At 69.7% G+C, this 43673-nt stretch carries 45 protein-coding genes, 1 tRNA gene and 1 riboswitch; of the genes, 17 read left to right on the plus strand and 29 right to left on the minus strand.

What is annotated here, in order from left to right; translation table 11 throughout:
• Positions 1-275: 275 nt before the first annotated feature.
• Complete coding sequence (locus tag L0P92_RS15230) at positions 276-659, minus strand: VOC family protein (RefSeq protein WP_234763237.1); 384 nt, start codon at positions 657-659, stop codon at positions 276-278.
• A gap of 122 nt (positions 660-781) precedes the next feature.
• On the opposite strand from L0P92_RS15230, the gene L0P92_RS15235 reads away from it, so the two are divergent.
• Positions 782-2290, plus strand: a complete 1509-nt coding sequence (locus L0P92_RS15235) for an alginate lyase family protein (RefSeq protein WP_234763273.1) — start codon at positions 782-784, stop codon at positions 2288-2290.
• 61 nt (positions 2291-2351) lie between these two features.
• On the opposite strand, the gene L0P92_RS15240 is transcribed toward L0P92_RS15235, so the two are convergent.
• Both L0P92_RS15240 and L0P92_RS15245 read right to left on the minus strand, forming a co-directional pair.
• Positions 2352-3863, minus strand: coding sequence for an MFS transporter (locus L0P92_RS15240; protein WP_234763238.1), 1512 nt, complete (start codon positions 3861-3863; stop codon positions 2352-2354).
• A 94-nt stretch (positions 3864-3957) separates the two neighbouring features.
• Complete coding sequence (locus L0P92_RS15245) at positions 3958-5280, minus strand: DUF445 domain-containing protein (RefSeq protein ID WP_234763239.1); 1323 nt, start codon at positions 5278-5280, stop codon at positions 3958-3960.
• A 277-nt stretch (positions 5281-5557) separates the two neighbouring features.
• Here L0P92_RS15245 and L0P92_RS15250 point away from each other — a divergent pair, with 277 nt between their 5' ends.
• Entirely contained in the window at positions 5558-6925 is a 1368-nt protein-coding gene (locus L0P92_RS15250; protein WP_234763240.1) for an SGNH/GDSL hydrolase family protein, read from the plus strand.
• Positions 6926-6928: 3 nt separating this feature from the next.
• On the opposite strand, the gene L0P92_RS15255 is transcribed toward L0P92_RS15250, so the two are convergent.
• From L0P92_RS15255 to L0P92_RS15270, 4 genes are all read right to left on the minus strand, one after another.
• The gene (locus tag L0P92_RS15255) at positions 6929-7723 is read right to left on the minus strand and encodes a DUF1707 SHOCT-like domain-containing protein (RefSeq protein WP_234763241.1); all 795 of its coding nucleotides are present in this window, start codon (positions 7721-7723) and stop codon (positions 6929-6931) included.
• A gap of 33 nt (positions 7724-7756) precedes the next feature.
• Entirely contained in the window at positions 7757-8770 is a 1014-nt protein-coding gene (locus tag L0P92_RS15260; RefSeq protein ID WP_234763242.1) for an ABC transporter ATP-binding protein, read from the minus strand.
• 9 nt (positions 8771-8779) lie between these two features.
• Positions 8780-9544 carry an ABC transporter permease gene (locus tag L0P92_RS15265; RefSeq protein ID WP_234763274.1) on the minus strand — a complete coding sequence of 255 codons (765 nt, stop codon included), beginning with the start codon at positions 9542-9544 and terminating at the stop codon, positions 8780-8782.
• 82 nt (positions 9545-9626) lie between these two features.
• Positions 9627-10427, minus strand: a complete 801-nt coding sequence (locus tag L0P92_RS15270; protein ID WP_234763275.1) for an ABC transporter permease — start codon at positions 10425-10427, stop codon at positions 9627-9629.
• Positions 10428-10663: 236 nt separating this feature from the next.
• Here L0P92_RS15270 and L0P92_RS15275 point away from each other — a divergent pair, with 236 nt between their 5' ends.
• Complete coding sequence (locus L0P92_RS15275) at positions 10664-13069, plus strand: transglycosylase domain-containing protein (RefSeq protein WP_234763243.1); 2406 nt, start codon at positions 10664-10666, stop codon at positions 13067-13069.
• 16 nt (positions 13070-13085) lie between these two features.
• Here the strand turns inward: L0P92_RS15275 and sugE are convergent, their stop codons facing one another.
• From sugE to L0P92_RS15290, 3 genes are all read right to left on the minus strand, one after another.
• Entirely contained in the window at positions 13086-13406 is a 321-nt protein-coding gene (gene sugE / locus L0P92_RS15280; RefSeq protein WP_234763244.1) for a quaternary ammonium compound efflux SMR transporter SugE, read from the minus strand.
• Between the two features lie 35 nt (positions 13407-13441).
• Positions 13442-13503: riboswitch (guanidine-III (ykkC-III) riboswitch) on the minus strand.
• A gap of 56 nt (positions 13504-13559) precedes the next feature.
• The gene (locus L0P92_RS15285) at positions 13560-13916 is read right to left on the minus strand and encodes a GroES family chaperonin (protein ID WP_217214686.1); all 357 of its coding nucleotides are present in this window, start codon (positions 13914-13916) and stop codon (positions 13560-13562) included.
• Positions 13917-13960: 44 nt separating this feature from the next.
• On the minus strand, positions 13961-14290 hold the full coding sequence (locus L0P92_RS15290; protein ID WP_234763245.1) for a DUF3618 domain-containing protein: 330 nt from the start codon (positions 14288-14290) through the stop codon (positions 13961-13963).
• 95 nt (positions 14291-14385) lie between these two features.
• Between L0P92_RS15290 and bcp the strand changes: the two genes are divergently transcribed.
• Positions 14386-14853 carry a thioredoxin-dependent thiol peroxidase gene (gene bcp, locus L0P92_RS15295; RefSeq protein ID WP_234763246.1) on the plus strand — a complete coding sequence of 156 codons (468 nt, stop codon included), beginning with the start codon at positions 14386-14388 and terminating at the stop codon, positions 14851-14853.
• A gap of 39 nt (positions 14854-14892) precedes the next feature.
• Positions 14893-14979: transfer RNA gene (locus L0P92_RS15300), tRNA-Leu, on the plus strand.
• 20 nt (positions 14980-14999) lie between these two features.
• On the opposite strand, the gene rdgB is transcribed toward L0P92_RS15300, so the two are convergent.
• The 4 genes from rdgB to L0P92_RS15320 form a co-directional block, all read right to left on the minus strand.
• Positions 15000-15605, minus strand: a complete 606-nt coding sequence (gene rdgB, locus L0P92_RS15305; RefSeq protein WP_234763247.1) for an RdgB/HAM1 family non-canonical purine NTP pyrophosphatase — start codon at positions 15603-15605, stop codon at positions 15000-15002.
• A 147-nt stretch (positions 15606-15752) separates the two neighbouring features.
• Positions 15753-16157 carry a hypothetical protein gene (locus tag L0P92_RS15310; RefSeq protein ID WP_062720919.1) on the minus strand — a complete coding sequence of 135 codons (405 nt, stop codon included), beginning with the start codon at positions 16155-16157 and terminating at the stop codon, positions 15753-15755.
• A gap of 150 nt (positions 16158-16307) precedes the next feature.
• The gene (rph, locus tag L0P92_RS15315) at positions 16308-17063 is read right to left on the minus strand and encodes a ribonuclease PH (protein ID WP_234763248.1); all 756 of its coding nucleotides are present in this window, start codon (positions 17061-17063) and stop codon (positions 16308-16310) included.
• Between the two features lie 84 nt (positions 17064-17147).
• Positions 17148-17381, minus strand: coding sequence for a PTS sugar transporter subunit IIB (locus L0P92_RS15320; RefSeq protein WP_030943649.1), 234 nt, complete (start codon positions 17379-17381; stop codon positions 17148-17150).
• A gap of 127 nt (positions 17382-17508) precedes the next feature.
• On the opposite strand from L0P92_RS15320, the gene L0P92_RS15325 reads away from it, so the two are divergent.
• Positions 17509-18798, plus strand: coding sequence for a PTS transporter subunit EIIC (locus L0P92_RS15325; protein ID WP_234763249.1), 1290 nt, complete (start codon positions 17509-17511; stop codon positions 18796-18798).
• Positions 18799-18999: 201 nt separating this feature from the next.
• Complete coding sequence (locus tag L0P92_RS15330) at positions 19000-20265, plus strand: PTS transporter subunit EIIC (RefSeq protein WP_234763250.1); 1266 nt, start codon at positions 19000-19002, stop codon at positions 20263-20265.
• Positions 20266-20388: 123 nt separating this feature from the next.
• On the opposite strand, the gene L0P92_RS15335 is transcribed toward L0P92_RS15330, so the two are convergent.
• A complete protein-coding gene (locus L0P92_RS15335) occupies positions 20389-21141 on the minus strand; it encodes an MBL fold metallo-hydrolase (protein WP_234763251.1) in 753 nt (250 codons plus the stop codon).
• A gap of 265 nt (positions 21142-21406) precedes the next feature.
• Between L0P92_RS15335 and L0P92_RS15340 the strand changes: the two genes are divergently transcribed.
• Both L0P92_RS15340 and L0P92_RS15345 read left to right on the plus strand, forming a co-directional pair.
• Positions 21407-21688, plus strand: a complete 282-nt coding sequence (locus L0P92_RS15340) for a hypothetical protein (RefSeq protein WP_234763252.1) — start codon at positions 21407-21409, stop codon at positions 21686-21688.
• A gap of 37 nt (positions 21689-21725) precedes the next feature.
• Entirely contained in the window at positions 21726-22178 is a 453-nt protein-coding gene (locus L0P92_RS15345; protein WP_234763253.1) for a type II toxin-antitoxin system PemK/MazF family toxin, read from the plus strand.
• 33 nt (positions 22179-22211) lie between these two features.
• On the opposite strand, the gene L0P92_RS15350 is transcribed toward L0P92_RS15345, so the two are convergent.
• The 7 genes from L0P92_RS15350 to clpS all read right to left on the minus strand — a co-directional run bounded on the left by L0P92_RS15350 (position 22212) and on the right by clpS (position 27227).
• On the minus strand, positions 22212-23162 hold the full coding sequence (locus L0P92_RS15350) for a PLP-dependent cysteine synthase family protein (protein WP_234763254.1): 951 nt from the start codon (positions 23160-23162) through the stop codon (positions 22212-22214).
• A 5-nt stretch (positions 23163-23167) separates the two neighbouring features.
• Positions 23168-23446 carry a MoaD/ThiS family protein gene (locus tag L0P92_RS15355; RefSeq protein WP_234763255.1) on the minus strand — a complete coding sequence of 93 codons (279 nt, stop codon included), beginning with the start codon at positions 23444-23446 and terminating at the stop codon, positions 23168-23170.
• Positions 23447-23562: 116 nt separating this feature from the next.
• Entirely contained in the window at positions 23563-23658 is a 96-nt protein-coding gene (locus tag L0P92_RS45715) for a putative leader peptide (RefSeq protein WP_316959376.1), read from the minus strand.
• Between the two features lie 133 nt (positions 23659-23791).
• A complete protein-coding gene (locus tag L0P92_RS15360; protein WP_234763256.1) occupies positions 23792-24214 on the minus strand; it encodes a M67 family metallopeptidase in 423 nt (140 codons plus the stop codon).
• A 218-nt stretch (positions 24215-24432) separates the two neighbouring features.
• Positions 24433-25887 (minus strand): amino acid permease, encoded by a 1455-nt coding sequence (locus tag L0P92_RS15365; protein ID WP_234763257.1) that lies wholly within the window; start codon positions 25885-25887, stop codon positions 24433-24435.
• 372 nt (positions 25888-26259) lie between these two features.
• On the minus strand, positions 26260-26868 hold the full coding sequence (locus L0P92_RS15370; RefSeq protein ID WP_234763258.1) for a DUF2017 domain-containing protein: 609 nt from the start codon (positions 26866-26868) through the stop codon (positions 26260-26262).
• 41 nt (positions 26869-26909) lie between these two features.
• Positions 26910-27227, minus strand: coding sequence for an ATP-dependent Clp protease adapter ClpS (clpS, locus tag L0P92_RS15375; RefSeq protein ID WP_030053518.1), 318 nt, complete (start codon positions 27225-27227; stop codon positions 26910-26912).
• A 92-nt stretch (positions 27228-27319) separates the two neighbouring features.
• Between clpS and L0P92_RS15380 the strand changes: the two genes are divergently transcribed.
• Both L0P92_RS15380 and L0P92_RS15385 read left to right on the plus strand, forming a co-directional pair.
• Positions 27320-28678 carry a nicotinate phosphoribosyltransferase gene (locus tag L0P92_RS15380; RefSeq protein ID WP_234763259.1) on the plus strand — a complete coding sequence of 453 codons (1359 nt, stop codon included), beginning with the start codon at positions 27320-27322 and terminating at the stop codon, positions 28676-28678.
• Positions 28679-28816: 138 nt separating this feature from the next.
• Positions 28817-29407 carry an isochorismatase family protein gene (locus tag L0P92_RS15385; RefSeq protein WP_234763260.1) on the plus strand — a complete coding sequence of 197 codons (591 nt, stop codon included), beginning with the start codon at positions 28817-28819 and terminating at the stop codon, positions 29405-29407.
• A gap of 124 nt (positions 29408-29531) precedes the next feature.
• Here L0P92_RS15385 and L0P92_RS15390 read toward each other — a convergent pair whose 3' ends face one another.
• Both L0P92_RS15390 and L0P92_RS15395 read right to left on the minus strand, forming a co-directional pair.
• Positions 29532-29876: a hypothetical protein gene (locus L0P92_RS15390; protein ID WP_234763261.1), complete on the minus strand. Its 345-nt coding sequence runs from the start codon at positions 29874-29876 to the stop codon at positions 29532-29534.
• Between the two features lie 134 nt (positions 29877-30010).
• Positions 30011-32356 (minus strand): immune inhibitor A domain-containing protein, encoded by a 2346-nt coding sequence (locus tag L0P92_RS15395; RefSeq protein WP_234763262.1) that lies wholly within the window; start codon positions 32354-32356, stop codon positions 30011-30013.
• Positions 32357-32755: 399 nt separating this feature from the next.
• Here L0P92_RS15395 and L0P92_RS15400 point away from each other — a divergent pair, with 399 nt between their 5' ends.
• On the plus strand, positions 32756-33007 hold the full coding sequence (locus L0P92_RS15400) for a hypothetical protein (RefSeq protein WP_234763263.1): 252 nt from the start codon (positions 32756-32758) through the stop codon (positions 33005-33007).
• A gap of 3 nt (positions 33008-33010) precedes the next feature.
• On the opposite strand, the gene L0P92_RS15405 is transcribed toward L0P92_RS15400, so the two are convergent.
• A complete protein-coding gene (locus L0P92_RS15405) occupies positions 33011-33670 on the minus strand; it encodes an RDD family protein (RefSeq protein ID WP_234763264.1) in 660 nt (219 codons plus the stop codon).
• An 89-nt stretch (positions 33671-33759) separates the two neighbouring features.
• Complete coding sequence (locus L0P92_RS15410; RefSeq protein ID WP_234763265.1) at positions 33760-35259, minus strand: RDD family protein; 1500 nt, start codon at positions 35257-35259, stop codon at positions 33760-33762.
• Between the two features lie 274 nt (positions 35260-35533).
• Between L0P92_RS15410 and L0P92_RS15415 the strand changes: the two genes are divergently transcribed.
• Entirely contained in the window at positions 35534-35944 is a 411-nt protein-coding gene (locus L0P92_RS15415) for an SsgA family sporulation/cell division regulator (protein ID WP_234763266.1), read from the plus strand.
• Between the two features lie 10 nt (positions 35945-35954).
• On the opposite strand, the gene L0P92_RS15420 is transcribed toward L0P92_RS15415, so the two are convergent.
• On the minus strand, positions 35955-37361 hold the full coding sequence (locus L0P92_RS15420; RefSeq protein WP_234763267.1) for an FAD-binding oxidoreductase: 1407 nt from the start codon (positions 37359-37361) through the stop codon (positions 35955-35957).
• A gap of 103 nt (positions 37362-37464) precedes the next feature.
• On the opposite strand from L0P92_RS15420, the gene L0P92_RS15425 reads away from it, so the two are divergent.
• A complete protein-coding gene (locus tag L0P92_RS15425; protein ID WP_234763268.1) occupies positions 37465-38934 on the plus strand; it encodes a tetratricopeptide repeat protein in 1470 nt (489 codons plus the stop codon).
• A gap of 57 nt (positions 38935-38991) precedes the next feature.
• On the opposite strand, the gene L0P92_RS15430 is transcribed toward L0P92_RS15425, so the two are convergent.
• Together L0P92_RS15430 and hppD are read right to left on the minus strand one after the other, a co-directional pair.
• Positions 38992-39849 carry a phage baseplate protein gene (locus tag L0P92_RS15430; protein ID WP_234763269.1) on the minus strand — a complete coding sequence of 286 codons (858 nt, stop codon included), beginning with the start codon at positions 39847-39849 and terminating at the stop codon, positions 38992-38994.
• A gap of 68 nt (positions 39850-39917) precedes the next feature.
• A complete protein-coding gene (gene hppD, locus L0P92_RS15435) occupies positions 39918-41063 on the minus strand; it encodes a 4-hydroxyphenylpyruvate dioxygenase (protein WP_234763270.1) in 1146 nt (381 codons plus the stop codon).
• A 128-nt stretch (positions 41064-41191) separates the two neighbouring features.
• Between hppD and L0P92_RS15440 the strand changes: the two genes are divergently transcribed.
• The 3 genes from L0P92_RS15440 (at position 41192) to L0P92_RS15450 (ending at position 43644) form a co-directional block, all read left to right on the plus strand.
• Positions 41192-41671, plus strand: a complete 480-nt coding sequence (locus L0P92_RS15440; RefSeq protein ID WP_234763271.1) for an Lrp/AsnC family transcriptional regulator — start codon at positions 41192-41194, stop codon at positions 41669-41671.
• Between the two features lie 25 nt (positions 41672-41696).
• Positions 41697-42344 carry an ABC transporter permease gene (locus L0P92_RS15445; RefSeq protein ID WP_234763272.1) on the plus strand — a complete coding sequence of 216 codons (648 nt, stop codon included), beginning with the start codon at positions 41697-41699 and terminating at the stop codon, positions 42342-42344.
• 91 nt (positions 42345-42435) lie between these two features.
• Complete coding sequence (locus tag L0P92_RS15450) at positions 42436-43644, plus strand: betaine/proline/choline family ABC transporter ATP-binding protein (protein ID WP_234763276.1); 1209 nt, start codon at positions 42436-42438, stop codon at positions 43642-43644.
• The last annotated feature ends 29 nt before the right edge of the window (positions 43645-43673 follow it).

Genomic DNA, 43673 nt, shown 5'->3' on the forward strand with positions numbered 1-43673 from the left:
CCCTTAGGGTGTTGCGGTGCTGGCGTGCACCATACGAGGGCGCTGCCGGGCGCACAGCGGGGTGCCACGAATGGTCGGCCGGCGGCTGCGGCGCCGTCGTGGCTGGTCGCGCAGTTCCCCGCGCCCCTTAGGGTGTTGCGGTGCTGGCGTGCACCATACGAGGGCGCTGCCGGGCGCACAGCGGGGTGCCACGAATGGTCGTCTGGCCGCTGCGGCGCCATCGTGGCTGGTCGCGCAGTTCCCCGCGCCCCTTCAAGGCGTGGCAGCTGGGGGGCTTAGGAAGGATCTGGGCGGGTGGCGTCCGGGTGGTGGCTCAGTACGTTCACCACCTGGCCGGACGGGTCGCGGGCGAAGAAGCGGCGTACTCCCCAGGCCTCGTCGCGGAGGTCGCGTACGATCTCCGCGCCCGATGCCACGACCTGCGCGTACACGGTGTCGACGTCCTCGACCTCCACGCTGAGGTCGGGGACGACCGGGGCGGTGCGTTCCTCGGTGAAGAAGCTGATCTGGGCGGTGGGGTTGGCGGGGGACGCCATGGTCGTGACCCAGCCCATGTTCATGACCTCCTCGAAGCCGAGCAGGCCGTAGAAGTCACGGTTCGCCTCCCGCGCCTCCCCTGACCCGACATGGACGTTGGGGACGATCCTGCGGATGGTCATCGGTACGGCTCTCCTCGTGTCGAGTTTCTGTTATCCCCGCAGTCTTCCCCCGTCTCCTCTCCGTCCCCAGCCGCAGGCACGCGAGGAATGACGACGTGACACGACAGATCAGCCGCCGGAGCATGCTCAAGGCCGCGGGCGCGGCAGCCGGAGCCGGAGCCGTCGGTATCGGTACGGCCTTGACTCCCACCCCTGCCGTTGCGGCCGGCGCCTACGCGCACCCCGGCCTCCTGCACACCGGCGCCGACCTCGACCGTATGGCCGCCAAGGTGAAGGCCGGCGCCACCCCCTACACGGCCGGGTTCGCCCGACTGACCGCCAACGGCCACTCACAGAGCAGTTGGACGCCCCGCCCCGCCGCGACGGTCTACCGCGGCGGCGGCACCCCCCAGAACTACGCGGCGCTCTTCAAGGACGTCCACGCCGCCTACCAGAACGCCCTGCGCTGGCACGTCAGCGGCGACAGCGCCCACGCCGAGACCGCCGTCAAGATCCTCAACGCCTGGTCGGCCACGCTGACCAGCGTGCAGGGCAGCGCGGACCGGTTCCTGGCGGCGGGGCTGTACGGTTACCAGTTCGCCAACGCCGCCGAACTCGTCCGTGACCGGGACGACTTCGAGCTGGAGCGGTTCCGGAAGATGCTGCTCGGCGTCTTCTACCCGCTCAGCGAGGACTTCCTCGCCCACCACAACGGCACCGTCGTCAGCAACTACTGGACCAACTGGGACCTGTGCAACATGGCCTGTGTCCTGGCGACCGGGATCTTCTGCGACGACCAGGCCAAGGTCGAGCGGGCCGTCGAGTACTTCAAGCACGGCGAGGGCCTGGGCGCCGTCAAGAACGCCATCCCCGTCGTGCACGACGACGGGCTCGCCGAGTGGGTCGAGGCCGGCCGCGACCAGGGGCACGCGCTGATGGGCGTCGGTCTGATGGGCACCTTCTGCGAGATGGCCTGGAACCAGGGCATCGACCTGTACGGCTACGACGACAACCGCTTCCTCAAGGGCGCCCAGTACGTCGCCAAGTGGGCCCTGGGCGGAGACGTGCCGTTCACCGCGAACACCCGTAAGAAGGGCGCGATCAACGGCTGGTCGGGGTCGGAGACCGTCACCGAGGCCGCTCCCGTGGACCCGGCGATGACCCGCCCGATCTGGGCGATGATCGCCAACCACTACACCAAGCGCCGCGGCCTGCCGGCGTCGTACCTCACGCGGATCGCCGCGAAGTCCGCGCCGGAGGGCGGCGGCGGGGACTACGGGCCCAACAGCGGGGGCTACGACCAACTGGGCTTCGGCACGCTGGCGTTCACGCGGGACAAGGCCACGGGGACGGGCGGGACGCCCGGTGCGCAGGCGTCGGCGTCCGCCGCGGCCGGTTCGGGGGCGGGATCGGGATCCGGGTCCGAGTCCGGGTCCGGGTCCGGGTCCGGGTCCGGGTCGGATCCTCGGCCGCAGACGGGCGGGGCCACGCCGTCGCCGTCCGCGAACGGTGACCTCGCCGCCACCGGTTCCAGCGACGTCCTCGGCTGGACCGCCGCCGCGGGTGTCAGCGCCCTCGCCGGCGGGGTGCTGCTGATGCGGCGCCGGGACCGGGTGCGGCGGGCGGCCCACCAGTCCCAGTCGTCGTCCTAGGCGCCGTCGCGCATGATCTCCGGTCCCGGTTCCCACCACGAGGGGCGCCGGGACCGGTCCTTCACCCTCCTGTCGCGCCGGTCGGCCCCGTCACCCCCGTCGCCTTCGCCGCCGGTGGCTTCGTCACCGCCGTGAGCGGACGGGCGATGTCCTCCAGGGAGCGGCGTTCCGCGCGGACCGCGAGGAAGGCCGCGACCAGGCCCGCCAGGCACATCAGGGTCGCGCCGATCTGGAAGGCGAGGACCGTGTCGGCGACCTTGCCCGTCTCGGTGAGGTCGGCGAAGAGCAGGGGGCCGCTGATGCCGCCGGCGGCGGTGCCGAGGGCGTAGAAGAAGGCGATGGACATCGCGCGGGTCTCCATCGGGAAGACCTCGGAGACGGTGAGGTAGGCGCTGGACGCGCCGGCCGAGGCGAAGAACAGCACGACGCACCAGCAGGCCGTCATCGTGGTCGCGCTGAGCGAGCCCCGGTCGAACAGCCAGGCCGTGCCGAAGAGGAGCAGGCCCGAGAGCAGGTAGGTCGAGGAGATCATGACCCGGCGGCCGACCGTGTCGAACAGCTTGCCCAGCAGCAGCGGGCCCAGGAAGTTGCCGACCGCGATGACCGCGAAGTAGTAGCCGGTGTCGCCGCTCGGCACGTCGAAGAACGTGGTGAGGATCGCGCCGAAGCCGAAGGTGATGGCGTTGTAGAGGAAGGCCTGGCCGATGAAGAGGGCGAAGCCCAGGGTCGCCCGGCTGCGGTACCTCGCGAACACCGTGCGGCCGATCTCCAGGAAGGACACGCTCCTGCGCTGGCGGATGGTGATCTCGCCCTCGGGGCGCGGCAGCGGCTCGGTCCGCTCGGCCGCCACCCTGTGCTCGATGGCGGACACGATCCGTTCCGCCTCCTCGTCGCGGCCGTGGATCAGCAGCCAGCGCGGGCTCTCCGGGACGTGCCGGCGGACCAGGAGGATCACCAGGGCGAGGACGGCGCCGAGCGCGAACGTCAGCCGCCAGCCGAGGTTCGCGGGCAGGACCGCGGTGTTCAGCGCGACGATCGACAGCAGCGAGCCCCCGACCGCGCCCAGCCAGAAGCTGCCGTTGATCATCAGGTCGACGCGGCCGCGGTACCGGGCCGGGATCAGCTCGTCGATCGCGGAGTTGATCGCCGCGTACTCGCCGCCGATACCGAAGCCGGTCAGGAAGCGGAAGAGGAAGAACCACCAGGTCTGGAAGGAGAGGGCGGTCAGGGCCGTCGCCGCCAGATACACCGCGAGCGTGATCATGAAGAGCTTCTTGCGGCCCCAGCGGTCGGTCAGACGGCCCCAGAACAGGGCGCCCAGACAGGCACCGGCCACGTACAGCGCGGCGGCCAGGCCGGTGACCTGGCCGGAGGTGATGGGCAGTCCGCTGCCGGGTTCGGAGAGGCGGGGCGCGATGTTGCCGACGACCGTGACCTCGAGTCCGTCGAGGATCCAGACGGTGCCGAGGCCGATCACGATCGTCCAGTGCCAGCGCGACCACGGCAGGCGGTCGAGGCGGGCGGGGATGTCGGTGGTGACGGTACGGCCGGTCTCGGCGTCTGCGGTGGTCATGGGCTCCCTCCTCGTCGAGCGGAACCCGTGCCGGGTGCCCTGGGGAGGGCGGTTCCACGCCCGGGAGGAAGGCGCTGTGCCCCCAAGGAAGGCGCTACGCCCCCAGCGCCCGTGACACCGTGTAGATCAGCAGTCCGGCGAGCGAGCCAACCACCGTGCCGTTGATCCGGATGAACTGCAGGTCGCGGCCGATGTGCGCCTCGATCTTCCGTGTCGTGTGCTCGGCGTCCCAGCCGGCCACGGTGTCGGTGATCAGGGAGGTGATCTCCTTGCGGTAGGTGGTGACGACGTACACCGCCGCGCCCTCCACCCAGCTGTCGACCTTGGCCTGGAGCCGTGGCTCGACGGCCATCCGGGCGCCCAGCGACAGCAGCGAGGCCCGCACGCGCAGCCGCAGCTCGCTGCGCTCGTCCTCGGCCGCCGAGACGATCATCGAGCGTACGGCGGTCCACGCGGAGGCGATCAGGTCCTGGACCTCGCCGCGCCCGAGCACCTCGCCCTTGAGCCGCTCCACACGCGCGCGGGTGTCGGTGTCGGACTGCAGGTCGGAGGCGAAGTCGGTGAGGAAGCGGTCGAGGGCGCCGCGCGCGGGGTGGGACGGCATGTCGCGCATCTCGGTGACGAAGCGGAGCAGCTCCTTGTAGACGCGCTCGCCGACCCTGCGGTCCACGAACTTCGGGGTCCAGCCGGGGGCGCCGCCCTGGACCGCGCCCATGATCTCGTCGTCGTGCAGGATCAGCCAGTTCTGCGCGCGGGCGACGACAAGGTCGACGATCCGCTTGTGGCCGCCGTCGGCGACGATCTTCTCCAGCATCTTCCCTATGCCGGGCGCGATCTCCTGGGCGTCGGCGCGCCGGGTGATCGCCTCGCCCACGACGGCCTGGACGTCCGAGTCGCGCATGACGGTCAGGGCGCCCCGCAGGGCCGCCGAGAGCTCGGCCGTCACGCGGTCGGCGTGCTCGGGGTCGGCGAGCCAGGCGCCGAGGCGGCTGCCGATGCCGACGGCGCGCAGGCGTTGGCGTACGACGTCCTCGGAGAGGAAGTTCTCGCCGACGAACTCGCCCAGGGAGACGCCCAGCTGGTCCTTCTTGTTGGGGATGATCGCGGTGTGCGGGATGGGCAGGCCGAGGGGGTGGCGGAACAGGGCCGTGACCGCGAACCAGTCGGCGAGCGCGCCGACCATGCCGGCCTCGGCGGCCGCGGCGACGTAGTTCGCCCACTCGCCGGCGCCTTCGTTCGCCGCCCACTTGGCGAGGACGTACACCAGTGCCACGAAGAGCAGCAGCCCGGTCGCGGTGATCTTCATCCGCCGTACGCCGCGGCGCTTCTCCTCGTCGGCCGCGGTGAACGTGGTCATCGCACGAACGGCCGACGCGGGGACGCGTCGGTTATCGGCGGTGTCCGACCGGGCATGCATGTCTACGCCAGGTGTTCCCGTTTCATCCGGATTAGTACGTTCCATTCCGCTCCACCCGTCCGTGATCCCCCGCACACATTGTCCCTTCCTGACCGACTCCTGGAACGAATCAAGAGTTCCCGGCGTCTGTCGGGTGGGGGGAGGTCGATGGCGAAGTCCGGGTGAACTCCGGCGGCCCAATGGGGGGTCTGTGCAACTCCTCTCTGCCTTATGACGCATCATGAGGTGATCACATCGGAGCCTCGGGCTCCCATCCGCCCGAGGAGACACACACCGCATGACCAGGCGTTACGCGGGGGGTGTGGGGGTCTCCCCCACAAAGTATTACGCCCTGCTCTCGGGGGTCATCGCCCTGATCGTGGCGGTTTCGACCGCCATATACGTCGGAGTTGCCTCCGACCACGGCACCGCCACGCAGCGCAGCGCACCCGTCCGGGAAGGCGCCCCGCGCAATCCCGCCGCCCCCGCCTCCACCGGCATCTGGGTCGGCGCCTGGTCGGCCTCACCGGTCGGCGCCGAGCCCGGCACCGAGGTGGCGGGCCTGGCGGGCCGTTCGGTGCGCAACGTCGTCCACACGAGCGTCGGCGGCACGAGCGTGCGCATCACGCTGTCCAACCTCTACGGCCAGTCCTCGCTGACCCTCACGCACGCCTCGGTCGCGGTCGCCGCGGGCACCGGGACGGCGGCGGCCATCGCGGACACCATGCGGCGGCTGACCTTCGGCGGCAACGCCAGTGTGGTCATCCCGCCCGGGCGGCAGGTGCTGAGCGACGCCGTGCGGCTCGCGATCCCCGCGGACACCGACATCCTCGTCACCACCTTCTCCCCCACCCCGTCCGGCCCGGTGACCTTCCACCCGCACGCGCGCCAGACCAGTTACGTCGCCGACGGCGACCTCACCGAGGACACCACCGGCGTGGCCTACACCGGGAAGGTCGGCTCCTGGCGCTACCTCACCGCGCTGGACGTCCTCAGCAACGAGTCCGACGGCACCGTCGTGGCCTTCGGCGACTCCCTGACCGACGGCATCACGTCCACGGAGAACGCCAACCGCCGCTGGACGGACGTCCTCTCGCGCCGGCTGCGCGCGGCGGTCGCGGCCGGCCAGGACGTGCCGCGCTACAGCATCGTCAACCAGGGCATCAGCGGCAACCAGATCCTCGCCAGCGGCGCCGGGCGCCCTGCCGACAATCAGGCGGGCGTCGGCCGCTTCCACCGCGACGTCCTCTCCCGTACGAACGTCAAGGTCGTCGTCATCGACCTCGGCGTCAACGACATCCTGCGCAACCCGAGGCTCGCCGACCCCAACCGCATCCTGAACGGTCTGCGCACCCTGGTCCGCCAGGCGCACGCCCGCGGTCTGAAGGTCATCGGCGCGACCCTGATGCCCTTCCAGGGCCACCGCGGCTACACCGACGCACGCGAGAACGTACGCCAGCAGATCAACGCCCAGATCCGCGGCGGCAAGGTCTTCGACGCGGTCGTCGACTTCGACAAGGCCCTGCGGGACCCGTACAACCCCCGCAAGTTCCGCCCGGACTACGACTCCGGGGACCATCTCCACCCGAGCGACCGGGGCTACGAACGGATGGCGGAGACCTTCGACCTCAAGGACCTGAAGGGCGCGGCTCCGGCGGAGCTGTAGAGGTCAGTCCTCGCGCCGCTCCCGCGCCCCCCGCTTCCCGTGCCGCCACATGTCCCGATGCTCCTCCAGCAGCTCCCGGTGCACCTCGTACCGCTCGTCCCGGTGCGAGGCCCGCAGCTCCCGCCGCTCCTCGCGCCGGTCCAGCCTCTCCTGCCGGCGTTCCTCGCGCAGCGCCCGCCGCTGTGCCCGCGTCTGCTTGCGCTGGACCTCGACGCCGCCCCAGAAGGCGAGCCCGGTCACGATCACCCGCGGCGCTCCCGGATCCCCCGGCACGCTCTCGTCGCGTTCGTCGAAGCCGCCCATGATCCCGATCCCGCGCACCACGACCTCGACGCCGGGCGGCACGATCACTTCGATGCCGCCCATGATCGCGACGCAGTTGATCACGATCTCCCGGTCGGCGAAGTCGGCCTCCCGCAGGTCGATCTCGCCGCCGCCCATGAAGGCGACGCCGGTGAACCGCCTCGGCACCGTCCACCGCCCCTTGCGCTGAAACCCCGCCATCACGGCGACGCCCCAGGTCGAGGACCCCTCGCCCCCGACGATCCGCTCGGCCCAACTCCGCTCCCCCTCGGGCCGCTTGACCATGTCGACCTTGGGAACGGCCACCGCGCCGACGGGCAGGTCCCGGGTGATCGGCGCCAGTTCCCCGTACGTACGGGCCTTGTACGTGGCGTCCAGGCGTTCCTCGAACTCCTCCATGTCGAGACGTCCCTCCGCGAGGGCGTCCCGCAGGACCTCGGCGACTCGTTCACGATCTGCGTCGGAGGCGCGAAGCTCCGGGGCATCGTCGGTCATACACAGCAGCCTACGAGCAACCCCGTCCCGGGGCTACGAGATCGCCTTCCCGGCATTCCCGGCGCTCCCCGCCTTCTCCGCCTGCTCCGCCTGCTCCGCGTACATCTTCGCGATCACGGTCTCGATGTCCGGCTCCCGCACCGACAGGTCCACCAGCGGATACTCCGCCGCGACCCGCGCCACCAGCACCGCCGCCGACTCGGCCGCCGGGAACGCCAGCCACTGCCGCGGCCCCTCGACCTTCACCACGCGCGCGGGCGGCACCTCGATCGGCGGCAGCTCGCGCTCCAGGTCGACGACCAGGGTGCGCTCGCTCTCCCCCACCTCGTGCAGGCCGGCCAGCGGACCGTCGTACATCATCCGCCCGTGGTCGATGACCATCACGCGGGAGCACAGCTGCTCGATGTCCTGGAGGTCGTGCGTGGTCAGCAGCACCGTGGTGCCGCGCTCGGCGTTCAACTCCCGTAGGAACTCGCGGACTCTGGACTTCGAGATGACGTCCAGACCGATCGTCGGCTCGTCCAGGTACAGCACCTCCGGGTCGTGCAGCAGCGCCGCCGCGATGTCGCCGCGCATCCGCTGCCCGAGGGAGAGCTGGCGCACGGGGACGTCCAACAGGGCGCCGAGGTCGAGGAGTTCGACGAGGCGGTCGAGGTTCTCGCGGTAACGGGCGTCCGGGATGCGGTACATGCGGTGCATCAGCTTGTAGGAGTCGATCAGGGGGAGGTCCCACCACAGGGTGGTGCGCTGGCCGAAGACGACCCCGATGCGGTGTGCGAGCCGGGTGCGTTCGCGGGACGGGTCGATGCCCGCCACGCGCAGCCGGCCGCCGCTCGGGGTCAGGATGCCGGTCAGCATCTTGATCGTCGTGGACTTTCCGGCGCCGTTCGGGCCGATGTAGCCCACCATCTCGCCGCGCGGCACGGTGAAGGAGATCGAGTCGACGGCCCGTACCTGCCGCCGCTCCCGTTTCAGGAAACCGGTCTTCTTGCGTACGTCGAAGACCTTCTCGACGCCGTCGAGTTCGATGAACGCCTCGTCCGACATGGCCTGCCCCTAACTTCCCGTACTCCGATACGACCGCAGCCCGGCCCGCCACGCCAGGCCGGCCAGCGCACAGCACACCGCCGCCACCAGCGGTGACGCGAAGGCCGCCCACTGGGGCAGGCCGAGCGGATATGGCCGCTCCAGCACATACGCGGCCGGCACCCAGTTGACGAAGGCGAGCGGCAGCAGGAACGTCACCCCGCGCACGAAGTCCTTGCCGAACACGGTCGGCGGGTACTGCAGCAGCGTGGTGCCGCCGTAGGTGAACGCGTTCTGCACCTCGGCGGCGTCCTGCGCCAGGAACTGGAAGGCCGCGCCCGCCACGAACAGCGCGCAGAAGATCACTCCGCCGCTGACCAGCATCATCGGCACCAGCAGCACCTTGGCCGCCGTCCAGTCGACGTCGACCGCCAGCAGCCCCCAGCCCAGCACCAGCACCGCCTGGGTGATCCGGCCCAGGCGGCGCAGCGCGAAGTGGTCCGCGGCGACCTGGGCGAGGACCGGGACGGGCCGCACCAGCAGGATGTCGAAGGAGCCGTCGCGCATCCGGCCGCCCAGGACGTCCATCGAGCCGAACGTCAGGTCGGCGAGCCCGAACGCCGTCGCCGACAGCCCGTACAGGAAGGCGATCTCGGGCAGCGACCAGCCGCCCAGCGAGTCGACCTGCGAGAACATCAGCAGGATCGCCACGAAGTCGAGGCCGGTCACCAGCAGGTTGCCGAGGACCGTGACGACGAAGGACGTGCGGTAGGTCATGGAGGACCGGATCCACATCCCGGCGATCAGCCGGTAGGCCCGCAGCGCCTCACCCGCCCGGGATCCCCCGAAGGTCTCCGCCGTCCCGCTTGCGGACGTCTCACCCACCCTGCACCACCACCCGCCGCGTCGCCGCCGACTGCACCAGCCGTCCGGCCGCCAGCAGCACCACCGCCCACGCCGCCTGGAAGGCGTACGCCCGCCAGGGGTCGGTCTCCCCCATCAGCACGTCCGCGGGCATCTGGAGCTGCGCCGCCCACGGCAGGACCCGCACGATCTCGCCGAAGGCGCCCGGGAAGGCGTTCAGGGGCAGCACCATGCCGGAGAAGAAGACCCCGGTGATCATCAGGGCCTGGTTGACGCCCATGCCGTCCATCAGCCAGAACACGCTCAGGGCCGCCAGATAGCGGATCGCGAAGCTGACCAGCGTCGCGAGCAGAAGGGTCACCAGGAAGGCCAGCCACGGGGTGATCTCCGTCGGCAGCGCCATCGGGAAGAAGACGGCGCCGAACACGAACGGGATCACCCCGCGTCCCAGCATCTGGAACAGCGCCCGCCCCACGTCGCCCGCCAGCCACCACAGTTGGAGGTCGGCCGGCCGGTACAGGTCGACGGCGATCTCACCCGTGCGGATCCGCTCCATCAGGTCCTTCTCCGCGCCGCCGCCCTGGATGGCGAGCGTGGCGTAGAGGCACTGTCCGAGCCAGACATAGGTGACGGCCTGCGCCTGGTCGTAGCCGCCGAGGTGCGGCTTCTCGTCCCACAGCGCCAGATAGGTGTAGACGAGGATCACGCCGAAGACGGTGTTGGTGAACACCCCGGCCGCCGTAGCCGCCCGATAGGTCGCGTATCTTCTGAATCCGCCCACAGCGACGGCTAAGTACAACCGCCCCGATCCCACATCCACAGCCCTCCTCGCCCGCGCCCGACACCGAAGCGCAGGAGCCTAGTGCGGGCGAGGCACGGACTGCCAGGCATTTTCCGGGCGGCGTGGCACGAGAGTCTGCTCACTTTCCGCGGACACGCTCCGGTTTCCGGGAACGGAACGGCCGGTGCGAGAGTCTTCAGCAATGGGGGCGCAGTAGGCGTACGAGGCGTACGGGAACGTACGACGCGAAACAGGAGTCCGTGCACGAGATGAGCGACGAGCCGCAGCCGCAGGCGCAGCAGCCGACCGAGAAGCCCAGGCGGCCGAAGAGGACGGGCTGGCGGCGGATCATCCCGACCTGGCGGATGGTGCTGGGCGCCTTCGTCATCGGCACGCTGCTGCTCGCCGGCCTGTTCTTCCTCGGCTACTCCCTGGTCAAGATCCCCCCGGCCAACGCGCTCGCGACCAAGCAGGCCAACGTCTATCTGTACGCGGACGGGTCGGTGATCGCCCGTGACGGCGAGGTCAACCGGGAGAACGTGACCCTCGCGCAGATCTCCAAGGACGCCCAGCACGCGATCCTGGCCGCCGAGGACCGCGACTTCTACAGCGAGTCCGCGATTGACCCGAAGGCGATGCTGCGCGCCGGCTGGAACACGGTCACCGGCAAGGGCAAGCAGTCGGGCTCGACGATCACCCAGCAGTACGTGAAGAACTACTACCTGCGTCAGGAGCAGACCGTCACCCGCAAGGTGAAGGAGTTCTTCATCTCGATCAAGCTGGACCGCGAGAAGAGCAAGGACGAGATCCTCGAGGGCTACCTCAACACCAGCTTCTTCGGCCGTAACGCCTACGGCATCCAGGCCGCCGCCCAGGCCTACTACGGCATCGACGCGGCGGACCTCGACCCGGCCCAGGCCGCCTATCTGGCCGCGCTGGTCAACGCGCCCAGCGAGTACGACGTCGTCGCCCACCCGGAGAACAAGGCGGCGGCGGTGGCCCGTTGGAACTACGTGCTGGACGGCATGGTCACCAAGGGCTGGCTCAGCGAGTCCGAGCGGGCGGGCATGAAGTTCCCGATGCCGAAGGAGGCCTCGACCTCCACCAATCTCTCCGGTCAGCGCGGCTACATCGTGCAGATCGTGAAGGACTACCTGACCCAGAACAAGATCGTCGACAAGGACTCCCTGGAGGCGGGCGGCTACCGCATCACCACCACGCTCCAGAAGGACAAGCAGAACGCCTTCGTCGACGCGGTGAACGACCAGCTGATGTCGAAGCTGGACAAGAAGAACAACAAGGTCGACAACTACGTCCGCGCGGGCGGCGCCTCCGTCGACCCGAAGACCGGCAAGGTCGTCGCGATGTACAACGGCATCGACTACGTGAAGCAGTACACGCCGAACGCGACCCGACGGGACTTCCAGGTCGGCTCCACCTTCAAGCCGTTCGTGTTCACCTCGGCCGTGGAGAACGAGTCGACCACGCAGGACGGCCGCCAGATCACCCCGAACACGATCTACGACGGCACCAACAAGCGCCCGGTGCAGGGCTGGAGCGGCGGGACCTACGACCCGGAGAACGAGGACCAGCACTCCTACGGCGACATCACCGTCCGCTCGGCGACGAACAGCTCCGTCAACGCGGTGTACGCGCAGATGGCCGTCGACGTGGGCCCGGAGAAGGTGAAGGACACCGCGGTCGAGCTCGGCCTGCCCGAAAGCACCCCGGAGCTGTACCCGTCCCCGTCCATCGCGCTGGGCGTGGCCACCGCCAGCGTCCTGGACATGGCGGAGGCCTACGCGACCCTGGCCAACCACGGCAAGCACGGCACGTACACCATGATCGAGCGGGTCACCAAGGACGGCGCCGACGTCATCGAGCTGCCGGAGCGCAAGACCTCCCAGGTCATCAGCCGCGAGGCCGCCGACACCACGACGTCGGTGCTGCAGAGCGTCGTCGACAGCGGCACCGCCACCGCCGCCCTCGCCGCCGGCCGGCCGGCCGCGGGCAAGACCGGTACGGCGGAGGAGGACACCGCCGCCTGGTTCGCCGGCTACACCCCGGACCTGGCCACCGTCGTGTCGGTCATGGGCCAGGACCCGGACACGGCCAAGCACAAGTCGCTGTACGGCGTGATGGGCCTGAACCGCATCAACGGCGGTGGCGCGCCCACCGACATCTGGGCGCAGTACACGAAGACGGCGCTGAAGGGCAAGCCGGTCCGCGACTTCGACCTGGAGCTCCAGGAGGGCGCCGACCAGCCCCAGTACCCGACGACGGACCCGACGCAGGGCGACGAGAGCACCGGCGGTCAGAACGACGGCGGCACCACCGGGGACCCGGCCACCGGGGGCCAGGACACCGAGGGCCAGACCGGGGGCGGTGAGACGCCGGGCCAGACGGACGGCGGCACCACGGGCGACCCGACGACGGGCGGCACCGACAACGGCGGTACGACCACCGACGGCGGCACGACCGGCGACACGACGACCGGGGGCACCGACACCGGAGGCACCGACACGGGCGGCAGCACGGGTGGCGACACCTCCACCGGTGGCTCCGACACCGGAGGCGGCACGGGCGGCGACAGCTCCACGGGCGGCACGGACACCGGCGGCGGAGGGACGACGGGCACGACGGCCGGGACGCTGAGCACGACCCGCAGACAGTGAGCGCGGGGCGGCCGGATCAGTGACCGCTGGTCGCCTTCAGCCCCACGACGGCGACCAGCAGCAGACAGACGAAGAAGATCCGCGCGGCGGTGACCGGCTCCCCCAGCACCACCATGCCGACCACCGCGGCGCCGGCCGCGCCGATGCCCACCCACACGCCGTAGGCGGTGCCGATGGGCAGGGACTTCGCGGCGTACGACAGCAGCACCATGCTGGCGACGATGCCGGCGCCGGTGAACACGCTGGGGACGAGGCGGGTGAAACCGTCGGTGTACTTCATGCCGACCGACCAGCCGACCTCCAGCAGACCGGCGACGACGAGCAGGACCCAGGACATGACAGGCACCTCCGAGACGTGGCGACGTTGAGCGGGGTGCGTCGTCTTTGCCTTGGTCCCGGTACGGCGCGTCTCGTCGGGGTCCTTCAAAGCTAGCAAAGAAACGAGGAAAGGGCTGGTGACGGGAGTCACCAGCCCTTTCCGGCCGTCGATTCAGAGGTAGAGGCCGGTCGAGTCCTCGGAGCCCTCGAACCGGTCCGCGGCGACGGCGTGCAGGTCGCGCTCGCGCATGAGCACGTACGCGACGCCGCGCACCTCGACCTCGGCGCGGTCCTCCGGGTCGTACAGGACCCGGTCGCCGGTCTCCACGGTCCGTACGTTCTGCCCCACCGCGACGACCTCGGCCCAGGCCAGCCGACGGCCGACGGCCGCGGTGGCGGGGATCAGGATGCCGCCACCGGAACGCCGCTCGCCCTCGCTGGTGTCCTGCCGTACGAGTACACGGTCGTGCAGCATCCGGATGGGCAGCTTGTCGTGGTGGCTGCTGTGCTCGTTTCTGTTGGCGCTCACGCCTTTGAACCTACCTGCCTTTGCCGCGTCCGTACGCCGCCGGGTCAGCCCCTGCGGCGCCGGGTGCCCAGGGCCAGCAGGCCCACGAGACCGACGGCGACGAGGGCGACGGGCACGATCCGCTCCAGCCGGGGCGCGCCCTCCTCGTCGGTGAACTTGGCCCGCACATCGCTCACGGCCCGGTTGACCCCGACGTAGGCCCGTCCGAGCGTGTGGTCGATGTTCGAGACGACCTTGGCCTTGGCGTCGCCGACGATCGTCTTCGGGTGCACCCGCACCCCGATCTCGTCGAGCGTCTCGGCCAGGTTTGCGCGGCGGGCCTTGATGTCCGCCTCGATCTGCGCCGGGGTTCTGGTGTCCGACGTGTCCGCCACGGTTCGGCCTCCGAAGTGAAGCTGATGCTGTTTCCGGACAGTCTGTCAGCTCCACGCCGGACCGCACTGTCAGGCTCCCCGGTTACGCTGGTCCGATGAGCGAGCGACTCCAGCCGGGGGACGTGGCCCCCGCCTTCACCCTGCCCGACGCCGACGGCCAAGAGGTGTCCCTGTCGGACCACAAGGGCCGCAAGGTCATCGTGTACTTCTACCCGGCGGCCCTGACGCCCGGCTGCACCAAGCAGGCCTGCGACTTCACGGACAACCTGGAGCTGCTGGCGGGCGCGGGCTACGACGTCATCGGGGTCTCCCCCGACAAGCCGGAGAAGCTCGCCAAGTTCCGCGACAAGGAGTCCCTGAAGGTCACGCTGCTCGCCGACCCGGAGAAGTCCGTCACCGAGGCCTACGGGGCGTACGGCGAGAAGAAGAACTACGGCAAGACGTACATGGGCGTCATCCGGTCCACGATCGTCGTGGACGAGGAGGGCAAGGTCGAGCGGGCGCTGTACAACGTGCGGGCGACCGGCCACGTGGCGAAGATCATCAAGGATCTGGGCATCTGACCACCCGGCCCGGCCAGTAGCATGGCCGGGCAAGGTCACGCGGCCGTGGTGGAATTGGCAGTCACGCTGGGTTTAGGTCCCAGTGGGGTAACACCCGTGAGGGTTCGAGTCCCTCCGGCCGCACCACTTCCTGCTCGCTTCCGCGCTCACTTCGCGAGCAGTTCCCGTACGACCGGCACGAGCGCCCGGAAGGCCTTGCCCCGGTGGCTGATGGCGTTCTTCTCCTCGGCGCTCAGCTCGGCACAGGTCCGGCTCTCTCCCTCCGGCTGGAGGATCGGGTCGTACCCGAACCCGTTGGTGCCGACGGGTGCGTGCCGCAAGGTGCCCCTGAGCTGTCCCTCGACCACCCGTTCCGTGCCGTCGGGCAACGCCAGCGCCGCCGCACACGCGAAGTGCGCCCCCCGGTGCGTGTCGTCGATGTCGCCCAGCTGGGCCAGCAGCAGCTCCAGGTTGGCCCGGTCGTCCCCGTGCCTGCCCGCCCAGCGGGCCGAGAAGATACCGGGCGCGCCGTTCAGCACGTCGACACACAGCCCCGAGTCGTCGGCGACGGCCGGCAGCCCGGTCGCCCGCGCCAGGGCATGCGCCTTGAGCAACGCGTTCTCGGCGAAGGTGACGCCGGTTTCCTTGACGTCCGGGATCTCCGGGTAGGCGTCCGCGCCGACGAGTTCATGGGACAGCCCTGCGTCGGCGAGGATGGCACGGAGCTCGCTGATCTTCCCGGCGTTACGGGTGGCGAGGATGAGACGGGTCATGGGCACCAGTATCGCGTGGCCCTCTCAACGCCCTCGCGGCCGCGCCCCAAAGGGGCGCGGGGAACTGCGCGACCAGCCACATCGAACCCGCACCCATCCACCGTCAGAACCCGGCAGACGAGAATTCCCCGCCCAGCCAGCGCAGCGTTACGGCGTACAAACCTTGGTCAGTTCCCCGGCCGCATCCGTGACAGGGCTGATGTCCGGCGTCTCATCACCGTTCTTCACCGCGTCCCGGACATTGGTGACGGCCGTCTGCAGATCGTCCACCGCCTTGTTGACGTCCGCGTCATCCGTCTTGTCCCCGATCTTGTCGAGGTTCTTGTCGATGGAGGTCAACGACTCCTCGAGCTGCGTCGGATCGTTCGCGGCGCTCTCCACGGCCTGCTGGAGTTCGGTGACGCTGTCGGCGATGGCATCGGCGGTCTGGACGCAGTCCATCGCCTTGCTGACGGCATCGCAGCCCGTGGTCAGCCCGGCCGTCAGCCCGACCGCCGCGATGGCTGCGGCGACTGTGGCGATACGGCTCCGGCGGCGTCGGCTCGTGGCCATGGTTGACGTTCCCTCCCTGCTCCCAGGCCTCGCAGGGCCCCCGTCGGTCACTGGCCGGGCGTACAGCGGTGTGCCGTACGCCCGTACCTCTAGTGACGCCAGGAAGGGCGGCGCGGTTGCCCTTGGCTGCGGCTCTTCTTGGTGTGTCCTTTACTTTTCGAGGACGGTATCAAGCGCCTTGCGCTGGAGTTCCGCCAGCTCCCCGCAACCGGAAACGGCAAGGTCCAGCAGGGCGTTGAGCTCCTCACGGGCGAAGGGCTCGGCCTCGGCGGTGCCCTGGACCTCGACGAAGCGGCCGTCGCCGGTGCAGACGACATTCATGTCGGTGTCGGCCTTCACGTCCTCCTCGTAGCAGAGGTCGAGGAGCGGGACGCCGCCGACGATGCCGACCGAGACGGCGCTGACGGTGCCGGTGAGCGGCTTGCGGCCGGCCTTGATCAGCTTCCTGCCCTGGGCCCAGGCGACGGCGTCCGCCAACGCCACGTACGCGCCGGTGATGGCCGCCGTACGCGTGCCGCCGTCGGCCTGGAGGACGTCGCAGTCGAGGACGATCGTGTTCTCGCCGAGCGCCTTGTAGTCGATGACGGCGCGCAGGGAGCGGCCGATGAGGCGACTGATCTCGTGCGTACGGCCGCCGATCTTGCCGCGCACGGACTCGCGGTCGCCTCGGGTGTTGGTGGCACGCGGCAGCATGGCGTACTCCGCGGTGACCCAGCCCTCGCCGCTGCCCTTGCGCCAGCGCGGGACGCCCTCGGTGAAGGAGGCGGTGCACAGGACCTTGGTGTCGCCGAAGGAGACGAGGACGGAGCCCTCCGCGTGCTTGCTCCAGGCGCGTTCGATGGTGACCGGGCGGAGCTGTCCGGGGGTGCGGCCGTCGATTCGGGAAACTGAGGGGGTAGCTGCCATGGCGCTGAGCCTAGCCCCCCACGGGGAAGGGCCCCTCCCGTGGTCGGAAGGGGCCCTCAGGAAGCCCGGGACGATGCCCGCGCTTCACATCATGTCTTCGATCTCCGCCGCGATGGGGTCGGCGTCGGTGCCGATGACGACCTGGATGGCGGTGCCCATCTTCACCACGCCGTGGGCGCCGGCGGCCTTCAGGGCGGTCTCGTCGACCAGCGAGGCGTCGCTCACCTCGGTGCGGAGCCGGGTGATGCAGCCCTCGATCTCCTCGATGTTGTCGATGCCGCCGAGCCCGGCGACGATCTTCTCAGCCTTGCTGGCCATTTCGGTCTCCTCACGCACTGTTGGCCCAACTTTACGAGCGGTTGCGTGGTGAGTACCGAAGGATGACGTCACAGCAACCCAATCGTCGGTAACTGGTCTACACCACCTGACAGGCGGTCGCCAACCCATGAGTGCCGAGACCGAGACCTCCTCCGCCCGGCGGCGGTGGCAGGCCGCGTTCCAGGGGCTGCAGAAGATGGGCCGCAGCCTCCAGCTCCCGATCGCCGTGCTGCCGGCCGCGGGCATCCTGAACCGTCTCGGCCAGCCGGATGTGTTCGGGGAGGACGGGCTCGGCTGGGACAACGTCTCGAAGGTGATGGACGGCGCGGGCGGCGGACTGCTCGACAGCTCGCTCGGGCTGCCGTTGCTGTTCTGCGTCGGTGTGGCCATCGGCATGGCGAAGAAGGCCGACGGCTCCACGGCACTGGCGGCGGTGACGGGGTTCCTCGTCTACTACAGCGTGCTGCTGGAGTTCCCCGAGGAGTGCCCTAACGGCACGAAGGAGATCACCAACGTCGGCTGCGCCGCGGCGGACGGGACGGTGAGCGCGTACGAGTACCAGAACCCGGGCGTCTTCGGCGGCATCGTCATCGGTCTGCTGGCGGCCTTCTTCTGGCAGCGCTACCACCGTACGAAGCTGGTGGACTGGCTCGGCTTCTTCAACGGGCGGCGGCTCGTGCCGATCATCATGGCGTTCGTGGCGATCGTGTTCGCGGTGCTGTGCCTGTGGGTCTGGCCGCCGATCGGTGACGCGCTGGAGAGCTTCAGCGACTGGATGCGGGACCTGGGCGCCTGGGGCGCGGGTGTGTTCGGCGTCGCGAACCGGGCACTGCTGGTGATCGGGCTGCACCAGTTCCTGAACGTGCCCATCTGGTTCCAGTTCGGCAGCTACACCACGCCCGACGGCGAGGTGGTGCACGGCGACATCAACATGTTCCTCCAGGGCGACCCGAACGCGGGCCTGTTCACCTCGGGCTTCTTCCCGATCATGATGTTCGCGCTGCCGGCCGCGGCCCTCGCCATCACCCACTGCGCCAAGCCGCACCGCCGCAAGGAGATCGCCGGTCTGATGACGTCGGTGGCCCTGACGTCGTTCGTCACCGGCATCACGGAGCCGATCGAGTACTCGTTCATGTTCATCGCCCCGCTGCTGTACGCGGTGCACGCCCTGCTGACGGGCGTCTCCATGGCGGTGACCTGGGGGCTGGGGGTCCACGACGGGTTCAGCTTCTCGGCCGGCCTGATCGACTACATCATCAACTGGCAACTGGCCACGAAACCCTGGGCGATCATCCCGATCGGCCTCTGCTTCGCCGTCCTCTATTACGCGATCTTCCGTTTCGCGATCACGAGGTTCGATCTCAAGACCCCGGGCAGGGAGCCGGAGGAAGAGGGCGAGGACGTCACGAAGAGCTGACCAGAGGTCCGAAGATCCAGGGCACTGCGCGTAGCACTCCGGTTGCGGATTTCACGGGTTCCTTATATCGCCCCCACCGTGCTACAACAGGTCTACACCACTGAGTGGTGTAGACCAGACGCCGCCGTCCCCTTCCTGTCCCCGGGCGGCGCCATGCCTTCTTCCCCAGCCTATGGCCGGGGGGACCCCCTGGAGGAAGTTGTGACCACGGCCAGCGCCGCTCCGGCGGCCGACAAGAAAAAGGGCGCCGCCGCGATGGCTGTGATGCAGCGCATCGGCCGCAGCCTGATGCTGCCGGTGGCGGTCCTGCCCGCCGCCGCTCTTCTGGTCCGCTTCGGCAACGAGGACATGCTCGGCGACCCGGACTACCCCGCGTTCCTCACGAAGATCGCGGGCTTCATGGCGGCCGGCGGCAACGCGATCCTCGACAACATGGCCCTGCTGTTCGCCGTCGGCATCGCGATCGGCTTCGCGAAGAAGTCGGACGGCTCGACCGCGCTCGCCGCCGTCGTCGGCTACCTGGTCTTCAAGAACGTGCTCGCCACGTTCACCGACCCGAACCTCACCAAGGTGGCCACGGTCGTCGACGACAAGATCGTCATGGTGGACAAACCGGTCGACGCCGGTGTCCTCGGCGGCGTGGTCATGGGCATCGTCGTCGCCCTCCTCTACCAGCGCTTCTACCGCACCAAGCTGCCAGACTGGGCGGGCTTCTTCGGTGGCCGGCGTCTGATCCCGATCCTGTCCGCCTTCGCAGGCCTGCTCATCGGCATAGTGTTCGGCTACATCTGGCCTGTCCTCGGCGCCGGTCTGCACAACTTCGGTGAGTGGCTGGTCAGTTCGGGGGCGGTCGGCGCCGGCATCTTTGGTGTCGCCAACCGTGCGCTGATCCCGGTCGGCATGCACCACCTGCTCAACTCCTTCCCGTGGCTCCAGGCCGGCGAGTACAACGGCAAGCAAGGCGACATCGCCCGCTTCCTGGCCGGTGACCCGACCGCGGGCCAGTTCATGACCGGCTTCTTCCCGATCATGATGTTCGCGCTGCCAGCCGCGTGCCTCGCGATCGTGCACTGTGCCCGCCCGGAGCGCCGCAAGGTCGTCGGCGGCATGATGTTCTCCCTCGCGCTGACGTCCTTCGTCACCGGTGTGACCGAGCCCATCGAGTTCACGTTCATGTTCATCGCGCCGGTCCTGTACGCGATCCACGCGGTCCTCACCGGTGTCTCCATGGCGCTGACCTGGGCGCTCGGCATGAAGGACGGCTTCGGCTTCTCGGCCGGCGCGATCGACTTCGGCCTGAACCTGGGTATCGCGACCAACCCGTGGGGCCTGGCCCTGGTGGGCCTGTGCTTCGCCGCGGTCTACTACGTGGTCTTCCGGTTCGCGATCACCAAGTTCAACCTGCCGACGCCGGGCCGCGAGTCCGACGAGGAGCTCGCCGAGCTCCAGAAGGCGGAGGCGAAGTAGGCCGTCCGGCCCACGACCGACGGCGAACGACGAAGGCCCCGGAACCGGGAGAGGTTCCGGGGCCTTCGGGCGCATACGGGCCTGAACCCCGTACGGGCCGACTCTTGTCTTCCGGCTTTCCGGCTAGATCTCGTACGTCTGCCTGGGCGCCGCCAGCGCCACCGGACCGTCGTAGACCTCGCGGGCGTCGGCGAGGTTGACCTGGGGGTCGGTCCACGGCGGGATGTGGGTGAGGACCAGGCGGCGGGCACCCGCGCGGGCCGCGGTCTGACCTGCCTCGCGGCCGTTGAGGTGCAGGTCGGGGATGTTCTCCTTGCCGTGCGTGAACGCGGCCTCGCACAGGAACAGATCGGCGTCGCGGGCGAGTTCGTCCAGGGCGGTGCTGATGCCCGTGTCGCCCGAGTAGGTCAGCGTCTTTCCGTCGTGCTCGATACGGATGCCGTACGCCTCCACCGGGTGGGCCACGCGTTCCGTGTGCACCGTGAACGGGCCGATCTCGAAGGTGGACGGCTTGACCGTGTGGAAGTCGAAGACCTCGCTCATGGACGAGGCGGTGGGGGTGTCGGCGTAGGCGGTGGTCAGGCGCTGTTCGGTGCCCTCGGGTCCGTAGACCGGGATCGGGTCGCAGCGGCCGCCGTCGTGCCGGTAGTAGCGCGCGACGAAATACGCGCACATGTCGATGCAGTGGTCGGCGTGCAGATGGCTGAGGAAGATCGCGTCGAGGTCGTAGAGACCGCAGTGGCGCTGCAGCTCGCCCAGGGCGCCGTTGCCCATGTCGAGGAGCAGCCGGAAGCCGTCGGCCTCTACGAGGTAGCTCGAGCAGGCCGATTCCGCGGACGGGAACGACCCCGAGCATCCGACGACGGTGAGCTTCATGAAACAGAAACCTCCGCTGGCGGGAAATCCAGAAGATCGGGAACAGGGGCGTCGGGGGTCGTGCGGTTTGTCGAGCGTAAGGCGCAAAACCTCCGGTCGCTCCTCCGCCAAGGGCTGTTGTGGGCGAACTCACCTGTGCTGTCACGCGTTCGGCTGCCGACGCTGTCCAGTTGTTCGGGGAGCGGTCATCTCCGCTCGCCGCCACGCAGAAGTGGACTTAACGTCTGAAACAGGTGTTGTCTGTGGCGAATCGAGGGATCCGGACATGGCAGTGTTGGTCGTCAACCAGAGCTCGGAGTGGACGCAGGAGCTCTACCAGGCAGCCTTCGACCGGGCGATCCCGGACCGCACGAAGCCCCCCGCCGGGCTGGTCACTCACTACGCGGCGCCGCGCGAGGGGGGAGGGTGGCAGGTCATCGACGTGTGGGAGTCGGAGGACGCGTTCCGGCGCTTCCTGGAGGAGTCGGTCATCCCGGCCGCGCAGGAGCTCGGAGCGCCCCCGTTCGAGAGCCATGTGACCGAGCTGTACAACTCCCTGATCGCCTGAGGCGCCGTGCGGATCGGGGGCCGGTAACGTCGTTCCCATGGACACGTCCTGGTGGCTCGCGCTCGCGGCGGTGGTACTGCTCGCGCTGGTCGCCGCGCTCATGGACGGGTGGGGGCGGCGACGGCCCGCGGGGCGGCGGACCCGGCCGCCCGGGCGCCCGCAGCGGCGGGGTCCGGCCGGTCGTCCTGAGCCTGCGGAGATCTGGTGGGCGCGGGTGCCGTACGAGGACGGGCCGGGGGCCAAGGACCGGCCGTGTCTGGTGCTGGCGGTGCGGGGGCAGCGGGTCACCGTCGCCAAGATCACCAGCAAGTACCGGGACGAGCGCTGCGGCGTGATCCCGTTGCCGCCGGGGGCCGTCGGGGACACCCGGGGGCGGGCGAGCTTCCTGGAGACGGGCGAGCTGCGGGACGTACCGGTGTCGGACTTCCGGCGCAGGGTGGGGGTGATGGACCCGGTCGTGTGGGACCAGGTCCGTCACCTGGCGAGGTAGGGCGCCGTCACTCGCCCCGTCAGTGCCTCGCGCTCACGCCCAGAGCTGACCCTGGAGGGTCTCGATGGCCGCCTCCGTCGTGGCCGCCGTGTAGACGCCGGTCGAGAGGTACTTCCAGCCGCCGTCGGCCACGACGAACACGATGTCGGCGGACTCGCCCGCCTTCAGCGCCTTCTTCCCGACGCCGATCGCGGCGTGCAGCGCGGCCCCGGTGGAGATGCCGGCGAAGATGCCCTCCTGCTGGAGGAGTTCGCGGGTGCGGGTGACCGCGTCGGCCGATCCGACCGAGAAGCGAGTGGTCAGGACGGAGGCGTCGTACAGCTCGGGGACGAAGCCCTCGTCGAGGTTGCGCAGGCCGTAGACCAGGTCGTCGTAGCGGGGCTCCGCGGCGACGATCCTGACGTCCGGCTTGTGCTCGCGCAGGTAGCGGCCGACGCCCATCAGGGTGCCCGTGGTGCCGAGGCCGGCGACGAAGTGGGTGACCGAGGGGAGGTCGGCGAGGATCTCCGGGCCGGTCGTGGCGTAGTGGGCGCCCGCGTTGTCCGGGTTGCCGTACTGGTAGAGCATCACCCAGTCGGGGTGCTCGGCGGACAGCTCCTTGGCGACCCGTACGGCGGTGTTGGAGCCGCCCGCGGCCGGGCTGGAGATGATCTCCGCGCCCCACATGGCGAGCAGGTCGCGGCGCTCCTGCGAGGTGTTCTCGGGCATCACGCACACGATCCGGTAGCCCTTGAGCTTCGCCGCCATCGCCAGGGAGATGCCGGTGTTGCCGGAGGTGGGCTCCAGGATGGTGCAGCCGGGCGTCAGACGGCCGTCCTTCTCCGCCTGCTCGATCATGTGCAGCGCCGGGCGGTCCTTGACCGAGCCGGTGGGGTTGCGGTCCTCCAGCTTGGCCCAGATGCGGACGTCGGCGGACGGCGACAGCCGCGGCAGGCGCACCAAGGGGGTGTTGCCCACCGCGGCCAGCGGGGAGTCGTAACGCATCCGGATCAGGCCATGCCGCCGGCCACGGCCGGCAGGATCGTGACGTTGTCGCCGTCGGCGAGCTTGGTGTTGATGCCGTCGAGGAAGCGGACGTCCTCGTCGTTCAGGTAGACGTTGACGAAGCGGCGCAGCTGCTCGCCCTCCACGATGCGGGCCTGGATGCCCGCGTGCCGGGTCTCGAGGTCGGTGAACAGCTCGGCGAGGGTGTCCCCGTTGCCCTCCACCGCCTTCTGACCGTCGGTGTAGGTGCGGAGGATGGTGGGGATGCGGACCTCGATGGCCATGGCTCAGGGCTCCTGTCGGGAGTAGTCAGTCGGGGGCGCGCGGCAGCGCAAGTGCAGCAGGGGTGGTGCGTGGAGCAGCGCCGCGGCTCACGGCCGTACGGCGGCAGGGTGTCGCGTCAACAGATGGCGCTGGCGAGCCTGCACAGGTCGACGTGCAGCCGCGCCACGAGCAGCATGCCCGGCGTCTTTTCGCTCACGTCGTGGAAAACCATGGGGTCATCGTATCGATTCCCGGTCCGGCTTTTGGAATGTGATCCCACATCGCGGACGGATGCGGATCGGGGAGTGAGACCGCGCTGTTCACAACCCCGCAGCACACCTCTCAGCACACCTCTCTTACGCCTCTCAGTACGCCTCGACGACCTTGACCTCCTCCTCCGTCACCTCGCCGTCGACAATCCGGTAGGAGCGGAACTGGAACTCGCCGAGGCCGTCGGTGTCGGCGGTGGAGACGAGGACATAGTGGGCGCCGGGTTCATTGGCGTAGGAGATGTCGGTGCGCGAGGGGTAGGCCTCGGTGGCCGTGTGGGAGTGGTAGATGACCACGGGTTCCTCGTCGCGGTCGTCCATCTCGCGGTAGAGCTTGAGCAGGTCGCCGGAGTCGAACTCGTAGAACGTGGGCGACATCGCGGCGTTCAGCATCGGGATGAAGCGCTCGGGCCGGTCCGACCCGGCCGGCCCCGCTACGACGCCGCACGCCTCGTCGGGGTGGTCCTTGCGCGCATGGGCGACGATCTGGTCGACGAGGGCCTGGGTGATGGTCAGCATGACGGTCAGGATAAGCAGACGGGCCGCCCCGTACCGAGGGTTGGTACGAGACGGCCCACATGCCGGACGCCCTGAGCGGCAGCCACCGAGAGCGCCACGAGTGCTCCCGGGGGCGGGGACGTCCTGGAGGGCGGCTCGGCAACGCCCCTAAAGGGGCGCGGGGAACTGCGCGACCAGCCACAGCGGAGCCGCAGACAGCGGACAACCTTCCGCGGCAATCACCTCACGGGCTCTTTCAGCGAAGCGCTCGGCTCCGGCTCGTCCCCACCCCGCGCGGCGATCTGCGGATTACGGCTCTTGAGCACCGCCCAGCCGACGCCAAGGGCGACAGCCCACCCGGCCGCGACATACAGACAGACCCGCGCATCCTTGTCGTACGCGATCATGCAGGTCACGCCGATGAGGAAGAGAAGCGCGACCCAGCTGAACAGCGCACCACCGGGGGCAGGGAAGGACGAGGCCCGCAGCCGCCCCGCATCGACAGCGGCCCGGTAGCGAATGTGACTGACGAGGATCATCATCCACGTCCAGATACCGGCGGCCGTGGCGACAGACGTGACGTAGAGGAACGCCTTCTCCGGCACGACGTAGTTCAGCACCACACCGATACCCATCAGCGCCACTGACACCGTGATACCGACGGCAGGCGTCTTGCGGGCGTTGAGCTTGCCGAAGGCACTCGGCGCCTCGCTGTTGGCGGCGAGGTCGCGCAGCATCCGGCCGGTCGAGTACATGCCCGAGTTGCAGGACGACAGGGCCGCGGTGAGCACCACGAAGTTGACGATGCCGGCGGCGAGCGGGATGCCGATCTTGCCGAAGGCGTGCACGAAGGGGCTCTCGCCGGCGGAGAACTCGGTCCACTTGACGACGGAGAGGATCACCAGCAGCGCGCCGACGTAGAAGACGATGATGCGCCAGGGCAGCGTGTTGATGGCCTTGGGCAGGGTCTTCTCGGGGTTCTCGGACTCGCCCGCGGTGACGCCGACGAGCTCGACGGCGAGGTAGGCGAACATGACGCCCTGGAGCGTCATCAGGCTGGAGCCGATGCCGTTGGGGAAGAAGCCGTCGTGCGACCAGAGGTTGGAGACGGTGGCGGTGTCACCGGCGTCGGAGAAGCCGAGGGTGAGCACGCCGAGGCCGATCACGATCATGCCGATGATGGCCGTCACCTTGATCATCGAGAACCAGAACTCGACCTCGCCGAAGATCTTGACGGAGATCAGGTTGACGCCAAACAGCACCACCAGGAACACCAGGGCGCTGACCCACTGCGGGATCTCGGGGAACCAGAAGTGGATGTAGATCGCGGCGGCCGTGAGCTCGGCCATGCCGGTGACCACCCACATCAGCCAGTACGTCCAGCCGGTGACGAAGCCGAAGAACGGGCCGAGGAATTCGCGGGCGTACTCGGCGAAGGAGCCGGAGACGGGCCGGTAGAGGAGCAGTTCGCCCAGGGCCCGCATGATGAAGAAGATGACGACGCCCGCGAGGGCGTACATGAGGATGATGCTGGGGCCGGCCTTGGCGATGTTCGCTCCGGCACCCATGAAGAGGCCGACGCCGATGGCGCCGCCGATCGCGATCATCTGGACCTGACGGCTGCCGAGGCCGCGCTCGTACCCCTCTTCCGGGGCACCCGTGGCCTTCGCGTCCGTGACCTTCGCAGAGGTCATGTGTTGTGCGCCTTTCTCCATGCCGACCCGGGCCCTTCGTCGGCCTCGGATCGGGTCTCGATCCCCCCGGATTGCTGGAGCTGAGCGGGCTGGGTCCGCTCGTGCCTGGCCGACGATCCGTCGACCATGTGGCGCACCCGGCCGAACATTCGGGTGGTGCTCGGCGGGCGTCGTGAAGATTTATCACGGCCGTCACAGTGATCGGCTGCAGGACATGTGGCGCATCCCACAGGAAGAACCGGACAAAAGACTCGGCCACCTCCCATAGCGGGTGGCGGCCTTGACGCGATCGTTATCCGGATTTGAGCGTCCGCTGAGCGAACACAAAACCGTCACAAACAGGCACAGGACGGTCGCACAAGAGGGTGCGGGCTACGGCATCAGCGTCGCGACCAGCGTCTCCTGGAGTCCGCCCAGCCACAGATACGCCATCACCATCGGCTTGCGCGGGTCCTCGTCCGGCAGCCGGTAGAGCAGATCGGTGTCGTCCTCGTCGGTGATCTCCAGCCGGGAGCCGATGGCGAGCCGCAGGTCGTTGAGGGCGCCGAGCCACCGCTGGGACTCCTCCGGGGAGAGCTTGAGCACCGCGCCGCCCTCACCGGCGGAGGCGGAGCTGAGCTCGTCCAGGGAGCGGACCACCGCGAGCGCGTTGTCGCGCTTGCCGGCCCGCAGGTCGTTCTCGGTGTAGCGACGGAACTCCGCGGAGTACGACCGCTGCTCCTCGGCCTCCTTGGCCTGCGGTGTCCCCTCGGGGTCGCTGTAGGCGTCCGGGAACAGGCGCCGGAGGACCGGGTCGGCGGGCGGCTCGCTCGGGCCCTCGGCGAACAGCTCGGCGAGCGGGTCGTCGGGGGCGTCCTCGGCGGGGCCGGGGCCGATGAGCTCCAGGAGCTGGACGGCCAGCGACCGGATGATGGAGATCTCGACGTCGTCGAGGGCGACGGCCGCACCGCCGCCGGGGAGCGGTTCGAAGGTTCCTGGCATAGGGACGATTCGCTACTTCCGGTCCTGCGCGGGCGTACGGGTCACTTGCGGTCGTGCTGAAGGGTGGCCCACAGGCCGTAGCCGTGCATGGCCTGCACGTCGCGTTCCATCTCCTCGCGGGTGCCGCTGGAGACGACCGCCCGGCCCTTGTGGTGGACGTCGAGCATGAGCTTGGTCGCCTTGTCCTTGGTGTAGCCGAAGTAGGACTGGAAGACGTAGGTCACATAGCTCATGAGGTTGACCGGGTCGTTGTGCACGATCGTGACCCAGGGGACGTCCGGCTCGGGGACGGCGAAGACCTCCTCCGCCGACTCGGTGCGTTCGATCTCCAGGGGTGCGGGTGACGTCACAGAGCCCATGCTGCCACCGGAGGGGGGTGGTCGCACAAATCCCCGGCGATCCACGGGGCCTAAATCGTCAGACTGACGAAATGGGGGTAGCATCTGTCGTCATGAACACAGCGGACCTTGGGCTGCCGGTGGACGTCCCCTCGACGGCGCTCTTCACGGATCAGTACGAGTTCACGATGCTGCAGGCCGCCCTGAAGGCCGGCACCGCCGAGCGGCGCAGTGTCTTCGAGGTCTTCACCCGGCGGCTGCCCGAGGGGCGGCGCTACGGCGTCGTGGCCGGCACCGGCCGGGTGCTGGACGCCGTCGAGAACTTCCGCTTCGACGCCGACGTCCTCGGCTTCCTGCGCGAGCGGAACATCCTCGACGAGCAGACCCTCAAGTGGCTCGCGGACTACCGCTTCTCCGGCGACGTCTGGGGCTACCCCGAGGGCGAGGTCTACTTCCCGGGCTCGCCGATCATGCGGGTCGAGGGCACCTTCGCGGAGTGCGTGCTGCTGGAGACGGTGATCCTCTCCATCCTCAACCACGACTCCGCCATCGCCGCGGCCGCCTCCCGGATGGCGTCGGCCGCCGGAGAGCGCCCGCTGATCGAGATGGGCGCCCGCCGCACCCACGAGCTGGCCGCGGTGGCGGCGTCCAGGGCGGCCTACCTCGGCGGCTTCACCTCCACCTCCGACCTCGCCGCCGGCTTCCGCTACGGCATACCCACCGTCGGCACCAGCGCCCACGCCTTCACCCTGCTGCACGACCGTGAGCGGGACGCCTTCCAGGCCCAGGTGGACTCCATGGGCCGCGGCACCACGCTGCTGGTGGACACCTACGACGTCGCCGAGGCGGTCCGTACGGCCGTGGAGGTCGCCGGGCCCGAGCTGGGCGCCGTGCGCATCGACTCGGGCGACCTGCTGCTGGTCGCGCACCGGGTCCGCCAGCAGCTGGACAAGCTGGGCGCGACCGGCACGAAGATCATCGTGACCTCCGACCTGGACGAGTACGCCATCGCCTCGCTCGCGGCGGCCCCGGTGGACGCGTACGGCGTCGGCACCCAGCTGGTGACCGGGTCGGGGCATCCGACCTGCTCGATGGTCTACAAGCTGGTCGCCCGCGCCGAGTCCGGCGACGCCACGGCGCCGCTGGTGCCGGTGGCGAAGAAGTCGACCGGCGGGAAGACGTCCATCGGCGGCCGCAAGTGGGCCGCGCGGCGTCTCGACGAGTACGGCGTCGCCGAGGCCGAGGTGGTCGGCACCGGGTCGGTTCCGGCGGAGCTCGCCGACCGGCAGTTGCTGGTGCGGCTGATCGAGGGCGGGGACGTGGTGGCCCGTGAGCCGCTGGACGTCGTACGGGACCGGCACACGGCCGCGCGCGGCAACCTGCCGCTGTCCGCCACGCAGCTCTCGCGCGGGGAACCCGTCATCCCGACCGAGTATGTCAACGGGCGCTCGGGTAGCCGGACGGGGGCGTGAAGCGAGCGCGCCCGGCGTGCGCGCGCCATGCCCCCTCCCGCAGCGCACCCGAAGTCTCTAGGCTCGGAAGTTCACGGCCGGGCCAGCATCGTTTTCCACCGTCCCGACCTCAGCGTCCATAACCGAAGGACACCGACCATGCGCCGCGCCTTGATCGTCGTAGATGTGCAGAACGACTTCTGCGAGGGGGGCAGCCTCGCCGTGGCCGGCGGTGCCGATGTGGCTGCCGCCGTCACCGAGCTGATCGGGCAGGCGGGCGGGTCCGGGTACCAGCACGTCGTCGCCACCCGCGATCACCACATCGCGCCCGGTGGTCACTTCTCGACCAACCCCGACTTCGCCCACTCCTGGCCGGCGCACTGCGTCGCCGGTACCGAGGGGGTCGGGTTCCACCCGAACTTCGCGCCCGCGGTCGCGTCCGGTGCGATCGATGCCGTGTTCGACAAGGGGGCGTACGCGGCGGCGTACAGCGGGTTCGAGGGGGCCGACGAGAACGGGGTGCGGCTGGCGGACTGGTTGCGGGCGCGGGACGTGTCGGAGGTGGATGTGGTGGGGATCGCCACGGATCACTGTGTGCGGGCCACTGCCGTGGATGCGGTGCGGGAGGGGTTTCGTGCGCAGGTGTTGCTGGATCTGACTGCCGGGGTGGGTTCCGAGACGACTGAGCGGGCGCTGGAGGAGATGCGGGAGGCCGGGGTGGAGTTGTCCGGCAAGCCGGTGGTTGCGTAGCGCGTGGTGGGGTGCCGCGATCGGTCGTGTGGCGGGTGCGGCGCCGTTGGGGCTGGTCGCGCAGTTCCCCGCGCCCCTTGGGGGCGTTGCAGGCGCCGCACATGACACAGCCGCCCCGCGCCGGTTAAGGCGTTGCCGCCGGGCGTCTCAGTAGGGCCCTGATCGGGTGCCACAGTTCCTGGGGTAGCTCTGGGCCCAGGGCGACACCGTTGTCAGGGGCCGTTCGCCATATCAGGCCGTCGGGGTGGTGGAGGACGGCTGTGACCTCGTCGGGGGTCGGTGGGGCGGCGTTGCCGCGTAGGTAGACCGCGCGCATGCCGAGGTTGCGGAGCCTGGTCAGGGCTCGGGCGCGGTTCTGGGCGTGGACGAGGACACGGACGCTGCCCGTGCCGTTGGCGGTGGGTCTGGGCAGGTTCAGCGCCACCACGACGCTGCCGGTCGGCAGCTTGCAGAAACCTCCTGCGGCCATGCGGTCACACCCCCGTGCGAGTCGGTGTCGATGTCGGTGTCAATAACGGAAGCACAGGGTGCACCTAAACACGATCGGCGGCAACCCGCCAAGAGGGTTGCCGCCGATCACGCTCTGACCTGCGAATATGCCGTTTACTTCACTGCGGCGCCGACCTCGACCGTGATCGTCGAGCCATCGCGCGGCTCCTTGATGATCTTGATCTTGGTGTTGGTGTCAGTGATCTTGACGCCCGCGGTGGGCGTCTCGGCGCTGTAGTACGTGTTGGTGTGGTCGTTGAAGACCGGCACCCCGGCACGCGACGGGATCCGGGTCGCGACGTCCGCGTTGTGCAGCGTCATGCCGTCCGTGCGGTACGTGCTGAACGGCGAGTCGTAGGACTGGATGCGGTTGCGCATCAGCGTGCCGTCGGACCACTTCAGCGGCGTCGGGTGGGAGTCGACCGGGAGGATCAGACCGACACCCTGGTGCTGGCTGGTGTTGTTGTCCGCCTGGGAGGTGTCCCACTTCCAGATCAACAGGCCGTTCTGGTAGGCGTAGTGCTCCACCCAGTCCGGACGGGTCGACGAGAAGCCGAAGTTGTACGGGCCCGTCTTCAGGGTCTTGTCGTACGACACGTACTGACGGTTCTCGGCGATGTAGTACTGCGCGTAGTCCTTGGTGAACGAGGCGCCCATGCGCGAGAAGCCGCTCGCCGTCCAGGCGTTGTCCACGCTCTCCGCGTCGTCCGAGAAGACCGCGGAGCCGTCGGCGGTGACCGTGATGCGGTCGGCCGCGAAGCCCTTCAGCGCCAGGCCGCCGTCGGTCGCGTAGCGGAAGCGCAGGTCGATCTTCTTGCCGGCGTAGGCGTCCAGCGGGTAGACGAGCTTCTGGTACGCGTCCACCGTGCCGTCGAGCGCGGGCTTGTCGCTGCCGTCCCGGCTGATCGGGTTGCCGTTCGCGGTGCCGTCGATCGCCGTCCAGTTGGCGCCGCCGTCGGTCGACACCTCGGTGTAGAGGTAGTCGTAGCCCTTCTCGATGTCCCACCAGCCGTCGAGGGTGAGGCTGGCGGCGGACTTGCCGGTGAGGTCGACGCTGCGGCTCAGCGTGTTCTTCAGGTTGTTGCCGCTGCCGCTCCACCACTGGGTCGCGCCCTGTGCGGGAGTCACGATCTCGGTGGTGACGGCCTTCTTGGGCAGCGTGACCACGAGGGCCTGCTTGTGCCGGGTGTTGTACTCGGCCAGGCCGAGCTTGTGCTCGGAGGTCGTCGCGGCCTTGGCCGTGTCGTAGTTGAGCCAGCCCAGCTGGAGCTTGTCCCAGGCGGTCATGTCGCCGGGCAGGTCACCGATCTCCTTCTTGCCGGTGCCCAGCCAGGAACCGGAGGACATCAGCGTCCAGAAGCCGGTGGAGTTCTCGCCGCCGGCGGTGTCGTAGTGGTCCGGCAGACCGAGGTCGTGGCCGTACTCGTGGGCGAAGACACCCAGACCGCCGTTCTCCGGCTGGACGGTGTAGTCGCCGACCCAGATGCCGGTGGAGCCGATCTGCGCGCCGCCCAGCTTGTTGTCCGCGGGGCCGGTGGCGCCGGCGTCGGTGCCGAAGGCGTACCAGCGGTGGGCCCAGATCGCGTCGGTGCCCTGGGCGCCGCCGCCCGCGGACTCGTCCTCACCGGCGTGCACGATCTGGAAGTGGTCGATGTAGCCGTCGGCCTCGTTGAAGTCGCCGTCGCTGTCGAAGTCGTAGCGGTCCCACTGGTCGAACTGGGTGACGTCGGCCTTGATCTCGGCGTCGGTCTTCCCAGCTGCCTTCTGCTGGGCGACCCACGCGTTCAGACCGTCGCTGACGACGTTCCAGACGCTGGCGCAGTTGGTCTCGCCACAGGCGTTGTTGCCGTAGCGGGCCTCGTTGTAGGGGACCTTGACCCAGTCGGTGACCTCGCCCTCGACCGAGTAGCGGCCCGAGGACTGCTTCTCGTAGTACTTCTTCAGCGACTCGGTCTTCTTGCCGGTGCCGAAGTAGAGGTCCTCGAAGTGCTTCTGGTTGTAGTCCGCCTGCCAGGCCGTCGAGTTGTCCTTCTCGCGGTCGGGCTCGGCTATCTGGTTGTGGGCCGGGCCGGGCGTGCCGCCGAACTCGCTGATCTGGTCGCCGAACTCGACCAGGATCGTGAAGATCTTGTCGGTCTTCTCGCGGCCCAGCTCGACGTACTTGCTGTCGCCCTTCTTGCTCTTGAGCTCCACGACCTGCGAGCCGTCGCGCTTCGTGACCTTGCTCCGGCCGGATATGACCTGGTTCAGGGCCTCCTCGCGCTGGGCCGCCTGCGTCCTGCTCATGGGGCCGTCGAGGTTGTGGTCGGCGTGAGGGTGCTCCGCCGGGTCGTGCCGCTCCACGGACGCCGGCACGCCTTCGTCGGCCTGAGCCACCGCGAAGGTCGAGAACGTCGCCGCTGCCGTCGTGAGCGCGACGGCGGTTGCCGCCGTTCTGAACGTCCAGGGTCTACTGGTCACTTGCTTCCTCCCCCGCGTCCGGGCGCGCGGAAGGAAGGGTTCCTGGTCCTGGAGGTTCCGCGGGCGCCTGATCAACGCGTGTAGTCAAGTGACGACATTTGACTAGAGGTTAAGCAGAAAAAACAGACCTTGACTTGGACAGGTCAATTGCACTATGCGGAGTCGATGTTCATTTAGCGGACAACCACCTTTCGGTGACGGGCGCGTCGCACTGTCCACCTGTTGGACGCGATGACTCCGTGCGCCCCCCGTGCATCGGCACTGTTGGTCAGGTCACGCTTACGGTTTGTTCCTCTCGGGCATGCACGCGGTTAGAGTCGGATGGCGGAACCGCCCGGACGTCGGCGGAAAGCCAGGCCGAGACCCCCGTGCACCCCTGATTCCGAGGACACGATGATCATGCCTCGTCCGACTGCCGCACAGCTCGCTTACGGCTCGTGCACCGTGATCTTCTCCACGCTCGCCATGCTGCTGCTGTCGCAGACGAGTTCGGGTGCGGGGATCGCGGTCATCGCCGTCGCGGCGCTGCTGCTCGGGCTCCTGGTCGCCATGACGGTGCCCATGCCGAGGAAGCCCCGCGTGGTGGCGCTCCGCAAGCCGGCCCCCGCCGAACGGGAACAGGCGGAGGAACCCGTACTCACCCAGTCCTGACGCTCAGTTGCCGGTGCTGACGACAACCGTCTTCGCCGCCTTGTCGTGCAGGCCCTGCTTGTAGGGCTTGTCGAAGAAGCTCCAGCCGCCGCAGATCACGGTCCAGATGCAGGCGCAGCAGAACGCGAACGGGATCCACAGCACCGACGCCCGGATCAGCGAGGCCTGCACCGAGGGGGTGGCGCCGTTGTCCAGGTTGGCCGTGCGCATGTTGAGCAGCTTCTTGCCGAGCGTCTGTCCCGTCCTCGCGGTCATGACGGTGTCGTAGCCGATGAACAGCACGGCGGCGACCAGCGACTGCACGAAGGACTTGCCGTACTCCACCTGGTCGGTGTCCACGTCGTACTCGGTGACGCCGAAGCCCCAGGTGAGCAGCCAGACGACGACGCCCACCAGGATCATGTCGATGATGCGGGCCAGCGTGCGCTTGCCGCTGTCGGCGAGCGGCGGCATCCCGGCCAGGGGGTCGGCGGGGCCGCCTGAGCCGCCGTACGGGTCACCGCCGTAGGGACCGCCTCCGTAGGGCGGGGGTTGGCCGCCGTACGGGGGCTGGTCACCGTACGGCGGACCCGTACCCTCGCCCTCGGACGGCGGGGGCTGCTTCCTGAACGGATCGTCTTCCGGGGGTTGCTGACCGGAGCCGGGAGGCGGTTCGCTGCTCATGGCCCGAGTCGACCGCGAACCGCCCCGCTCCGCATCCGGCGCGGGGCCGTCCGGGGTACGGAATCTTCCGGGCCGTTCGCGGTATGCGCTCAGCCTGCGACGAACGTACGCGCCGCCTTGTCGTGCCAGCACTGGTGCCAGGGCCGGTCGAAGACGCACCACAGCACGCCGACGACGCCGACGACGAGCAGACCGGGGATGCTGTAGACGAGCCAGCGCTTCAGGGCCGCGCCGAACTCCGGGGGTTCGTGGGCCTCGATGTCCCGCACCTCCAGGCCGAGCAGCTTCTTGCCCAGCGTGCGGCCCCACTTGACGGTGGGCAGGACCTCGTAGACCGCGCCGAACAGCAGCAGGACGGCCAGGATGATGCCGAGGTACACCGACGTGGTGCCGTCCAGCAGCCACACGGTGACGGTCTCGCCGGAGAGCTTGGCGGCGTCGATCTTGCCGTTGACGTGGTCGATCGCCTTGGTGCCGAGCGGTACGGCGGCCACTGCGGTGACGGCGGCCAGGACGACGGTGTCCAGCAGCCGTGCGGCCAGCCGCTTGCCGAGGCCTGCGGGGCGGGCGGCGGCCTGACGCATGGCGGCCGCCTGGAACGGGTCCAGGGTCGGGGGCTTCCACGGGGCGACCGGCTGGTCCTCGCCGGGACCCGCGAGCCGGTGGACCTGCTGCGCCCAGGAGGACTGGCCGCCGCCGGGGCCCGCCGTCATGGGCGCGCCGGAACCGGCCGACTGCTGGGGGATGCTCGGGGCGGCCTGCTGCTGGGCCTGCTGCGGGCCGGAGAGGGCCGTGGGAGAGGCGCCGGCCGACTGGGCGGCGGACGCGGCTCCGGCGGCCGTCCGGGCCTGTCCCTGGGCCCCGGCGGCCCGTTCGGCGGCGGCCTTCCCGGCGCCGAAGCCCGGGCCCTGCGGGGCGCCGGCCGCGGCGTCCGTACGTGCGGCGCCCGATCCGGCGGACGCGCCCGTGCCTCCGCCCTGCGCCCCCGTGCGCGGGGACACCGCGCGGATGGCCATGGTGCCGTCGGCGGGGGCGGGGCCGCCGGGGCTGGGGATGCCGGCCACGGGCCGGCGGATCATGAACGTGTCACCGGAGGCGACGTTCCCGGAGTCCGCTTCCGGCTCGGCGGGCGGAATGGTGGCCGTGCCGTCGGTACTGGCGGCCTGTCCGTCCGGCTGGGCCGCCGCGCGCGGTTCCCTCGGGTCGGGCTCCTGCTGGGCACCCCAGGAGACGCGGTGGTCCTGGTCGCCGCCGAAGCCGGCCTGGTGGGCGGGGTCGGCGCCCCACGCGGACGCCGGCTCCGGGCGGCTGCCGTGCTGGGCCCTGCCCGACGCGGGTTCCCGCTCCGGGTCCTCGTCGAAGAAGTGCGGGCCGGTCTCCTCGACCGGGGCGGCCGGGGCGGCGGCGGGCCCGTCCGGGTTCGCGCCCGGCGGCGGGGCGAGCGGTTCGCCGTCCGTCGGCGCCGGACGGCTGGTGCCCGGCACCCAGGAGGCGCCGTTCCAGTACCGGACATATCCAGGAATGGACGGGTCCGGGTAATACCCTTCGCGGGGCCTGTCGTCACCGGGGGCCGGGGTTGGGGCGCTCATGTCCGTCGTCCGGTATCTGCTCGTGGGTCAAATAGGGGCCTCCACATCTATCAGACGGACGCAACAAGCACCGCCCGTCCCGTAGGACCCACTCCTTTCCGGGCAACCTCGTACACGTACTTCACACGAGCGGAACCCGTCCGGAACCCGTCCGGGAACAGGGCGGGAAAAAAGTTCCTCGAACCCGCGTAATGATCCGTGCCCCCGGTCCCTCTCCACTCGTACGGGCCCGCCCACGCGGCCCGTACGCGTCACGAGAGAGGACACGCACGTCATGCATCAGACCGTAGAGCGCGAACTGGAGCTGCGGCTCATCCTGTCGCCGGAGCGTGGCATCCCGGTGCCGGCCCGGTTGAGCTATCACAGCGACGATCCGTACGCCGTGCACATCGCCTTCCACATCAACTCCGAGCAGCCCGTGCACTGGACCTTCTCCCGGGATCTGCTCGTGGAGGGGGTGTTCCGGCCGTGCGGGCACGGGGACGTGCGGGTGTGGCCGACGAAGGTGGACGGGCGCAGCGTGGTGCTGATGGCGTTGAGCTCGCCCGACGGGGACGCCCTCCTCGAGGCGCCGGCGGCGCAGGTGTCGGCCTGGCTGGAGCGGACCTTGCGGGTGGTGCCGCCGGGGGCCGAGGGCGAGCAGCTGGGGATCGACGACGCGCTCGATCAGCTGCTCGCCCGGTGAGGCGTAGCGGTCAGAAGAGTTTGCCCGGATTGAGGATGCCCAGCGGGTCGAAGACCTGTTTGACGCCGCGCTGCAACTCGATGCCTACGGGGCCGATCTCGCGCGCCAGCCACTCCTTCTTCAGCACGCCCACGCCGTGCTCGCCGGTGATCGTGCCGCCGAGTTCCAGGCCGAGCGCCATGATCTCGTCGAAGGACTCGCGGGCGCGCCGGGACTCGTCGGCGTCGGTCGCGTCGAAGCAGACCGTCGGATGCGTGTTGCCGTCGCCGGCGTGGGCGACGACGCCGATGGTGAGCTGGTGCTTGTCGGCGATGCGTTCCACGCCCTCGATCAGGTCGGCGAGCCTCGACCGTGGCACACACACGTCGTCGATCATCGTCACCCCCCGCACGGCTTCGAGCGCGGTGAGGGACAACCGCCTCGCCTGGAGCAGGAGTTCGGACTCGGCGGCGTCGTCCGCCGGGACCACCTGGGTGGCGCCGGCCGCCTCGCACAGCGCGCCGACGGCCGCGAGGTCGGGGGCGGGGTCCGGGGTGTCGAAGGCGGCCAGGAGGAGGGCCTCGGTCGTCTCCGGCAGCCCCATGTTCGCGATGTCGTTGACCGCCTTGACCGTCGTACGGTCCATCAGTTCCAGCAGCGACGGGACGTGCCCGCCCTCCATGATCCGGCACACCGCGTCGCACGCCGCGCCCGCCGTCGCGAACTCGGCGGCCAGCACCAGCTGCTGCGGCGGTTGCGGCTTCAGTGCCAGGACGGCCCGTACGACGATGCCGAGCGAGCCCTCGGAGCCGACGAAGAGGCGGGTCATGTCGTATCCGGCGACGCCCTTGGCGGTACGGCGGCCCGTGGACAGCAGGCGGCCGTCGGCGAGGACGACGTCCAGGCCGAGGACGTACTCGGCCGTCACCCCGTACTTCACACAGCACAGGCCGCCGGAGGCCGTGCCGATGTTGCCGCCGATGGTGCACATCTCCCAGCTGGAGGGGTCCGGCGGGTAGTACAGGCCGAGTTCGCCGACCGCGCGGGAGAGGGTGGCGTTGATGACGCCGGGCTCGACGACGGCGATGCGGTCGACCGGGTTGATCTCCAGAATCCGGTCCATCTTGGTCAGGGACAGCACGATGCAGCCGTCGGAGGCGTTGGCCCCGCCCGACAGGCCGGTGCGGGCGCCCTGTGGGACGACCGGGACGCGCAGCTCGGTGGCGGTGCGCATGACGTGCTGGACCTCTTCGACCGTGCGCGGCAGCACGACCACGGCGGGCGCACCGGCCGGGCAGAAGCTGGCCATGTCGTTGGCGTAGGAGGCCGTGATGTCGGGGTCGGTGAGAACGGCCTCGGCGGGCAGACCCGCGAGCAGCCGCTCGGTGAGGTCACCCCGGGCCTGGTCGGGTGCGGCTTCGGTACGGCTCATGATCACAGCGTGACACCCGGGGCCATCGGTGTGAACCCCATGTACGGCAGCCGGGGTCGGACGGGTGTGGTCGTCGTATTGGCGCAGGGTTTCACGCACAGTGATCGCCATGGAGAACAGCGCCCCGAAGAACGTCGGGTCCGAGAACGACGCCTCGAAGGACCCGCAGGGCACGCCCGACCGTCGCCCGCGCAGCCGGCGCCGCGTGCTGATCGCCGCCGTGGCGGGGTGTGCCGTGCTCGGCGGGTTGTTGACGCTGCTGCCGTGGGGGCCGAGCGGGACGCGGGCGGCCCGGCCGGCGCCGGGGGCGCAGGCGCTGGCCGCCGTCACCAAGGGGGTGACCGCCGCGCTGCCCGATCTGGCGGTGCTGATCCACGAGCGCGAGGCGCACCTGCGGACGCATCCCAAGGACGCCCGGGCGTGGGCGGTGCTGGGCGCGGCGTACGTGGAACAGGGGCGGCGGACCGCGGAGCCGGCGAACTACCCGAAGGCCGAGAAGGCGCTGCGGGCCTCACTGCGGGTGCGGGAGCGCAACGCCGAGGCGCTGGACGGCATGGCGGCGCTGGCGAACGCCCGACGGGACTTCCACGCGGCACGGACGTGGAGCGAGGCGGCGCTGAAGGTGGACCGCAAGCGGTGGACGACGTATCCGCTGCTGATCGAGGCGCAGACCGGGATGGGCGACTACAAGGCCGCCAAGCGGAGCCTGGACCGGCTGCTGAAGCTGCGCTCGGGGCCGGCGGTGCAGGCCCGGGCGGCGGCCCTGTACCGGGACCGGGGCTGGCGCGAGGACGCGGCGGCGGCCCTCTCCGACGCGGCGGCGGCCACCGAGGTCCCGGCCGAGCGGGCGGCGTATCTCGAACGGGCCGGGCAACTCGCCTGGGAACGCGGTGACCTGGAGGTGGCCCTGCGCCACTTCCAGGAGGCGGTACGCCTCGACCCCGACCAGCGGGCCGCGCTCGCCGGGCAGGGACGGACCCTCGCGGCGCTGGGCCGCTCGACGGAGGCGCTGAACGCCTACCGGGCGGCCCTCGCCAAGCAGCCGCTGCCCGAATACGCCCTGGAGCTGGGTGAGTTGTACGAGTCGCTGGGGCTGGGGCAGGCGGCCCGCGTGCAGTACGACCTGCTGCGCGAGCGGGCGGCGCGGGCGGCGGCCGGCGGGGTGGACGAGGAGCTGGTGCTGGGCCTCCTCGAGGCGGACCACGGCGACACGGAGATGGCGGTACGGCGGCTCAGGGTCGAGTGGCGCCGGCAGCCGGGGATCGCGGTGGCCGACGCGCTGGGCTGGGCGCTGCACCGGTCCGGGGAGGACGAGGAGGCGCTGAAGTTCGCCCGGCGTGCGACCGACCGGCAGAAGGGGGGCGGGGTGCGCAGCGCGCTGTACGTCTATCACCGGGGGATGATCGAGCGGTCGCTGGAGATGGCGGGGCCCGCGCGACGGCATCTGGAGGAGGCGCTGCGGATCAATCCGCACTTCTCGCCGACGCGGGTGCCGCTGGCCGAGGCGGCGTTGGAGGAGCTCGGGGAGCCGTCGGTGGAGGACGTACCGGACATGGACGCCGAGCCTCGGCGGAAGTGACCTCTACACGGCTTTCGCCAGACCGCCGCCGTGCCATGGGGTCAGCGTACGAGGCGTTCAGGCGCGGGGCTTGTAGTAGACGGAGAACTTCCGGGCGCCCACCGCACCGGACGCGAAGCCCATGCACAGTCGGGCCTGCGGTGTGCGGCACACCGCCATGCCCTCCGGCTCCCGGTGGTCGAGCGAGTACCCGGCCTCGGTGCGCCGGCGCTGGACCACCTCGCCGGTGCGGATGTCGAGGCAGGAGACATGGGTGTCGCCGCGTCCGGCCGGCGGGTTGGTCTCGGGGTCGTACGGCGTCCCGGCGAGCTGGTAGAGGTGGTCACCGTGCAGCGCGTACCCCTGGAACGGGACCGTCGGGTCCGGGTGCGTGCCGGTCTGGGCGAGGTCGGCGACGTGGGTGGTGTAGTCGCCGGCGACGAAGGTGTCGAGGTCGTAGATCCGGTACCGGGGGACGCCGTTCATCCGGTGGCGGACGGCGATGCGGCCGGTGGCCTGGCAGATCGAGGGCTGGTTGCCGGTCGAGCCGGGGATCGGGTGGCGGACGTGGACGTCGCCGGTCTCGCGGGTGGCGCCGTGGAAGAAGCGGAAGCGGGTGACGCCGCTGCCGTAGCCGTTGCGGGCGTCGGCCTCGGTCCAGATCCACACGATGCCGTCGGTCGTGCGCTGCACGCCCATGCTCACGCCGTGCCCGAAGCCACGCAGGTACATGTGGCCGAGCCGGTCGCCCCGGTGGTCGAGCCGGTTCAGGCAGAGGTCGCCGGCCGCGGAGCCGCCCGGGGTGAGCTGAAGGACGTACAGATGCTCGGCCACCTCGTCGAACGCGAACGACTGGAGGATGGTCGGCTCCTTGAGCGTGTCCCTCTTCCACAGCCAGCGCTCGGACGGCACGGACAGATCGAATCGGTCCTCCACCGACGTCACCCCCCTGGTCGTGCGGGTGCCCCGTGACACCCGCACGACTGGAGAGGCTCAACCAGCCGTCACAGGTTCCCGCGCTTGGCCTGCTCCCGCTCGATCGCCTCGAACAGGGCCTTGAAGTTGCCCTTGCCGAAGCCCATGGAGCCATGGCGTTCGATGATCTCGAAGAAGACCGTCGGACGGTCCTGGACCGGCTTGGTGAAGATCTGCAGCAGATAGCCGTCCTCGTCGCGGTCGGCGAGGATCTTCAGCTCGCGCAGGGTCTCGACGGGCACGCGGGTGTCGCCGACCCACTCGCCGAGGGTGTCGTAGTAGGAGTCGGGGGTGTCGAGGAACTGGACGCCGGCCGCGCGCATCGTCCGGACCGTCGCCACGATGTCGTTGGTGTTCAGCGCGATGTGCTGGACGCCGGCGCCGCCGTAGAACTCCAGGTACTCGTCGATCTGGGACTTCTTCTTGGCGATGGCGGGCTCGTTGATCGGGAACTTGACCTTGAGCGTGCCGTCGGCGACGACCTTCGACATCAGCGCGCTGTACTCGGTCGCGATGTCGTCGCCCACGAACTCCTTCATGTTCGTGAAGCCCATGACCTTGTTGTAGAAGCCGACCCACTCGTTCATCCGGCCGAGCTCGACGTTGCCGACGCAGTGGTCGATGGCCTGGAAGGTGCGCTGGGCGGGCGGTTCGACCATCGGCTGCGCGGCGACGTAGCCGGGCAGGTAGGGGCCGTCGTAGCCGGTGCGCTCCACGAGGGTGTGGCGGGTCTCGCCGTAGGTCGCGATGGCGGCCAGGACGATTGTGCCGTGCTCGTCCTTCAGCTCGTACGGCTCGGTGACGGAGGTGGCGCCGTGCTCCAGCGCGTACTCGTACGCCCGGCGCGCGTCCGGGACCTCGATCGCGAGGTCGACGACGCCGTCGCCGTGCTCGGCCACGTGCTGGGCGAGGAAGTGGCCCCAGGTGGTGGCGGGCTTGATGACGGAGGTGAGGACGAAACGGGCGGAGCCGTTCTCCAGCACGTAGCTCGCGGTCTCGCGGCTGCCGTTCTCCGGTCCGGAGTAGGCCACGAGGCGCATGCCGAAGGCGGTCGAGTAGTAGTGCGCCGCCTGCTTGGCGTTGCCCACGGCGAAGACGACCGCGTCCATTCCCTTGACCGGGAAGGGGTCGGCCTGCCGGGCGGTGTCGGGAGTGTGGTGTGTGGTCTGCGTCATAGGCGCAGCCTCACTCCGGTACGGCAAGGTGCGCAATAGTTTGGTTCTCGGCTGGGCATTCTGCTCAGTGACCGACCCGCTTCGGCGGGCTTTCTGTACAGGATGACCACCCCACCCGGGAGGCTGCCGTGGCGATCGATCATCTGGACGGGCGGATCATCGTGCTCCTGGCGCGCGAGCCGCGGATCGGGGTGCTGGAGATGTCCCGGCGGCTGGGGGTGGCCCGTGGGACCGCGCAGGCGCGCCTGGACCGGCTTCAGTCGAACGGAGTCATCCGCGGGTTCGGTCCCGAGGTGGACCCGGCCGCGCTCGGCTACCCGGTCACCGCGTTCGCGACGCTTCAGATCCGGCAGGGGCAAGGGGCCGACGTACGGGCTCACTTGACGACCGTGCCGGAGGTACTGGAGCTGCACACCACCACCGGGACCGGGGACATGATGTGCCGCCTGGTGGCGCGTTCCAACGCCGATCTCCAGCGTGTGATCGACCGGGTTGTCGGTTTCGATGGGATCGTCCGGGCCTCCACCGCGATCGTGATGGAGAACCCCGTTCCGCTGCGGATCATCCCGTTGGTGGAGCAGGCGGCGGAGGACCCGGCGAGCAGCTAGCCCGCGAAGGGTGGGGTGAGTCCGTGTGAGCTTCTGGGAGTACCTGGGCAACCGCCACCAGCAGCTGTTCACCGACGCCCTGCAGCACGCCAGCGCCGTCTTCCAGTGCATGGTGGTGGCGACCCTGCTCGGGGTGCTGATCGGTGTGGTCACCTATCGCAGCGAGTGGGCCGGAAACCTCGCCACCCTGACCACCTCGGGCATTCTGACCATTCCGTCGCTCGCCATGATCGGTCTGCTCATCCCGATCGTGGGGCTGGGCGTACCGCCCACGGTGATCACTCTGACCCTGTACGGCCTGCTGCCGATCGTGCGCAACTCGATCGTCGGGCTGCGCGGTGTCGACCCGACGCTGGTGGACGCGGCCCGCGGCATCGGGATGTCCCGGCTCACGCGGTTGCTGCGGGTGGAGCTGCCGCTGGCCTGGCCGCCGATCCTGACCGGGATCCGGGTCTCGACGCAGATGCTGATGGGCATCGCGGCCATCGCGGCGTACGCGTCCGGACCCGGGCTCGGCAATGTGATCTTCCGCGGTCTGGCCTCGCTGGGCAGCGCGAACGCGCTCAACCAGGTGCTCGCGGGCACGCTCGGGATCATCGTCCTTGCGCTGCTGTTCGACGCCGCGTACGTCCTGATCGGGCGGCTGACCATTCCCAGGGGGATCCGTGTCTGAGTACGGCAGCACCGCCGACGCCCCCGCCGGCACCACGGCCGACGCTCCACCCGACGCCGCCGGTGGCACCGGGGAGCATCACGGCGCCGCCATCGAGCTGGAGAACCTGACCAAGCGGTATCCGGGCAGCCCGCAGCCGGCCGTGGACAACGTGAACATGGAGATCAAGGCGGGCGAGGTGGTCATCTTCGTCGGCCCTTCCGGCTGCGGAAAGTCGACCACGCTCAAGATGATCAACCGGTTGATCGAACCGACCGGCGGCCGTATCCGCATCGGCGGCGAGGACGTCACCGACATCGACCCCGTGAAGCTGCGCCGCAAGGTCGGCTACGCGATCCAGTCCGCAGGCCTCTTCCCGCACATGACGGTCGCCCAGAACATCGCGCTGGTGCCGAAGATGATCGGCTGGCCGAAGGCACGGATCAGCGACCGGGTCGAGGAGCTGCTCGACCTCGTCGGCCTCGATCCCGGGGAGTTCCACGGCCGCTATCCGCGTCAGCTCTCCGGTGGCCAGCAGCAACGCGTGGGAGTGGCGAGGGCGCTGGCCGCCGATCCGCCCGTGCTGCTGATGGACGAGCCGTTCGGCGCGGTCGACCCGATCACCCGTGATCATCTCCAGGACGAGCTGATCAGGCTCCAGCACGAACTGCACAAGACGATCGTCTTCGTCACGCACGACTTCGACGAGGCGATCAAGCTCGGCGACCGGATCGCCGTGCTGCGCGAACGGTCCCACATCGCTCAGTTCGACACCCCCGAGGCGATCCTCACCAACCCGGCGGACGACTTCGTGTCCGGGTTCGTGGGCGCCGGGGCGGCGCTGAAGCGGCTGAACCTGACCCGCGTACGGGATGTGGAGATCACCGACTACCCCACGGTGACCGTCGACGACCCGCTCCAGGAGATCTTCAACCGGCTCCGCTCCAGCGGCACCAACGAAATCCTGCTGCTCGACAAGCGCCGACGGCCGTACAAGTGGCTGCGGCGCGGTGATCTGATGCGGGCCAGGGGTTCGCTGGCGCGGGCCGGGACGCTGGTCACCGACACGGTGACGCGGGACGCCACGCTGCGGGACGCCCTGGAGGCGGTCCTCACCGACAACGCGGGGCGGGTCGTGGTGACCGGGCGGCGCGGTGAGTACACGGGCGTCGTCGACATGGAGACGCTGATGAACTCGGTGCACGAACTGCTGGAGGCGGACCGTCTGGAGGCGCTGGAGGCCCAGCACGACCTGGAGGAGACACGGGCCGACCTGACGCACGCCGAGCAGGAGGGCGACGCGGGGGAGAAGAAGGCGTGAGCGGCCCGGAGACTCCGAGGGCGGGGGCG

It is taken from the genome of Streptomyces muensis (assembly GCF_021474425.1).
Taxonomy (GTDB): Bacteria; Actinomycetota; Actinomycetes; order Streptomycetales; family Streptomycetaceae; genus Streptomyces; species Streptomyces muensis.

Bases quoted from the DNA above. Each gene is read 5' to 3' on its own strand.
- L0P92_RS15240 (WP_234763238.1), bottom strand. From the start codon at position 3,863: ATGACCACCGCAGACGCCGAGACCGGCCGTACCGTCACCACCGACATC.
- hppD (WP_234763270.1), bottom strand. From the start codon at position 41,063: ATGACGCAGACCACACACCACACTCCCGACACCGCCCGGCAGGCCGAC.
- L0P92_RS15250 (WP_234763240.1), top strand. From the start codon at position 5,558: ATGACCAGGCGTTACGCGGGGGGTGTGGGGGTCTCCCCCACAAAGTAT.
- L0P92_RS15320 (WP_030943649.1), bottom strand. From the start codon at position 17,381: ATGGCCAGCAAGGCTGAGAAGATCGTCGCCGGGCTCGGCGGCATCGAC.
- rdgB (WP_234763247.1), bottom strand. From the start codon at position 15,605: ATGACCCGTCTCATCCTCGCCACCCGTAACGCCGGGAAGATCAGCGAG.
- L0P92_RS15325 (WP_234763249.1), top strand. From the start codon at position 17,509: ATGAGTGCCGAGACCGAGACCTCCTCCGCCCGGCGGCGGTGGCAGGCC.
- L0P92_RS15355 (WP_234763255.1), bottom strand. From the start codon at position 23,446: ATGGCCATCGAGGTCCGCATCCCCACCATCCTCCGCACCTACACCGAC.
- L0P92_RS15260 (WP_234763242.1), bottom strand. From the start codon at position 8,770: ATGTCGGACGAGGCGTTCATCGAACTCGACGGCGTCGAGAAGGTCTTC.
- bcp (WP_234763246.1), top strand. From the start codon at position 14,386: ATGAGCGAGCGACTCCAGCCGGGGGACGTGGCCCCCGCCTTCACCCTG.
- L0P92_RS15230 (WP_234763237.1), bottom strand. From the start codon at position 659: ATGACCATCCGCAGGATCGTCCCCAACGTCCATGTCGGGTCAGGGGAG.
- L0P92_RS15380 (WP_234763259.1), top strand. From the start codon at position 27,320: ATGAACACAGCGGACCTTGGGCTGCCGGTGGACGTCCCCTCGACGGCG.
- L0P92_RS15345 (WP_234763253.1), top strand. From the start codon at position 21,726: ATGGACACGTCCTGGTGGCTCGCGCTCGCGGCGGTGGTACTGCTCGCG.
- L0P92_RS15400 (WP_234763263.1), top strand. From the start codon at position 32,756: ATGCCTCGTCCGACTGCCGCACAGCTCGCTTACGGCTCGTGCACCGTG.
- L0P92_RS45715 (WP_316959376.1), bottom strand. From the start codon at position 23,658: ATGGTTTTCCACGACGTGAGCGAAAAGACGCCGGGCATGCTGCTCGTG.
- L0P92_RS15415 (WP_234763266.1), top strand. From the start codon at position 35,534: ATGCATCAGACCGTAGAGCGCGAACTGGAGCTGCGGCTCATCCTGTCG.
- L0P92_RS15350 (WP_234763254.1), bottom strand. From the start codon at position 23,162: ATGCGTTACGACTCCCCGCTGGCCGCGGTGGGCAACACCCCCTTGGTG.
- L0P92_RS15385 (WP_234763260.1), top strand. From the start codon at position 28,817: ATGCGCCGCGCCTTGATCGTCGTAGATGTGCAGAACGACTTCTGCGAG.
- L0P92_RS15360 (WP_234763256.1), bottom strand. From the start codon at position 24,214: ATGCTGACCATCACCCAGGCCCTCGTCGACCAGATCGTCGCCCATGCG.
- L0P92_RS15425 (WP_234763268.1), top strand. From the start codon at position 37,465: ATGGAGAACAGCGCCCCGAAGAACGTCGGGTCCGAGAACGACGCCTCG.
- L0P92_RS15310 (WP_062720919.1), bottom strand. From the start codon at position 16,157: ATGGCCACGAGCCGACGCCGCCGGAGCCGTATCGCCACAGTCGCCGCA.
- L0P92_RS15340 (WP_234763252.1), top strand. From the start codon at position 21,407: ATGGCAGTGTTGGTCGTCAACCAGAGCTCGGAGTGGACGCAGGAGCTC.
- L0P92_RS15255 (WP_234763241.1), bottom strand. From the start codon at position 7,723: ATGACCGACGATGCCCCGGAGCTTCGCGCCTCCGACGCAGATCGTGAA.
- clpS (WP_030053518.1), bottom strand. From the start codon at position 27,227: ATGGGCTCTGTGACGTCACCCGCACCCCTGGAGATCGAACGCACCGAG.
- L0P92_RS15265 (WP_234763274.1), bottom strand. From the start codon at position 9,544: ATGTGGATCCGGTCCTCCATGACCTACCGCACGTCCTTCGTCGTCACG.
- L0P92_RS15410 (WP_234763265.1), bottom strand. From the start codon at position 35,259: ATGAGCGCCCCAACCCCGGCCCCCGGTGACGACAGGCCCCGCGAAGGG.
- L0P92_RS15390 (WP_234763261.1), bottom strand. From the start codon at position 29,876: ATGGCCGCAGGAGGTTTCTGCAAGCTGCCGACCGGCAGCGTCGTGGTG.
- L0P92_RS15405 (WP_234763264.1), bottom strand. From the start codon at position 33,670: ATGAGCAGCGAACCGCCTCCCGGCTCCGGTCAGCAACCCCCGGAAGAC.
- L0P92_RS15370 (WP_234763258.1), bottom strand. From the start codon at position 26,868: ATGCCAGGAACCTTCGAACCGCTCCCCGGCGGCGGTGCGGCCGTCGCC.
- sugE (WP_234763244.1), bottom strand. From the start codon at position 13,406: ATGTCCTGGGTCCTGCTCGTCGTCGCCGGTCTGCTGGAGGTCGGCTGG.
- L0P92_RS15335 (WP_234763251.1), bottom strand. From the start codon at position 21,141: ATGAAGCTCACCGTCGTCGGATGCTCGGGGTCGTTCCCGTCCGCGGAA.
- L0P92_RS15275 (WP_234763243.1), top strand. From the start codon at position 10,664: ATGAGCGACGAGCCGCAGCCGCAGGCGCAGCAGCCGACCGAGAAGCCC.
- L0P92_RS15365 (WP_234763257.1), bottom strand. From the start codon at position 25,887: ATGACCTCTGCGAAGGTCACGGACGCGAAGGCCACGGGTGCCCCGGAA.
- L0P92_RS15245 (WP_234763239.1), bottom strand. From the start codon at position 5,280: ATGCATGCCCGGTCGGACACCGCCGATAACCGACGCGTCCCCGCGTCG.
- L0P92_RS15235 (WP_234763273.1), top strand. From the start codon at position 782: ATGCTCAAGGCCGCGGGCGCGGCAGCCGGAGCCGGAGCCGTCGGTATC.
- rph (WP_234763248.1), bottom strand. From the start codon at position 17,063: ATGGCAGCTACCCCCTCAGTTTCCCGAATCGACGGCCGCACCCCCGGA.